This window comes from Actinosynnema sp. NPDC002837 (assembly GCF_040295345.1).
Lineage (GTDB): Bacteria > Actinomycetota > Actinomycetes > Mycobacteriales > Pseudonocardiaceae > Actinosynnema.
On the sequence record NZ_JBEOVG010000024.1, the window covers coordinates 56,725 to 99,223 of the forward strand.

Annotated in this window: 35 protein-coding genes and 1 tRNA gene (1 of these 36 cut by a window edge); 24 read left to right on the forward strand and 12 right to left on the reverse strand. The window is 71.6% G+C overall.

The features are described from left to right. Window positions 1-55: the start of a cytochrome P450 gene (locus tag ABTZ99_RS18970; RefSeq protein WP_499612617.1), read on the reverse strand. It extends 1,262 nt beyond the left edge of the window; the window shows 55 of its 1,317 coding nt (coding positions 1-55); the start codon lies at window positions 53-55; the stop codon falls past the left edge of the window. Between the two features lie 226 nt (window positions 56-281). Between ABTZ99_RS18970 and ABTZ99_RS18975 the strand changes: the two genes are divergently transcribed. The 3 genes from ABTZ99_RS18975 to ABTZ99_RS18985 all read left to right on the forward strand — a co-directional run bounded on the left by ABTZ99_RS18975 (window position 282) and on the right by ABTZ99_RS18985 (window position 3,987). Further along, window positions 282-1,097: an SAM-dependent methyltransferase gene (locus ABTZ99_RS18975; RefSeq protein ID WP_499612619.1), complete on the forward strand. Its 816-nt coding sequence runs from the start codon at window positions 282-284 to the stop codon at window positions 1,095-1,097. A gap of 228 nt (window positions 1,098-1,325) precedes the next feature. Beyond that, the gene (locus ABTZ99_RS18980; RefSeq protein WP_499612621.1) at window positions 1,326-3,356 is read left to right on the forward strand and encodes a putative bifunctional diguanylate cyclase/phosphodiesterase; all 2,031 of its coding nucleotides are present in this window, start codon (window positions 1,326-1,328) and stop codon (window positions 3,354-3,356) included. A 163-nt stretch (window positions 3,357-3,519) separates the two neighbouring features. Then, on the forward strand, window positions 3,520-3,987 hold the full coding sequence (locus ABTZ99_RS18985) for a DUF417 family protein (protein WP_498784708.1): 468 nt from the start codon (window positions 3,520-3,522) through the stop codon (window positions 3,985-3,987). Window positions 3,988-4,026: 39 nt separating this feature from the next. Here ABTZ99_RS18985 and ABTZ99_RS18990 read toward each other — a convergent pair whose 3' ends face one another. Next, window positions 4,027-4,773 (reverse strand): TetR/AcrR family transcriptional regulator, encoded by a 747-nt coding sequence (locus ABTZ99_RS18990; RefSeq protein ID WP_499612623.1) that lies wholly within the window; start codon window positions 4,771-4,773, stop codon window positions 4,027-4,029. A gap of 102 nt (window positions 4,774-4,875) precedes the next feature. Between ABTZ99_RS18990 and ABTZ99_RS18995 the strand changes: the two genes are divergently transcribed. The 3 genes from ABTZ99_RS18995 to fxsT all read left to right on the forward strand — a co-directional run bounded on the left by ABTZ99_RS18995 (window position 4,876) and on the right by fxsT (window position 9,077). Then, window positions 4,876-5,799 (forward strand): ATP-binding cassette domain-containing protein, encoded by a 924-nt coding sequence (locus ABTZ99_RS18995; RefSeq protein ID WP_498784712.1) that lies wholly within the window; start codon window positions 4,876-4,878, stop codon window positions 5,797-5,799. Beyond that, a complete protein-coding gene (locus ABTZ99_RS19000) occupies window positions 5,796-6,554 on the forward strand; it encodes an ABC transporter permease (protein WP_499612625.1) in 759 nt (252 codons plus the stop codon). Before ABTZ99_RS18995 ends, ABTZ99_RS19000 begins: the two co-directional genes overlap by 4 nt. A gap of 150 nt (window positions 6,555-6,704) precedes the next feature. Beyond that, window positions 6,705-9,077 carry an FxSxx-COOH system tetratricopeptide repeat protein gene (gene fxsT / locus ABTZ99_RS19005; RefSeq protein WP_499612627.1) on the forward strand — a complete coding sequence of 791 codons (2,373 nt, stop codon included), beginning with the start codon at window positions 6,705-6,707 and terminating at the stop codon, window positions 9,075-9,077. 4 nt (window positions 9,078-9,081) lie between these two features. Here fxsT and ABTZ99_RS19010 read toward each other — a convergent pair whose 3' ends face one another. Continuing rightward, on the reverse strand, window positions 9,082-9,597 hold the full coding sequence (locus ABTZ99_RS19010; protein ID WP_498784718.1) for an ArsR/SmtB family transcription factor: 516 nt from the start codon (window positions 9,595-9,597) through the stop codon (window positions 9,082-9,084). A 73-nt stretch (window positions 9,598-9,670) separates the two neighbouring features. Between ABTZ99_RS19010 and ABTZ99_RS19015 the strand changes: the two genes are divergently transcribed. Then, entirely contained in the window at window positions 9,671-10,897 is a 1,227-nt protein-coding gene (locus ABTZ99_RS19015) for an MFS transporter (RefSeq protein WP_499612629.1), read from the forward strand. A 15-nt stretch (window positions 10,898-10,912) separates the two neighbouring features. Here ABTZ99_RS19015 and ABTZ99_RS19020 read toward each other — a convergent pair whose 3' ends face one another. Both ABTZ99_RS19020 and ABTZ99_RS19025 read right to left on the reverse strand, forming a co-directional pair. Next, the gene (locus ABTZ99_RS19020; RefSeq protein ID WP_498784722.1) at window positions 10,913-11,275 is read right to left on the reverse strand and encodes a MerR family transcriptional regulator; all 363 of its coding nucleotides are present in this window, start codon (window positions 11,273-11,275) and stop codon (window positions 10,913-10,915) included. A gap of 101 nt (window positions 11,276-11,376) precedes the next feature. Continuing rightward, entirely contained in the window at window positions 11,377-12,282 is a 906-nt protein-coding gene (locus ABTZ99_RS19025; RefSeq protein ID WP_499612631.1) for a MerR family transcriptional regulator, read from the reverse strand. Between the two features lie 165 nt (window positions 12,283-12,447). On the opposite strand from ABTZ99_RS19025, the gene ABTZ99_RS19030 reads away from it, so the two are divergent. Beyond that, the gene (locus ABTZ99_RS19030; protein WP_498784726.1) at window positions 12,448-12,939 is read left to right on the forward strand and encodes a hypothetical protein; all 492 of its coding nucleotides are present in this window, start codon (window positions 12,448-12,450) and stop codon (window positions 12,937-12,939) included. A 6-nt stretch (window positions 12,940-12,945) separates the two neighbouring features. Here the strand turns inward: ABTZ99_RS19030 and ABTZ99_RS19035 are convergent, their stop codons facing one another. Continuing rightward, window positions 12,946-13,578: a TetR/AcrR family transcriptional regulator gene (locus tag ABTZ99_RS19035; protein WP_499612633.1), complete on the reverse strand. Its 633-nt coding sequence runs from the start codon at window positions 13,576-13,578 to the stop codon at window positions 12,946-12,948. Between the two features lie 26 nt (window positions 13,579-13,604). Here ABTZ99_RS19035 and ABTZ99_RS19040 point away from each other — a divergent pair, with 26 nt between their 5' ends. The 5 genes from ABTZ99_RS19040 to ABTZ99_RS19060 all read left to right on the forward strand — a co-directional run bounded on the left by ABTZ99_RS19040 (window position 13,605) and on the right by ABTZ99_RS19060 (window position 17,035). Further along, window positions 13,605-14,306 (forward strand): hypothetical protein, encoded by a 702-nt coding sequence (locus ABTZ99_RS19040; protein WP_499612635.1) that lies wholly within the window; start codon window positions 13,605-13,607, stop codon window positions 14,304-14,306. Between the two features lie 87 nt (window positions 14,307-14,393). Next, complete coding sequence (locus ABTZ99_RS19045; protein WP_499612637.1) at window positions 14,394-14,840, forward strand: SRPBCC domain-containing protein; 447 nt, start codon at window positions 14,394-14,396, stop codon at window positions 14,838-14,840. Continuing rightward, window positions 14,837-15,172 (forward strand): ArsR/SmtB family transcription factor, encoded by a 336-nt coding sequence (locus tag ABTZ99_RS19050; RefSeq protein ID WP_499612639.1) that lies wholly within the window; start codon window positions 14,837-14,839, stop codon window positions 15,170-15,172. Before ABTZ99_RS19045 ends, ABTZ99_RS19050 begins: the two co-directional genes overlap by 4 nt. 85 nt (window positions 15,173-15,257) lie before the next feature. Then, entirely contained in the window at window positions 15,258-16,652 is a 1,395-nt protein-coding gene (locus ABTZ99_RS19055) for an MFS transporter (RefSeq protein ID WP_499612640.1), read from the forward strand. A gap of 32 nt (window positions 16,653-16,684) precedes the next feature. Further along, complete coding sequence (locus tag ABTZ99_RS19060; protein WP_499612642.1) at window positions 16,685-17,035, forward strand: VOC family protein; 351 nt, start codon at window positions 16,685-16,687, stop codon at window positions 17,033-17,035. An 84-nt stretch (window positions 17,036-17,119) separates the two neighbouring features. Here ABTZ99_RS19060 and ABTZ99_RS19065 read toward each other — a convergent pair whose 3' ends face one another. Both ABTZ99_RS19065 and ABTZ99_RS19070 read right to left on the reverse strand, forming a co-directional pair. After that, window positions 17,120-18,295 carry a polysaccharide lyase family 7 protein gene (locus ABTZ99_RS19065; protein ID WP_498775205.1) on the reverse strand — a complete coding sequence of 392 codons (1,176 nt, stop codon included), beginning with the start codon at window positions 18,293-18,295 and terminating at the stop codon, window positions 17,120-17,122. Between the two features lie 71 nt (window positions 18,296-18,366). Next, window positions 18,367-19,137, reverse strand: a complete 771-nt coding sequence (locus tag ABTZ99_RS19070) for an NAD(P)H-dependent oxidoreductase (RefSeq protein WP_499612644.1) — start codon at window positions 19,135-19,137, stop codon at window positions 18,367-18,369. 99 nt (window positions 19,138-19,236) lie between these two features. On the opposite strand from ABTZ99_RS19070, the gene ABTZ99_RS19075 reads away from it, so the two are divergent. The 5 genes from ABTZ99_RS19075 to ABTZ99_RS19095 all read left to right on the forward strand — a co-directional run bounded on the left by ABTZ99_RS19075 (window position 19,237) and on the right by ABTZ99_RS19095 (window position 28,921). Then, on the forward strand, window positions 19,237-20,103 hold the full coding sequence (locus tag ABTZ99_RS19075) for a helix-turn-helix transcriptional regulator (RefSeq protein ID WP_498775201.1): 867 nt from the start codon (window positions 19,237-19,239) through the stop codon (window positions 20,101-20,103). Window positions 20,104-20,454: 351 nt separating this feature from the next. Then, window positions 20,455-24,801 (forward strand): alpha-L-arabinofuranosidase family protein, encoded by a 4,347-nt coding sequence (locus ABTZ99_RS19080; protein WP_499612647.1) that lies wholly within the window; start codon window positions 20,455-20,457, stop codon window positions 24,799-24,801. Between the two features lie 5 nt (window positions 24,802-24,806). Continuing rightward, window positions 24,807-27,224: an OmpL47-type beta-barrel domain-containing protein gene (locus tag ABTZ99_RS19085; RefSeq protein WP_499612649.1), complete on the forward strand. Its 2,418-nt coding sequence runs from the start codon at window positions 24,807-24,809 to the stop codon at window positions 27,222-27,224. Window positions 27,225-27,311: 87 nt separating this feature from the next. Further along, complete coding sequence (locus ABTZ99_RS19090; protein WP_498775195.1) at window positions 27,312-28,256, forward strand: acyltransferase domain-containing protein; 945 nt, start codon at window positions 27,312-27,314, stop codon at window positions 28,254-28,256. A 530-nt stretch (window positions 28,257-28,786) separates the two neighbouring features. Then, window positions 28,787-28,921: a hypothetical protein gene (locus ABTZ99_RS19095; protein ID WP_499612651.1), complete on the forward strand. Its 135-nt coding sequence runs from the start codon at window positions 28,787-28,789 to the stop codon at window positions 28,919-28,921. 61 nt (window positions 28,922-28,982) lie between these two features. On the opposite strand, the gene ABTZ99_RS19100 is transcribed toward ABTZ99_RS19095, so the two are convergent. Then, window positions 28,983-29,597, reverse strand: coding sequence for a hypothetical protein (locus tag ABTZ99_RS19100; protein WP_499612653.1), 615 nt, complete (start codon window positions 29,595-29,597; stop codon window positions 28,983-28,985). A gap of 124 nt (window positions 29,598-29,721) precedes the next feature. Between ABTZ99_RS19100 and ABTZ99_RS19105 the strand changes: the two genes are divergently transcribed. From ABTZ99_RS19105 to ABTZ99_RS19115, 3 genes are all read left to right on the forward strand, one after another. Then, window positions 29,722-31,083, forward strand: a complete 1,362-nt coding sequence (locus tag ABTZ99_RS19105) for an IS4 family transposase (protein WP_499612655.1) — start codon at window positions 29,722-29,724, stop codon at window positions 31,081-31,083. Between the two features lie 176 nt (window positions 31,084-31,259). Further along, window positions 31,260-31,592 carry a winged helix-turn-helix transcriptional regulator gene (locus ABTZ99_RS19110; RefSeq protein ID WP_499612657.1) on the forward strand — a complete coding sequence of 111 codons (333 nt, stop codon included), beginning with the start codon at window positions 31,260-31,262 and terminating at the stop codon, window positions 31,590-31,592. A gap of 110 nt (window positions 31,593-31,702) precedes the next feature. Then, window positions 31,703-31,834: a hypothetical protein gene (locus tag ABTZ99_RS19115; RefSeq protein ID WP_499612659.1), complete on the forward strand. Its 132-nt coding sequence runs from the start codon at window positions 31,703-31,705 to the stop codon at window positions 31,832-31,834. A 114-nt stretch (window positions 31,835-31,948) separates the two neighbouring features. Here ABTZ99_RS19115 and ABTZ99_RS19120 read toward each other — a convergent pair. After that, a tRNA-Arg gene (locus tag ABTZ99_RS19120) sits at window positions 31,949-32,023 on the reverse strand. Between the two features lie 65 nt (window positions 32,024-32,088). Here ABTZ99_RS19120 and ABTZ99_RS19125 point away from each other — a divergent pair. Continuing rightward, window positions 32,089-33,684, forward strand: a complete 1,596-nt coding sequence (locus ABTZ99_RS19125; protein ID WP_499612661.1) for an SDR family oxidoreductase — start codon at window positions 32,089-32,091, stop codon at window positions 33,682-33,684. Window positions 33,685-33,727: 43 nt separating this feature from the next. Further along, the gene (locus tag ABTZ99_RS19130) at window positions 33,728-34,636 is read left to right on the forward strand and encodes a cation diffusion facilitator family transporter (RefSeq protein WP_498775189.1); all 909 of its coding nucleotides are present in this window, start codon (window positions 33,728-33,730) and stop codon (window positions 34,634-34,636) included. 11 nt (window positions 34,637-34,647) lie between these two features. On the opposite strand, the gene ABTZ99_RS19135 is transcribed toward ABTZ99_RS19130, so the two are convergent. Next, window positions 34,648-38,913: a GH92 family glycosyl hydrolase gene (locus ABTZ99_RS19135; protein ID WP_499612663.1), complete on the reverse strand. Its 4,266-nt coding sequence runs from the start codon at window positions 38,911-38,913 to the stop codon at window positions 34,648-34,650. Between the two features lie 177 nt (window positions 38,914-39,090). Between ABTZ99_RS19135 and ABTZ99_RS19140 the strand changes: the two genes are divergently transcribed. Continuing rightward, window positions 39,091-40,236 (forward strand): ROK family transcriptional regulator, encoded by a 1,146-nt coding sequence (locus ABTZ99_RS19140; protein ID WP_498775221.1) that lies wholly within the window; start codon window positions 39,091-39,093, stop codon window positions 40,234-40,236. 215 nt (window positions 40,237-40,451) lie between these two features. Here ABTZ99_RS19140 and ABTZ99_RS19145 read toward each other — a convergent pair whose 3' ends face one another. Next, the gene (locus ABTZ99_RS19145) at window positions 40,452-42,338 is read right to left on the reverse strand and encodes an acyl-CoA dehydrogenase family protein (protein WP_499612665.1); all 1,887 of its coding nucleotides are present in this window, start codon (window positions 42,336-42,338) and stop codon (window positions 40,452-40,454) included. Window positions 42,339-42,499: the final 161 nt, after the last annotated feature.

Below are 42,499 nucleotides of genomic sequence, written 5' to 3' on the forward strand. Positions count from 1 at the left end.
TCGCCAGGGAGTGGCCGAGGAATGGCAGCCGACCGGGAGCCGTCGGGACACCCATGTCAGCTCCTCTCCGGCCGCCGAAAGCGACGGCCCACGATAGGACCCGTTCGGTGGAAGGTGATAGCGCCCGTTCGGGTGGGTTGGTGTCGCACCGACGGGGGGACGACTACTGGTTCCGCCCACCCAGTACTCTCGCCGATCCCGAACCATCCCGAACCGATCCCCGAACCCATCCCGCACCGATCCCCGAACCATCCCCGAGATGCGAAGAGGTGCCCGCAATCATGGCGCAGCGCGAATGGATTCCACCCGGCGTGGACATCTCCGTGCCCAGCGTGGCCCGGACCTACGACTACATGCTCGGCGGCGGGCACAACTTCGCCGTCGACCGGGCGCTCGGCGAGCGGATCGAGGCGACCATGCCCGGCCTGCGCAACGCCGCGCGCGTCAACCGGGCGTTCCTCGGCCGCGTCGTGCGGTTCATGGTGGAGCAGGGCGTGCGGCAGTTCCTCGACATCGGCTCCGGCATCCCGACCGTCGGCAACGTGCACGAGGTCGCCCAGGCGGCGGCGCCCGGCTGCCGCGTCGTCTACGTCGACCGGGACCCGGTCGCCGTCGCGCACAGCGACCTGATGCTGGTCGGCAACGACGACGCGGCCGTCGTGCAGGCCGACATGCGCGAGCCCGACGCGATCCTGGGCAGCGACGCGGCCGCCCGGCTGCTCGACTTCGACCAGCCGATCGGCGTGCTCATGCTGCTGATGCTGCACTGGGTGCCGGACTCCGCCGACCCCCGCGCGCTGGTCGCCCGCTACCGCGACGCGCTCGCGCCCGGCAGCTACCTCGCGGTCACCCACGCCACCGGCGACAACCAGGGCGAGAACCTGGCCGACGCGACCGATGCGATCAAGCGGAGCAACAGCCCCGATCAGGTGAACTTGCGTTCCCGCGCCGAGATCGAGGAGATGTTCGACGGATTCGAACTGGTCGAACCGGGTCTGGTCGGTTGCGGTGAATGGCGGCCCGGTGGGCCTGGTGACATCGCCACCGAGCCCGACATGAACATGCTGGTCTACGCGGGGGTCGGCCGAAAGGTATGAGCCAAAAGAGGTGAATTGCCCGGAGGAAGTCACCGTGGGTGTTCGCGGTTCACACTTCCGGTTGAGTGTTGGCCGGCGGGGGGTGGGTAAACTGCCGCGAATCCTCGATATCACAACAGGGCAACGGGAATGTCGATCCCCAGTCAGAGACAAGGAGCCACGTCACCACCCGAACGTGGCCGGGAACTCCTCGCGCGGAAGTGGTCGTACCTGCTCAGCGGAGCCGTGGTGGTCGCGCTGGACAGGAACGAACTCGACCGCGAAATGCGGGACCGCCTGGACGACCTGTGCGCGGCGGTGCACGCCGAGGCCACTCCCGGGTCGCCGGCGGCGCGGCCGGCCGAGCGGATCGGCGAACAGCTCGTCGCGCTCGGGTACGTCACCGAGGACGGCTTGCGCGTGACCCTCGACGTGCTCGGGAAAGGGCTGCTGGGGCTCTCGGAGTTCCAACCCGTGGAACGCTTCGCCCAGCCGATCGTGGCCGTGCTCGGCGCGTTGTCGGCCGGTTTCCTGGCGGCGAGCAGGCGCGCGGTGTTCGAGCAGCAGGAGTCCATGCAGCTGTCGCTGCTCAAGGCGGTCCGCGACGCCCAGTGGCACCTCAAGGAGAGCGAGGCGCGGTTCGAGGAGGTCGTCACGTCGTCGGCCAGCGGGATCCTGGTGGTCGACCCGGCCGGGCGGATCGTGCGGGCCAACGCGGCGATCGGCGACATCCTCGGCTACACGACCGAGGAGCTGACCGGCTTCGCCCTGTTCGACCTCGTGCACCCGGACTCGGTCCGGGTCCTCGGCGAGGCGATGCTGGCGCTGCTCGAGGACCGGCAGGAACGGGTCCGGCAGCCGCAGCGGTTGCTGCGCAAGGACGGCGACGTCGCGCGGATCTCGCTGACGGTGTCGCTGCTGCGCGGCGCGGACGACCAGCCCGTGCACTTCGTCGCCGTGATCGAGGACGGCACGGAGCTGATGCTGCTCCAGTCGGAGCTGAACCGGCAGGCGCTGCACGACGTGTCGACCGGGCTGCCGAACCGGCAGTACTTCACCACCCACCTGGAGAGCGCGCTGCGCCGGGCCGACCCGGTGCGCGGGATCAGCCTCTTCCACCTGGACGTCGACGCGTTCGGCATGGTGTGCAACAGCCTCGGCCGGCCCACCGGCGAACGGCTGCTCGTGCACGTGTCGCAGCGGCTGAAAGCCGTGCTGGCGCGCGAGAAGGCGATGATCGCCCGGCTCGCCGACGACGAGTTCGCCATCCTGGTCGAGAACGCCGCCACCACGCCGGACGTCTCCAGCACGGTGGCCGAGATCAACCGCGAGCTGGCCGAGCCGGTGTACTTCGACGACCGCGGGCTGGCCGTGTCGGTCAGCGTCGGCGTGGTGCGCAGACCGCCGCCGGACTGGGAGCCCGCCGACGTGATGCGGGCCGCCGAGCAGGCGCTGCGGCGGGCGAAGTCGGGTGGTCGCGGCCAGTGGGCGCTGTTCGACGACGGGCAGGACGCGGTCGAGCGGCGGGCCGACGCGCTCGCCGTCGCCATGCCCGGCGCCTGGGAGCACGGCGAGGTCGGCGTGCGGTACCGGCCGGTGGTGGAGCTGGCCGGTCGCGCGTTGGTCGGCGTGGCGGCGACGCTGCACTGGGACCGCGGCGACGACTCGCTCGACCACGCGGAGTGCGCCGCGCTGGCCGAGCGGACGGGTCTGGTCCTGCCGTTGGGCGAGTGGCAGCTGGCCACCGCGTGCGGGCAGGTGCGGTGGTGGGGCCAGAGCGGCGGGTTCACCGCGGCGCTGCACGTCGGCCTGACCAGGAACCAGTCGCGTGACGGCGACCTGGTCCGCCGGGTGCGCCGGGTGCTGGACGACACGGGGTTGCCCGGCTCGCGGCTGGTGATCGGGATGCCGGTCGCGGTGCTGGCGGAGACCGAGGCGGTGGACAACCTGACCGTGCTGGCCGAGCTGGGCGTCGGCACGTCGCTGGACGACTTCGGCCTCGGGCCGGACGACCTGGCGGTGGCCGCGGAGCTGCCGATCGGGTCGGTGCGGGTGGCGCGGCGGCTGGTCGAGCGGCAGTCCCGCGGCGAGGCGGACTACCTGGCCGAGCTGGTGTCGGTGGCCCGACGTGCGGGCATCCGGGTGCTGGTCGACGGGCTGGAGACGCGCGAGCAGGCCGACTGGTGGCGTGCGGCGGGCGTGGTCGCGGGCACGGGCCCGTTCTTCGGCGACCCGCTGCCCGCGGGCGCGTTCCCTGACCCGATCGAGTGGTACGACTAGCCGCCATCTGGGACGGCGTGGAATCAGGCCTTCACAGCGCGTTTCCTTACCGTTACAGTTCTGGGAGCGCTCCCAGAACTGTTCCGGTCAGTGTGGACCGCGGAACGGGCCTTCCTTCGCGGGCGGGTCGGACGTGGTCCCGCACGCGAAGGAAGTGATGTGGATGACGGAGTTCCCGTCCCGTCTGGATGCGCCCGCGCACGCCCTGCGGACGTTGAGCATCCCGTTGCTGCGGGGCTCGCTCGGAGTGGTGTTCGTGTGGTTCGGCGCCCTCAAGGTGACCGGCACGACCCCGGTGGCCGACCTGGTCGCGCGGACCGTTCCGTGGCTCGACCCGGGCGTCTTCGTGTTCGCGCTCGGAGTGGTGGAAGTGGTGCTCGGCATCGCCCTGGTGGTGGGCTTCCGGTTGCGCTGGGTGGCGCTGCTGGTCGTGCTCCACCTGGCGGGCACGTTCTCCACGCTCGTCCTGCAGCCGTCCGTCGCGTTCCAGACGGGCAACCCGCTGCTGTTGACCATGACCGGCGAGTTCGTGGTCAAGAACCTGGTCCTGATCACGGCGGGCCTTGCGGTCATGTCGGCGGACGCACCCGTGCGGCAGCGGGTGGCGCGCGCCGACGTCGCCCGGCGGTGATCGCGGCGCCGCGGGGTCCCGACCGACCCCGCGGCGCCATCACCCCCGGCGGGCCAGGTACGCGGCCACGCCGTCGAGGTAGAGGTCGAGGCCGAACCGGAAGTCGGCGTCCACGTCCTGCTCGTCGTAGAGGTTGGGGTGGTCGAACACGCCGGCGTCGACCACGCGGCCGAGGGCCGGCAGCCGCCGCGGGTCGACCACCTGGCGCAGCGCCCGCGCGTAGGACGGTCCGAACACCTCGGGGTTCTCCCGGAAGCTCTCCGCCAGTTCCGTGGTCAACCGCATCTCGCCGTGCACGAACGTCAGCAGGCCCATCACCACGGTGACCTTCTCGCCCTCGTCCAGCGGCGTGTCGGCGAGCGTGCCGAGCGCGCTGTCGAACCACGCCAGGTTCTTCGGCCCGAGCGGCGGTCCGGACAGCGGGATCCGGGCGTACCAGGGGTGCCGGCGGAACGTGGCCAGCACGGTGGTCGCCCACAGCGTCAGCCCGGCGCGCCAGTCGGTGGCCGGCGGCATCGGCGGCGGCTCCTCCAGCGCGGCGTCGGACATCAGCTTGAGCAGCTCGTCCTTGCTCTTCACGTGCCGGTAGAGCGCCATCGTGGCGTTGCCGAGCTGCTGCGCGACCCGGGCCATGGACACCGCGCCGAGCCCTTCGGCGTCGGCCACCTCGATGGCGGCCCGGGTGATCTCGGCGACCGACAACGACGGCTTGCGGCCACGTCTCGGCGTCTCGCGCAGACCCCACAGCAGGGCAACGTCCGCTGGTAGCTCGAACTCCTCGGCCATCCATCACCCTCTCGTCACGCTGCCCGCCAGTCTAGGGCTACCGGAATTAACTGCGTATGAGCTACGCTCTTTAGCGTATCTAGTACACAAAAGGGGGCAGTGATGATCGTCGAGGCGACGGGCCTGCGCAAGGCGTACGGGTCGACCGCGGTGCTGGACGGGATAGACCTGGAGGTCGCCGAGGGGTCGGTCTTCGCGTTGCTCGGTCCCAACGGCGCGGGCAAGACGACCACCATCCGGATCCTGTCCACGCTGTCGCGCCCGGACGGCGGCCGGTTGCGGGTGGCCGGGTTCGACGTCGTGCGCGAACCGGCCAAGGTGCGCGACGTGATCAGCCTGACGGGCCAGTACGCGGCCGTGGACGCCGAGCAGACCGGCCGGGAGAACCTGGTCCTGGTCGGCAGGCTCATGCACCTGGGCCGGGGGAGGGCGAAGGCGCGCGCGGCCGAGCTGCTGGAGCGGTTCGACCTCGTCGACGCGGGCGACCGCCGGGTCAAGACCTACTCCGGCGGCATGCGCCGACGCCTCGACCTGGCGATGAGCCTGGTCGCCCGGCCGAAGGTGATCTTCCTGGACGAGCCGACCACCGGCCTCGACCCGGCCAGTCGCACGGGGATGTGGGACGCCATCCGCGACCTGGTCCGCACCGGCACCACGATCTTCCTCACCACCCAGTACCTGGAGGAGGCCGACCGCCTCGCGGACCGGATCATGGTGCTGGACAAGGGGAAGGTCGCCGCGCACGGCACCGCGGACGACCTCAAGGCCAGGGTCGGCGGCCACCGGCTGGAGCTCCGCTTCACCTCGGGCGCGGCGCTCGACGTCGCGGCGGCGCGGCTCGGCGGCTTCGCCGACCGCGAGCGGCTCGTGCTCGGCGTCCCGTCCGACGGCACGGCCGCGCACCTGCACGCGGTGCTGGACGACCTGCGCGCCGCGGTCGCCGTCCCGGCGCAGGTCTCCTCGCACCGCCCGACCCTCGACGACGTCTTCCTCGCCCTGACCGCCCGTGAAGGAGTGCCCGCATGAGCCACGCGATCGCCGACTCGATGACGATGATCGGCCGCAGCATCCGGCTCGGCAGGCGCAACGTCGACACGCTGATCATGTCCGTCGTCCTGCCGCTGCTGATGATGGCGCTGTTCGTGTACGTCTTCGGCGGCGCGATCAACACCGGCACCGGGTACATCAACTACGTGGTGCCCGGCATCGTCCTGCTGTGCACGGGTTACGGCGCGGCGGCCACCGCGATGTCCGTGGCCCACGACATGAACAGCGGGATGATCGACCGCCTGCGCTCCATGCCGATCCGCGGCTTCGCCGTGCTGACCGGGCACGTCACGGCCAGCGTCGCCCGCAACGCCCTGTCCACCACGATCGTGGTCGGCGCGGCGGTCGCGATGGGCTTCCGCCCGTCCGCGTCACCGCTGGAGTGGGCGGCCGCGGTCGGATTGCTGCTGCTCTACGTGCTGGCGCTGTCGTGGCTGGCGGCGGGCCTGGGCGCGGTGGCGAAGTCGGTCGAGTCGGCCAGCGCGTTGAGCTTCTTCATGCTGTTCCTGCCGTACCTGAGCAGCGCGTTCGTGCCGACGCACACCATGCCGCCGTTCTTGAGGGGCATCAGCGAGCACCAGCCGATCACGCCGGTCATCGAGACCGTGCGCGGCCTGCTCACCGGCACCCCGATCGGCGACCAGGGTTGGCTGGCGACGGCGTGGTCGGCCGGCCTGCTGGTGGCGTCGTTCGTCCTGGCCAACGCCCTCTACCGGCGGCGCGTCAACGACTGAGCGAACGCCCGCGCGGGCGAGGTGACTGTCCACTTCGGACTCGACCGGTCGGGGCGCCGGCCCGCGGGAACGGTCGAGCGCGGCTCGTCCGCGACCGGGCCGGCAACCGCCACGCCGCCGGCGGTGCCGCCCGGCCGTTAGCATCGCCGCATGCCGGACGACGCCGGGGTGCCGCGCAGGGTGTTCATCAGCCACACCTCCGAGCTGCGCCGCTACCCGGCGGGCACGTCGTTCGTGGCCGCCGTCGAGTCCGCGATCACCCGTGCGGGCGACGTCGTGGCGGACATGCGGTACTTCGCCGCCCGGGACGAGCAGCCGGCGCAGGTGTGCCGGGACGCGGTGGCCGCCGCGGACGTCTACGTGCTGCTGGCGGGTTTCCGCTACGGCTCGCCGGTGCGCGGCCGGCCGGAGCTGTCGTACACCGAGCTGGAGTACGAGGCCGCGGGTGACGCGGGCCTGCCGCGCCTGGTCTTCCTGCTGGACGAGGACGCGGAAGGCCCGGCGGGCCTGTTCCGCGACCCGCGGCACGGCGCGCGCCAGGAGGACTTCCGCCGACGCCTGCGCGACAGCGGCGTCACCGCGGCCACCGTCTCGTCACCGGCCGAGGCGGAAACCGCCGTCTACCAGGCGTTGACCGAACTGGGCCGGCCACGGCGCCGATCCGCCCGCGTCTGGAGCATCCCCGCCCGCCTGGCCCGCTTCACCGGCCGTGAGCGACTGCTGGACGACCTCCGCGCCGCGTTGTCGTCGCAGACGCCCACCGTGGTGCAGGCGGTGCACGGCATGGGCGGGGTCGGGAAGACCACCACGGCCCTCGAGTACGCCCACCGGCACGCCGACGAGTACGACATCGCCTGGTGGGTGCCTGCCGAAGCGCCGGAGCTGGTCCCGGACCGATTAGCCGAGCTGGCCAGGGCCCTGCGCCTGGCCGACAACGCCGACACCGCGGCCGTCGCGGTGGCCCGACTGCTCGGCGAGCTCCGCACCCGCGACCGGTGGTTGATCGTCTTCGACAACGCCGAGGACCCGGCCGCGCTCACCGGGCACCTGCCCACCGGTCCCGGCCACGTCGTCATCACCTCCCGCAACCCCGACTGGGCCGACCTCGCGCACCCGCTCGGCGTGGCCGAGTTCACCAGGGCCGAGTCGGTCCGCCTGCTCCGCGACCGCGCGCCGCGGCTGACCGGGCCGGAGGCGGACCGGATCGCGGAGGCGTTGGGAGACCTGCCCCTGGCGGTCGACCAGGCCGCCGCGCTGCTGGCCGACACCACCCTCACCGCCGAGGTCTACCTCGACCTGCTCGCCGAGCGCGCCCACGACCTCCTGGCCCAAGGCCGCGCCTCGACGGCCGCCTCGTGGACGGTCGCGCTCGACCGCCTCGCCGACGACGACCCGGCCGCGCTCCAACTGCTCGCGCTGATCGCCTGGCTGGCGCCCGAACCGGTGCCGTCGACCCTGATCGCCGAGCACCACGAACTCCTGCCCGAGCCGCTGGCGTCCGTCGCCGCCGACCCCCTGGCGCTCGCCGCCACGCTGGCCACCATCCGCCGCCGGGCCATGGCCCGGGTGAGCCCGGACAGCGTGCACCTGCACCGGGTGCCGGCCGCGTTGTTGCGCACCGGCGCGGAGCTGGGCCTGGCCGCCGCCGCGTTCCGACTCGTGTACGAGGCCGCGCCGGAGAAGTCGACGGACGACCCGTCGGTGTGGCCCGCCTGGCGGCAACTCCTGTCGCACGTGCTGGTGGTCGTGGACCCCGCCCGGGACTTCGGCGTGGCGACCGGCCGGGTGCTGTGGCTGGTGCGGCAGGCGGCGGTGTACCTGCGCGGCCAGGGTGAGGCCCGCCAGGCGCTGCCCCTCTTCGAACGCGCCCACCGCATCGCGCGCGAGGCGTACGGCGACGACGACCTGGTGACCCTGGCGGCGGTCGGCAACCTCGCCGGCTGCACCCACGACCTGGGGGAGCACCGACGTGCCCACGAGCTCCAGGAGGCCGCGCTGGCGCGCAGCAGGGTCGTGCTCGGCGAGGACCACCCGCAGACCCTCGCGTTCCTGAACGACCTCGCTGTCACGTCGTGGTCGATGGGCGAGGTCGAGCGCGCGCGTGAGCTGGGGGAGGAGGTGCTGGGGCGGCGGAAGCGGGTGCAGGGCGAGGACGACTTGGGCACGCTGGCCGCGGCGGCCAACCTCGCGGGCTTCCTCACCGCCACGGGGGATGTGGAGGCAGGGCTGGCGCTGCACGAGGACACCCTTGCGCGCCTGCGCCGTCTTCTGGGCGACGACCACCCCAGCACTTTCGAATCCGCGGCCAACCTGGCGAGCGAGTTGTACACACTGCGCGAGTTCGAGCGCGCTCGCGAGTTGTACGAGGCCTCGGTCGCGCGCATGCGGCGAGTGCTGGGCGAGCGCCACCCGCGGACGACGGCCACGGTCGTGAACCTGGTCGGCGTCCTGATCGCCCTGGGTGAGGTCGAGCGGGCCCGAGCCTGGTGGGACGAGTTCGGCCTCTCGGAGCGCTACCCCTGAGCGGCTACTCCTTCAGCCGGTGCACGACGACGATCCCGCCGTGCAGCGGCAGGTGGCGGCGTTCGTCGTCGGTGGCCACGTACTCGTCCAGCACGGCGCCGATGCGGCGGTCCAGCTCCACCACGTCCTCCGGCGACAGGTGCAGCGCGAACCGCGCGTAGGTCCGCACCGACTCCGGCCCGGCCTCCCGCAGCTCCTCCTGGAACGCCTCCACCGGCGCCATGGTCGCGCCGCTGTCCACCAGCGGGCCGTCCAGCCACCACGACACCCCGGTCGAGCGGTAGGGCTTCTCCAGCGCGCCGCTCACGCCCGTGCGCACTTCGCCCGGCTCCAGGAACCCCGCCGCCGCGAGCTGCCGCACGTGGTACAGCACGGTTCCGGGGTCGCGCCCCAACCGCTCGGCCAGCTGCTTGTTGGTCAGCTCCTGTTGCGCGCACAGCCGCAGGATCCGCAGCCGCAACGGGTGGGCCAGCGCCTTCGTCTCCTCGACGGTCGCCGGACGCCGTCGCCGATCAGCCATGCCGCCCAACCTAACCGACCGGTGGGGAAACGAACCGATGGAGAAAACTCCATCGATGTGCGATCCTCCACCAATGGTCTCGCTCGGAAACGGCTTCTGGCGCCTCTGGACGTCCTCCGGCCTGTCGAACCTCGCCGACGGCACGTTCAAGGTCGTCCTGCCGCTGGTCGCCGTCCAGACCACCCGCGAGCCGACCCTCATCGCGGGCCTGGTGTTCGCGCTCACGCTGCCGTGGCTGGTCTTCGCGCTGCCGGCGGGCGCGCTGACCGACCGCCTCGACCGCCGCCGCACCATGATCAGGGCGAACCTCGCCAGGGCCGTGCTGCTGGCCGCGCTCGCCGCCGCGGTGGCGTCGGGCTGGGCGAACATCTGGCTGCTGTACGCCATCGCCTTCGCCGCCGGCACCGCCGAGACGCTCTACGACACCTCGGCGCAATCCCTGCTGCCCCAACTGGTCGACCGCGACCGGCTGCCCCGCGCCAACGCCCGCCTGTTCGCCGTCGAGCTCACCGCCAACGAGTTCGTCGGCCCGCCCGTCGCCGGGCTCCTGGTCGCCGCCGGCGCGGTGGCCGCCTTCGCCGCGCCCGCCGCGCTCTGGCTGGTGGCCCTGGCCGTCCTGTGGTCGGTCCGGGGCACGTTCAAGATCCACCGCGAGCACCGCACCACCCTGCGCGCCGACATCGCGGAAGGCCTGCGCTTCCTGCTGCGCCACCGCGTGCTGCGCGCCCTCGCCGTCATGGTCGGGCTCTTCAACGTCGCCGGCACCGCGTCGGGCGCAGTCTTCGTCCTCCACGCCGTCGGCCCGGGTTCGGCGATGGGCCTGACCGGGCAGCTGTTCGGCCTGCTCCTGGTCACCCCGGCGGTCGGCAGCCTGGTCGGCTCCCTGGCCGCCGAACGCGTGATCGCCAGGATGGGCCGCGCGCGTTCGCTGGCGTCCGGGTTCGTCGCCGGCTCCCTGCTGGTCGCGGCACCCGCCGTGACCACCGACCCGTACGTCGTCGCGGCGGCGTTCGCGGTGGCGGGCGGCGGGATCGCCGTGCTCAACGTGGTCGCGGTCTCGTTGCGGCAGCACGTGACGCCGGACCGCCTGCTCGGCCGGGTGAACAGCGCCTACCGCCTGGTCGCCTGGGGCACCATGCCGCTCGGCGCGGCGATCGGCGGCGTCCTGGCGGACGCGTTCGGCCTGCGCGCGGTCTTCGTGATCATGACGGCGGTGTCGCTCGTGACGCTCGTCGGCCTGTCCGCCACCAGCGAGCGGAAGATCGACGCGGCCCTGGCGGCGCGGTCGTCGGCGCCGTAGCGGGCAGCGCCGTCGTCAGCGCCGGCCCGACGCCGCGTCGATCACCTCGTCCAGCACGTCCCGCGACCGCACCAGCTCGCCGATCATCCGGTCGATGCGGTCGCGCTCGGCGGTGAGGTCGTCCACCAGCCGCGGCGTGGCGATCTCGGACGGCCCGCCGTCCGCGTCCCGCATGCACGGCAGCATCAGCGCGATCTTCTTGCTGGCCAGCCCGGCGGCGAACAGCTCCTGGATGCGGATGACCCGGTCGACCGCGCGTTCGGGGTACTCGCGGTGGCCGCCCGTGGTGCGGTCGCTCGTCAACAGCCCTTGCTGCTCGTAGTACCGCAACGAGCGCACGCTCACCCCGGTGCGCCGGGCCAGCTCGCCGATCCGCATGTCACACCCCAGGCGACTCGAAACTGACATTGATGTCAACTTCTACCGCAGTCGCACGACCGTGCACAACCGGCCTCTCCGACCCCGCGAGCAGGGCCGCACTACCCGACGCCGGCCACCTCGTGACCCAGGGCGCGGAGGAACCAGTCGAGCGCGGGCGCCGCGCTCTCCGGCGCCCGCCACCCGTTGATCACGGCCAGCAGTCGCACGTACCGCTCGCGGCGGGGGTCGTTCGCGGTCTCCAGCAACGCCGCCAACCGGTCGACCGGCACGTGCGGCACCCGGGCCAGGACCTCGGCGACGACCCGACCGGCCTCGGCCGACGTCGGCTCGACCCCGGCCGCCAACGCGCGCGCCACCGCGTCGCGGACCACCGCCGTCGGGTCGGGCCGCAGGCCCTCGCGCACCAGGACGAGGTGCTCGACCAGCCGCCGCAGGCACGCGCGGAAGTCCGGGTCCTGGGTGAGCCGCGCCAGCTCCAGCCACGCCTCGACCTGCGCGACCTCCGGCTGCTCGGGCAGCTCCGGCGTCATGGACCGCATGATCCCCACGAACGCCGGGTCGTCCGCCACGTCGCCGAACGCGTGGTCGAGGAACTCGCCGACGAGCTGCCGGCGTCCGTCTTCGGAAAGCTTGGCCAGTCTGTGCATGAGACCCATCTCCTCGGGGCCGGCACCGCGCTCCGCCACGATCGTCAGCACCGCCCGGCGCAGTCGCAGCACGTCGATCCGCACCGCCAGCGCCTGCGCGTGCGCCGCCGCCACCTGCGCCACGGTGAGCTCCCGGTCCAGGACCCGCCGGATCGTGGGCAGGTCGAGTCCCAGCTCGCGCAACGTGCGCAGGAGGTCGAGGCGGGCCACGGCGTCGTGGTCGTAGAGCCGGTAACCGGCCGGGCTGCGACCGGTCGGCGGCACGATCCCCCCGTCGGAGTAGAACCGGATCGCCTTGACCGTCAGCCCGGTCCGCCGAGCCAGCTCACCGATCGGGAAGACCGCGTCGCCGTCCATGCCCACCACCCTCGTGCCTCCCCCTACCGGAGGCTCAAGGCTTTCACCGCGCCGGTCACGACCGGGCGTCGACGGGTCCGAGGGCGTGGCCGCCCCGGGTCCGATCGCGGGCCGGATCCTCCGAACGGCCCCGCGAGCCGCACTCGCGTCGGCATACTGTCGGCCATGATCGACACCGCGGCCATGGCCGGTTTCTTCGCCGCCCACGGCGTCTGGAGCGTCTCGGAGGGCGAAACCCTGATCCCGCTCATCGGCTACGAGCGGCCCGACGGCGAGCGCGGCATGGACCGCTACATGGTGGCGGACGACGTGGGTCGGTCCGTGCAAGCCGCCCAGGAAGCGTTGGAGGCAAACGAACACGGCGCCACGCGTGCCGTCCTGGTCGCCGACGCCTACCTCAACATGGACTGGGGGCGCACGGACGCGCTGATCGTGCGCGCGGTGGAACACGGCCTGACCCCGGGCGCGATGGAGCTGGCCGTCCCGTACTCCCCGCCGACGGACACCACGCCGTTCACGGTGTACCGCTTGCAGATCATCGAGGTCACGGGCTTCGCGGACCAGGACTACGACACGCTCGCCGACGCGTTCTTCAGCGGCGTCGACTCGCACGAGCAGGCGGCCGAGGTCTGGAACGCCCACCTCGACCAGTCCTGACCGCCCTCACCCGGCGAGGAGCTCCCGCGCCAGGGCCTCGCCCCACCACCGCTCCACCCGGTCGGGGCGCCAGGCCCGCTCGACGGTGAGCGTCGTGTACACGTCGATGTTGCACAGCGCCGCGTAGACGTCGACGGCCGACCGCACGTCCAAACCGGACCGCAGGGTGCCGTCCGGCCAGGACGAGAACACCTGCGCGCGGGTCTCGTCGCCACCCCGGCGGCCCTCCTCGTACGCCGCCGCCAGCGCGGGCTCCGTCCGGCCCGCCTCGCGCACGAGCGCGATGACGTCACCCGAGCGCTCGAACAGCCGCCGGTCGTAGGCCGCCATCGCGGCGAGCTGCCGCGCCGGACCGGCCGACGCGTCCTCCAGCACGCCCAGCGCCGCCGCCGGGTCGGCGGAGATGTCCGCCGCGTCGGCGACGGCCCGCACGAGCCCCGCCTTGTCGCCGTACGCCGCGTACACCGTGGGAACCGACACCTCCGCCTCCTCGGCCACGGCCCGCACCGTCGTCGCCGCCCACCCCTGCGCGACGAAGAGCCTGCGCGCCGCACGCGCGATCTCGGCCCGCGTCTCGCGCGCCTGCGCGACCCGCCGCAACGAGTCGTACCGCCGCTTGCCCGTCTCGCCCACGCCCACCTCTTGATGCTAGCTATATTGATTATATGTCACGTAAAACCAAAGTGGTCGAACCGGCACCGACCAGCGCGTTCGGGCGCATCGCGGGCTTCTCCGGCCTCGGCTTCGCCGCCCTGATCGTCCTGGCCAACGCCATCATGGTGCCCACCGGCCTGCCGACGACCGGCGCGGACGCCGCCGACGTCATCGCCTACTTCCCGGCCAACCGGGGGGTGGTCGGCGTCGCGTCCGCCCTGACCCCGGCGGCCTGGGCGCTGTCCACCGTCTTCGCCGCGGGCGCGGTGGCGGCGCTGTGGCGGTCCGACCGCGGGCGCGGCGAGGCGTGGTCGCTGGTCGGGTTCGCCGGCGTGCTGCTGCAGAACGGCGCGTTCGCCGCCGTGACCGCACTCCGCCTGGCCGTGGCCGACGACCCCGGCGGCGCCCTGTGGTCTCTGCACGAAGCCCTGTTCACGCTCAACGGCGTGTTCCTGGCGCTGGCGCTGGTCGGCTTCTCCGTGGGCGGGCGGCACGCCGGCCTCATCCCGGCGTGGCACGCCCGGCTCGGCCTGCTGTCGGCCGCGTTGCTGTTCACCTCGGCCACCCTGACCCCGCTCGTCGTCGACGGCCCGGGACCGCTCGGGCTCCTGGGCCTCGCCGGCTGGCTGCTGTGGGTGGCGTGGGTGGTCGCCTACTCCGCCGCCCTCATCCGCCGACGCGTGCCCGACGTCCGGCCGTCGCCCGTGCCGTGACGTCGTGCAACTGATGGGTTGCACGATTGTGGGGGGACGTGCAACTATCGGGTTGCACATAATGGCGGCGGCTGAAGGAGCCCTTTCATGAGCGAGGACCGGATCGAGCGCGACACGCTGATCGACGCCTCCGTCGAGCGCGTCTGGTCGCTGGTGTCCGCACCGGGCTTCTGGGTGGCCGACCCGGAGCGCCTCGAAGCCACCACCGCCGTCGAAGGCGAGTCGGTGGTGGCCAAGAACTCCGAGCACGGCGACTTCCCGGTGCGCGTGGTGAAGGTGGAGCCGCACTCGTACATCGCGTACCGGTGGGCCCCGGCCTTCCCCGGTCAGGAGCTGACCGAGGGCAACAGCACCCTGGTGGAGTTCACGCTGTCCACCGAGGGCGACAAGACCCGCCTCACCGTGGTCGAGAGCGGGTTCGCCGCGCTGGCGGTCTCCGAGGACGTGCGCGCGCGGACGATCGACAACAACGCCGCCGGCTGGCCGCAGGTGCTCGACGCGTCGAGGAAGCGCGTCGAGGAGTCGGCTGTGTGACCGCGGAACCGGACGGCGAGGTGGAGGAGGTCGGCAACGTCCTCGTCGCGCTGGCCGACCCCACCCGCCGCCGCCTGCTCGACCTGCTCGTCGCGCACGACGCGGTCACCGCGACGACGCTCGCCGCGCGCCTGCCCGTCTCCCGGCAGGCGATCGTCAAGCACCTCGCCGTCCTGGACGCCGCCGGCCTCGTCGTCGGCCACCGGGTCGGACGCGAGGTGAGGTACTCGCTGCGCCCCGCCGGGCTGGACGCCACCACGCGGTGGATGTCCGCGCTGGCGACCGGCTGGGACCGCCGGTTGGCGGTCATCAAGCGGGCCGCCGAGGCGTGAGCACACCGGGCGCCGCGGTCCGGACCCGCCACGAACCCGGAACTCGTGGCCGCACCACGACAACCCTCAGGAAAGGGCACGCATCGTGACTGCCGAGACGTCCTCCCCGCCGCGGTTCAGCGGCAGGCAGCGGGTCGTCCTCCTCGTCCTGCTCGGCGCGGCCTTCGTCTTCGCCGCCGACTACTCGATCCTGAACGTCGCCCTGCCGCAGGTCGGCGCCGGCGTCGACATGGGCCTGACCCAGCTGCCGTGGATCGTGTCCGCGTACACGCTGCCCGCGGCCGGTTTCATGCTGCTGGCCGGTCGGTTGGCGGACCTGTTCGGCCGGCGCAGGCTGTTCCTCGCGGGCCAGGTCCTGCTGGCCGCGGCATCGCTGCTCGGCGGTCTCGCGACCAACCCGGAGGTGCTGCTGGCCGCCCGCGCGTTGCAGGGGCTCTCCACCGCCATGGCCATTCCGGCGGGACTGTCGCTCATCACGACGACGTTCCCCGAGGGCAAGGCGCGCGCCCGCGCCCTCGGCCTCAACGGCGCGATCCTCTCCGGCGGCTTCACCGCGGGCGCGCTGCTCGGCGGCGTCCTCGTCAGCCTGCTGAGCTGGCGGGCCGCGTTCTTCGTCAACATCCCGTTCGCCCTCGCCATCCTGATCGCCACGCCCCTGCTGATCGGCGAGAGCAGGACGCCGGACCGGCAGCGGCTCGACGTGCCGGGCGCGGTGACGGTCACCGGAGGTCTGCTGGCCGTGGTCTACGCGATCATCGAGAGCAGCCTCGTGGCCGCCGCCCTCGGCGTGGTGCTGCTGGGCGTCTTCTGGGTGGTCGAGTCGCGGTCGTCCGCGCCGCTGGCGCCGGTGCGCTTCCTCAGGAAGCACACGGTGCTGTGGGGCAACTACGCGGGTTTGGTGATCTTCTCCATGGAGACCGGCATGATCTTCCTGATGACGCTGCACCTCCAGGACGTGCTGGAGTTCAACCCGGTGATCACGGGTCTCGTCTTCGGCGTCCCGGGTCTCGCGGCCGTGTTCGCGGGTCCCGTCGCCGGTCGGCTCATCGGCAAGCACGGCGCCCGGAACGTCCTGACCACGGCGTTGGCCCTGCAGGCCCTGACGATCCTCCCGCTGGTGTTCCTCGGCGCGAGCCGGCTCGGGCCGGTGCTGCTGGTGCCGGCGCTGTTCCTCGGGTTCTTCGCGCACGTCGCGTGCATCGTGGCGTACACGGTGATCGGCACCTCGGGCCTGCCGGACGAGGAGCAGGGCCTGGCGACCGGCCTGACCTCGATGACGCAGCAGGTGGCCATCACCGTCGGCGCGCCGATCATGGTCGCGGTCGCCGCCACCCAGGCCGACCGGTTGGCGGGCACCCACCTCGCGCTCGGGGTGAACGTGGCGGTGACGCTCGTGAGCGTGGCCCTCATCCGGTTCGGGCTGCGCCCCCGTGCCGAGGAGAGCCGCACCCCGGCCCTGGCGACCGCGGCGGCGGCCTGACCACGACTTCCCGCGAACGAAGGAGATCCGACATGACGACGCTCAAGCCCGGCAGCGTGTTGCTCGGCACGACCCGGCCCGCCGAGCTGCGGGCGTGGTACACCAAGGCGTTGGCGCCGGGGTCCACCGGTGACGGCCCGATCGACCTGGGCGGCTTCCTGCTCGTCGTCGACGGTCGGGAGGACGTCGAGGCGAAGAACCACGAGCCGGGTCGCGTGATCATGAACTTCCACGTCGACGACTTCGACGCCGCGCAAGACCAGCTGGACGCGGCCGGCGTGGAGTGGATCTCGATCGCGGACCGGGAGGCGGGCAGGTTCGGCACGTTCGCCGACCCGGACGGCAACCACCTCCAGATCATCATGTGGAAGAAGGACGCCTGAGCGCGGACGTGCCCGGCCGGCGGTGGTCGCCGGCCGGGCACGTGGCCGTTCGCCCGGAGCTGTTCGCCGTTCGCCCGGAACGGGTCAGGCCGCCGGGTGGATCGAGGTCTCCGTGATGCTCGTCCAGTCGTTGCCGGTGTTGCCGTAGCCGACGACCCGCACGTAGCGGGCCGAGGTGTCGGGGAGGTCGTAGGTCTCGGGCCGGAGCGTCGTGCCCGAGCTGGAGCCGGCGAACCGGTCGGTCCACGCGGTCCCGTCGGCCGAGGTCTGGATCCGGAAGTCGTGCCGCCGGGTGTCACCCTTGTGCCAGGCCACCTCCACCGAGCCGACCGCGCGGGCCGAACCGAGGTCGTACCGGATCCACACGCCGTCGCCCTCGTCCGACCACCGGGTGGTCGGGTCGCCGTCGAGGGTGTTGCCCGGCACGTTCCCGTCGTGCCCGCTCGCGGTGACCGCCGAGACCGGCAGCGGCGTGCCGGTCGGTGGCTCGGGCTGCGGATCGGGCTGGGGCGTGCCGCTGTCGCCCAACGTCACCTTGTGGATGATCGTCTCGCCGTAGTTGCTCGCGCCGCACGGGCTGGAGTTGCCGCAGTTGGCCTGCGTGTAGGCGCCCGCCTTGAAGTAGCCCGTGCTGAAGGATGCGCTCAACGTCGCCGCCGGCGCGCCGTTGTAGAAGGCGTTGATCTTGCCGCCGGACACCACGAACTTGACCTGGAACCGCGTGTTCAGCCGGAAGTCGTCGGTCACCAGCTTGTAGTGCGCGTCGTCGCCGTTGGTGACGTAGAGCTTGCTGCCCTCGACCCGGAACACGGAGATGTCGTCGTCACCGCCGTGGATCTGGCCGACGACCAGGTGCGGCTTGTCGTTCGGCAACCGCGTGACGGTCTGGTCGACGGTCATCACGTGCGTCCCGGACGTGGACGACCAGGCCGCGTTCCGCGTCCCGTCCATCTCCCGCAACTCGGACCGGGGGTACTTCGACCCGCTGGTGGTGACCCCGTTCACCGCCGCCCGGAACCGCACCCCGGCGCACCCGGCGTCGGCCACGAACCAGGGGTCGACGCGGTAGTTCGCCAGCGCGGGCTGCTTGACCTCGTCCGGATCCTCCTCCCCGCCGATCGGCAGCTGGATCTTCCAGTCGCGCAGGTCCAACACCTGGGCCGGGAAGTCGCACGCCGCGGCCACCGACCCCGGCGCCACCCCGACCAACGCACCGGCCGCCACCGTGCCGGCGGCCAACAGTCCAAGAACTCGTCCCATGTGGCCATCGTGCTGACCGGGATCCCGACCGGACGGCCCTTGTCGCCTTCCTGCCACCGATCCCGGCGGTCTCACGGCCGGCGGTGGAGGTCGAGCCCGGTCGTCCCCGGCGCCTCCGCGCCCGGCAGCAGCCGCATGTCGCGGCCGTAGTCGCCGACGAGCGGCCGGAACGGGACCGGTTCGTCGGTGAAGAGCCCGTCCAGCCGACGCCCGTACTCCCGCCGCGCCGCCGCGTACGCCTCCGCCGGCAGGTCGACCGTGCCGTAGACCGCGAACGGTTCGAGCGGTGTCATGCCGGTGAACCACAGCATGCCGTGCTGGATCGGGAAGAGGACGTCCGCCAGCGCGCCGTGGACGCCCCGGTCGGTGAACGCCGACGCACGGGCGCCGATCGTCACCGACAGCAGCGCGCGCCGTCCGCCCAGCGCGGCGCCCTCGGTGTAGGGCGGTGGGACCGCCGGGCCGTGCGCGAAACCGTTGGTGAAGACCCGGTCGACCCAGCCCTTGAGGATCGCGGGCAGGGAGAACCACCACATGGGGAACTGCAGGACGACGGCGTCCGACCAGCGCAGCTTCTCCTGCTCGGCCGCGACGTCGGGCGTCAGCCGACCCGCCAGCGTGGCCCGCTCGTGCTCGGCCAGCACGTCCAGCGGCCCGTCGCCGGTGTGGTCCGGGACGTCGTCGGCGTCCACGGTCGACTTCCACTTCATCGCGTAGAGGTCGGACACCCGCACCTCGTGACCGGCCGCGAGCAGGTGCTCGACCGCGAAGGAGGTCAGCGCCCCGGTGAGCGACCGCGGTTCCGGGTGCGCGCTGACGACGAGGATCTTCTTCGTGCTCATGCCGCTACGGTCGCCGGTCCGCGGCGCGGCAGCCAGCACCCGGTCCATCCGGCGGTCCGGCGATCCTGGTACCGCCAGGGCCAGGGAATACTGGGAGGCATGGACGGCGTGGACGACCGCACCGGGGGCGTCGAGGGGATCGGTGACGCGCGGCGCGCGCTGGGCGCGTTCCTGCGCGCCCGTCGGGCACGTGTCGCCCCGGAGCACGTCGGCCTGGCCGGCGGCCGTCGGCGACGGGTCCGCGGCCTGCGCCGCGAGGAGCTGGCCCAGCTGGCGGGCATCAGCGTGGACTACTACGTGCGCCTGGAACAGGGCCGTGCCACCCAGCCGTCACCCGAGGTGCTGGACTCGCTGGCCCGGGCGCTCGGCCTCGACGCGGCCGAGCGCGCGCACCTGACCACCCTCGTCGAAGCCAGGCACGGCGCCGCGCCCAGCGCCCGCGTCAGCCCGTTGCTGGGGCGGATCGTGGCCGCGGTGGGCGACTTCCCGGCGTTCGTGACGAACCACCGCCTCGACGTGGTCGCGTGGAACGGCCTGGGCAGCGAGCTGTTCGGCGGCCTGGCCGACCCCGCCCGCCGCGACCGCAACAACGCGAGGTACCTGTTCCTGGACCCGGCCTCGCGTGCCCTCCACCCGGACTGGGACGCCCGGGCCGCGGAGGCCGTCGGCCAACTCCGGGTCGCCGCGGGCCGCTACCCGGACGACGGCGACCTGGCCGCGCTGATCACCGACCTGTCCGCCCGCAGCCCCGACTTCCGCCGGATCTGGGCCAGTGGCGAGGTGGTGGTCTGCGGCGCCGGACGCAAGCGCCTCCGTCACCCCGAGGCGGGAATCCTCACGCTGGACTACGAGACCCTCCACGTGCCCGCCACCTCCGGCGAGACCGGCCTCCTCGTGCACGTCTTCAGCGCCGAGGAGGGCACCGACGAATCCGCCGCGCTCGCCCACCTGGCCGCCGCGGTGTGACCCGACCTCGGGCCGCGTCCGGGGTGCGGCTCCGCCGGGTCGGCACGTCAGCCTGAACCCGGGTCCACGCCCGCCCGGACGGCCGGACCGTGGCGACCGACGACTTCCAGGTCACCTCGCCGCCCTGACCCCGGCCTCCGCGTCACCGAGCGTGGCCAGGACCGCGCAAGCCGCCACCGCCGGCACCTCCGGTCATGCTTGTGAACGCTCACTCATGCCACTCGCGCGGCACCTGGCCGTGTAGATCGCTGTGCGCGATCTCTTGACGGTCGTCTCTGTTAACGCTCACACTCCCCGGTGGCAACGCTGGCTTTTTCCTACGGCGGTGGAACTCAGAGTGGAGCACCCCTCATGACGACAGCGCAGCGGTCGGTCGCGAGACCCGGCCGACGGTGGATCAGCGCCCTGGTGGCCGCGGCTCTGCCGGTGTCCCTCGGGGTCGCGCTCTCCGCGGTGACCGCCCCCAGCGCGGGGGCGGTCGAAGGAGAGACGTGGACCGACGACTTCGCCTCGACGACGCTCCGCCCGGAGTGGGAGGTCGTCAACGAGGACCCGGCCGGCTGGTCCCTCCGCGACGGATCCCTGCGGGTCACCGGCCAGACCGGTGACACCTACCAGGCGGTCAACACGGCGCGGAACGTGTTCATGGTCGACATCCCGGCGGGCGACTTCACCGCCGAGGTGACCGTGCGCGCCCAGGTCGCCAAGACCTACCAGGGCGCCGGGCTGATCGCCTGGCGGGACATGGACAACTACGTCCGCTCGGGCCTGACCTTCGTGGGCGCCCTGGCCCCGTCCGGGATCGCGATCGAGAACGACGTCGAGACCGCCGCGGTCTTCCGCGCCGAGCGGTTCGTCGACCGGCCGGGCTCGACCGGCGAGACGTTGCAGCTGCAGCGGGTCGGCGACACCATCACCACCCGGTACAAGGACGCCTCCGGGACGTGGGTGGACGCCTCGGCGGTCACCGCCGGGTTCCAGACGACCCAGGTCGGCGTCTACGCCTTCGGCGCGCTGGACGGCACGACGCTCGCCGCCGCGTTCGACGACTTCCGGGTCACCGCGGCCGCGGGCCGCGACGTCCAGCCCGGCGGCACGTTCTCGATCAAGGACGCCGGCGGCGCCCACCTGGTCGAGACCGACGCCGGTCTGGCCCTCTCGCCCGAGCCGCCGCTGTCCGCCCTGGTCTTCACCGCGGCCGCCCAGGCCGACGGCACGGTCCACCTGCGCACCGCCGAGGGCGACCGCCCGGTCGTCGTCACCGACGGCCGCCTCGCGCTCGGCCAGACCGGCGGCGCGGCCACGCCCGTGCGGCTGACCGACGCCGCGGGCGGCGAGCTCTTCCTGCGCGACGCCGAGGGCACCGGCTACGCGGGCGGCACGGGCCCGCTGGTGTTCGGCGCCAAGGCCTCCGCCGTCCGCTTCAAGCTCGCCCAGGTCAGCACGTCCGACGCGGAGCTGGCGATCGACGGCGACGCGTCCGCCGCGCAGATCAGCGACACGATGTTCGGCATCTTCTACGAGGACATCAACTACGCCGCCGACGGCGGCCTGTACGCCGAGCTGGTGCGCAACCGGTCGTTCGAGTTCAACTCCTCGGACAACGGCAGCTTCACCGGCATGACCGGCTGGGAGGTGGTCAACGGCGGCGGCACGGCCCCGCAGGCGCTCGTCGTCGACGACGACACCCGGCTCAACGCGCTGAACCGCAACCACTTCCGGCTGGTCGCCGACGGTCCCGGCGACGGCCTGCGCAACCTCGGCTACAACCGCGGCTTCGCGGTCAAGGCGGGCGCGACGTACGACGCCTCGGTCTGGGCGCGGACCACGACCGCGCAGGACCTCGCGATCCGGCTCGTCAGCGCCGACGGAGCCGTCACCTACGCCGAGGGCTCCGTGGCCGTCGACGGTTCGGACACCTGGAAGCAGTACCCGGTGACGCTCACCGGCACCGCCACCACCGACGCGGCCAGGCTGGTCGTCACGGCGGGCGCGGCCTCGGTGGTCGGCCTCGACATGATCTCGCTGATGCCGCAGGACCGCTGGGTCGGCCCGGTGAACGGCAAGTCGGTCCTGCGCAAGGACCTGGCCGAGAAGGTCGCCGCGATGAAGCCGACGTTCCTGCGCTTCCCCGGCGGCTGCGTCACCAACGTCGGCACGTTCCGCACCTACGAGGAGAGCGGCTACACCGACCGGCGCCGCACCTACCAGTGGAAGGAGACCATCGGCGCGGTCGAGGAACGCCCGACCAACTGGAACTTCTGGGGCTACAACCAGTCCTACGGCATCGGCTACCTGGAGTACTTCAAGTTCGCCGAGGACCTCGGCGCCGAGCCGCTGCCCGTGGTGTCGGTGGGCGCCAACGGCTGCGGCAGCACCATCCCCGAGATGAAGGACCCGGCGATGATCGCCCGGTGGGTCGACGACACCCTCGACCTGATCGAGTTCGCCAACGGCGACGTCACCACCGAGTGGGGCGCCAAGCGGGCCGCGCTCGGCCACCCGGAGCCGTTCGGGCTGGAGATGATCGGCCTGGGCAACGAGGAGAACACCACCACGTTCGAGGCGAACTTCCCGGCCTTCCGGGACGCCATCGAGGCGCGGCACCCGGAGATCACCATCATCTCCAACTCCGGCCCGGACGACGCGGGCGCGCGGTTCGACACCCTGTGGGACTACAACCGCCGCCAGAACGTCGACATGGTCGACGAGCACTACTACAACGACCCGGACTGGTTCCTGCTCAACCACCACCGCTACGACAGCTACGACCGCAACGGCCCCAAGGTGTTCCTGGGCGAGTACGCCTCGCGCGGCAACACCTTCCGCAACGCCCTGGTCGAGGCGTCGTACATGACGGGCCTGCAGCGCAACGCCGACGTGGTCCGGCTGGCGTCCTACGCGCCGCTGCTGTCCAACGAGTCGTACGTGCAGTGGAACCCGGACGCGATCTGGTTCGACAACGACGAGTCCTGGAACACCCCCAACTGGGAGGTGCAGAAGATGTTCGGCAACAACGTCGGCGACGAGGTCGTGCCGAGCACCTTCACCGGCTCGGTGAACCAGTCGGTCGTCAAGGGCGGCATCTTCCTGTCCACCTGGAACACCGCGGCGGCCTACGACAACGTCAAGGTCACCTCGAACGCCAACGGCGAGACGCTGTTCTCCGACGACTTCGCCAACGGCGACCAGTGGAACCCGGTCGCGGGCAGCTGGGGCGTCACCAACGGCCAGTACGTGCAGTCGTCCACCACGACCACGGACGCGCGCAGCATCATCGACGACGCGTACGCGAAGGGCTGGACGAACTACACCCTGGAGCTCGACGCCAAGAAGACCGCCGGCGCCGAGGGCTTCCTCATCGGGTTCGGCGCCAAGGCCACCAACGACTTCTACTGGTGGAACCTCGGCGGCTGGAACAACACCCGCTCGGTGCTGCAGAAGGCGTCGGGCGGCAGCGCGGTCGAGGTCAAGTCGGTCGAGGGCCACAGCGTGGCCACCAACGCGACGTACCGCGTGAAGGTCGTCGTCGCGGGCAACACGATCTCGCTGTACCTCAACGGCGAGCTGCAGATGACCTACGAGTCCGGCGCCGACGAGAAGCTGTTCCAGGTCGTCACGCGGGACGAGGCGAGCGGCGACATCGTGGCCAAGGTGGTCAACACCTCCGACGAGACCGTCCGCACGCGGGTCAAGGTCTCGGACGCGGGCGTGCTGCCCGACGGCGAGGTCACCCAGATGACGGGCGCGCCGGGTGACACCAACACCAAGGCCGACCCGACCAACGTGGTGCCCACGACCCGGCAGATCGGCGGGCTGTCGAACGACTTCGGCTACGACTTCCCCGCTCAGTCGATCACGTTCCTGCGGATGCACACCACCGACGCCGTCGCCCCCGTCGTCGACGACGTGACGCTGCACGGCACGACCGCCAACGGCTGGTACGGCGACCCGGTCACCGTGTCGGCGACCGCCACCGACGACCGCCGGCTCGACCGGATCGAGTTCCGCGTCGACGGCGGCGCGTGGCTCACGCACGCCGACGCGAAGGTCCAGGTCAGCGGCGACGGCCGGCACACCGTGGAGGTGCGCGCCGTGGACGCGGCGGGCAACGTCGGCGCGGTCCGCCCGGTGACGTTCGGCATCGACGGCGTCGCTCCGGTCTCCAACGCCACCGTGGACGCCGCCGCGCGCACCGTGACGGTCCGCGCGGCGGACTCCGGGGTCGGTGTCGACCGGATCGAGACCCGGATCGGCACGGCCGACTGGCAGCCGTACACGGCTCCGGTCGTGGTCGGCGACGCCGAGACCGCGGTGCTGTTCCGCGCGGTCGACCGGCTGGGCAACGTCGAGGAGCCCGGCACCGTCGTGGTGCCCGCGAAGCAGGCGCAGCTGAAGTCGACCACGACCACCGTGACGCCGTCGAAGCCGAAGGCCGAGCGGGGCGCGGTCATCCCGCTGACCGTGAAGGTCGGCACCTCCGGCGGCACGACGCCGTCCGGCGAGATCCGAATCCTGGAGTCGTCCGTGCCCCTGGCATCAGCGACCTTGACCAACGGGACCGCCACGGTGTCGCTCGACACCAGCGGCCTGAGCGTCGGTGACCACACCCTCGTCGTGCGGTACGCCGGCGACGGCGGGCACAGCCCATCGCAGACCAGCGTGGTCGTGCGGATCACCAAGCCGCGGAGAGGGTGAACGGGATGAAGATCGCACTGCGGAAGCGGACCACCCTCGCGCTGCTGGGCGCCGCGCTCCTGGCGGGCGGGCTCACCGCCACGACCGCCCACGCGGCCGAACCGGGCCGGACGGCCTCGTACGCGGTGGAGGAGACGGCGCAGGCGGCGGTCGACGCCGTCGTGCTGACCGACGCCGACGGCGTCCGGGGGAACCTCACCCTGCCCCTGACCGGCGCCCATGGCGCGGCGCTGGCGTGGCGCTCGGGCAACGAGAGCGTCGTGACCGGCACGGGTGAGGTCACCCGGCCGGCGCGGGGCAGCGAGCCGGTGACGGTGGACCTGACCGTCACCGCCACGCTCAACGGCGGCACGGCGACCCGCACGATCCCGGTCACCGTGCTCCCGCTGCCCGCCCCGGCGGCCCACGAGGCGTACTTCTTCCCGTACTTCGTCGGCGAGAGCACCGACGACGGCGAGAAGATCTACTTCGCCGCGTCGAAGGGCAACGACCCGTTGTCGTGGGACGAGCTGAACAACGGCCGTCCCGTGCTCACCTCGACCATGGGTGAGAAGGGCCTGCGCGACCCGTTCCTCATCCGGTCGCACGAGGGCGACAAGTTCTTCCTGCTGGCGACCGACCTGAAGATCTACGGCGGCAACAACTTCAGCGAGGCGCAGGAGTCCGGCAGCAAGCACCTGGTGGTGTGGGAGTCCACCGACCTGGTGCACTGGTCGGAGCAGCGGATGATCAAGGTGTCGTCGGACTTCGCGGGCAACACCTGGGCGCCCGAGGCGTTCTACGACGAGGCGTCGGGCGACTACGTCGTCTACTGGGCGTCGAACCTGTACCCGACGACCGACGTCACCTCCCGCGACTTCCGGACCTCCTACAACCGGATGATGTACGCGACCACGCGCGACTTCCGCACGTTCAGCGAGGCGAAGCCGTGGGTGGACGTCAAGCGGGGCACCGGTCTGGGCATGATCGACGCGACCGTGGTGCGCGACGGCGACACGTTCTACCGGTTCATCAAGGACGAGGCGTCCATGACGGTCCGGCAGGAGAAGTCGACCGACCTGCTGGCCACGGTCACCGGGGCGCTGCCGACCACGACGTCCTCGCCGTGGTCCCTGGTCCGCGAGCGCATCGGCGTCGGCCAGCCCAACCCGTGGGGCGGGACGTTCACCGGCGGCGAGGGCCCGACGGTGTTCCGCGACAACGTGGTGCCGGGGCGCTGGCACATGCTGATCGACCAGCCGAGCTACCACGGCGGTCAGGGGTACTTGGCGTTCCGGACCGACGACATCGCCTCCGGTGTCTGGACGTCGGTCCCGGGCTCGGCGCTGCCGCGCAGCCCGCGGCACGGCACGGTCATCCCGATCAGCCAGGCCGAGCTGGACGTGCTGCGCGCGGCGATGCAGCCGAACCTGCTGGCCGAGTCGGTCGCGTCGGTGTCGGTGCGCACCCGTGAGGGCGTCGCCCCCGTGCTGCCGTCCACTGTGGACGTGACCTACGCGGACGGCTCGACCCGGGCGACCGCGGTCGACTGGGCCGACGTGGACCCGGCGCGGTACGCGTCGTGGGGTTCGTTCCAGGTCGAGGGCGCGTTGGTGGGCCAGGCGCTCCGCCCGGTGGTGACGGTGATCGTGACCGACCGCCTGGACCCGACGGTGTCGTTGAGCACGACGCCCGCCTCGCCGACCGGCGACTGGTTCACCATCCCGGTCGAGGTGAAGGCCACGGCCGCCGACGAGACCGGCGTGCAGTCGGTCGAGCTCGCGGTGGACGGCGGCTGGCGGACCACCGACGTGGTGACGCTGACCGACGGCAGGCACACCGTGCAGGCGAGGGCGACCGACGTGACCGGGAACGTGTCCAGCCCGGTGACCCGGGAGGTCCACGTCGACACGCAGGCGCCGGTCAGCCGTGCTTCGTGGAACGGCACGGCCCGTTCCGTGATCATCGTGGCCGCGGACGACACCTCCGGCGTCGCACGGGTCGAGTACCAGGTCGGCGACTCGGCGTGGACGACGTACACCTCGCCGCTGCCGTTCGGCGACGTCGCCGCGACGGTGCGGTACCGGGCCGTCGACCAGGCCGGCCACGTCGAGCAGGTCAACACGATCTCCGTGCCGCGGGAGACCCTCGACGCGAGCACCACGACCGCCACCCTCAACCGGGACGCGGTCAAGCCGGGCGGCGACGCCTCCGCCCGGGTCGAGGTCGAGGGCGGCCCGCACACCCCGACGGGGGTCGTCCGCATCATCTCGGGCGGTGACCTGGAAGTCGGCCGTGCCACCCTGGTGAACGGCCGCGCCACCGTCGCCATCGACACGGCCGCCCTCGGCACGGGTCGCTGGCAGCTGACCGTCGTCTACGACGGCGACGCCAACCACACCACGTCCACCACGACCGTCGTCCTGAAGGTCAACAAGCGCTAGGTGCTCGTCGAAGCGGTCGTCCCGGAATCCACCGGGACGACCGCTTCTCCATGTCCGCGGACCCGACCGGTCGCTAGGATCTGCCACGTGGACCTGGACGACACCGCCGCCCGACTCGGGGTCGCCGTCGAGGACGTCGATCGCGTGCACCGGCTCGCCGGCGACCTGCCGTCGGCTCCGCTGCCCGCCAAGGCCGACGCGCCCGCCATCCTCGACCGCCTCGCGGTGCGGCCGGACGACGCCGCCGAGATCATGGCCGGCTGGCCCGACCCCGGCTCTCCACTGTGGACCCCGGAGCTGCGCTGGCTCCTCGACCGCTCGATCGCCCTGGTCCGCGCCGACCTCGGCGGCCACGGCTGGCTCCCGCCCGGCCCGGAGCTGCCGCGCGACCGCGGCCCCGCCTGGCGGCACCTCTACGCGTACGCGTACCTGGCCCTGACCGGCGTCGTCCGGGGGTACCACCGCGACCACGGCATCGCCGACGCCGTCTCGTGGGCAACCCTCGCCGACCTGGGCCGGAACCTCGCGATCGACCGGCGGATGCGCGGCGAGGGCTGGCCGGTCATGCAGAGCTGGCTGACGCTGCACGCGCGCGGCAGCGTCTACGAGCTGGGCCGGCTGCAGCACCAGCGCGGCGACGGCGCCGTCGACCTGCACGTCCCCGAGTCGGGGCCGCTGACCCCGGAGGCGGTCGACGAGTCGCTCGACGAGGCCCGCGCCTTCTTCCCGCGCCACTTCCCCGACGAGCACTTCACCGCCTTCGCCTGCGGCTCGTGGCTGCTCGACCCGCAGCTGCGCGAGTACCTGCCGGAGGACTCCAACATCGTCCGGTTCCAGCGGAGGTTCGACCTGGAGCCCTACGAGGAGCCGGAAGGCCTCGACGCCGACGTCGAAGTGCTGCGCTTCGCATTCCGAACCCTGACCACCCCACTGGACCAACTACCCCGCCGCACCGCCCTGCAACGCGCCATCGTCGACCACCTGAAGGCCGGCCATCACTGGCAATGGCGCCGCGGCCGCTTCCCGCTCTAGCCCGTCCGGACAGACGACTAAGGCCCTTGACCGGCTTCGCGCTGGTCAAGGGCCTTTCGTGGTGGAGCCCCCGACAGGATTCGAACCTGCGCACTCGGCGATCATGCGTCTAACGTGCGGATTTGGGTGTACAGGTCGTGTGCCGGTTCGTGTCTACAGGGTCGAACCGGCACCTCCGCAGTGCCACGTTTTCGTCGGGCCGCTCAGGCTCCGAGTGCGTTCTACGTCAGGTTTGGATCGGAGCCTCAACGTCCGAAGTTATCGGTCGAGTGTGGTGTTGAAGTGGGCGGTCTGGATCAGCACCGGTTTGCGGCCTTTGCGGACCAAGGTGCCGCGACCCGGTGGTTGCGGGGCCAGGTATGTGCCGGGCCAGGACGAGGTGGAAGCCGAGGTCGCGGGACTGGGGGAGGAATTCGATCAGTGGGGCGGGGGGCCTGGGCCTCCGGTGGTGGAAGGCCGGGTCGTAGTCGTCGCAGAGCACCACGATCTCCGGTCCCTTCCACCACGACCGGTCGCGGAGTTCGGCCGGGGTGATGCTGGAAGCCACTGAAGCACAACTCCAAGCCAAGATCACAACGCTCTGCGCCGTCATCACCGAACTCACCCACGAAACCGCGACCAACAACGTCCTCACGATGCCGAGCCGGAGACACCGCGATGCCTGAACCGATCACACCGTCAACAGGGACGCTGCGGTTCGGTCCTTCGTCGAACCCGGTATCGCAGTCACAGGTAGTCGCGCCAGAACGACACAGTGGCCTGCGGCGACCAGCCGTCCGGGTGCTCGGGCCGGGGTTCCTCGAACTCTTGGTTGACGTAGTCGACCAGGTCAGCGCCGTAGTAGATGATGTCCGTTCCCCACATGGACAGAACCGGGTGTCCGAACGTGCCGCGTCCTGCCGGCAGAAACCGATGCGCATAGATCGGGACCATCCTGGGCGCATCCGCCAACAACCGTCGAGCCACCGCCACCGCTGCCTCAGGGGTGTCCGGCCGCGCGCCCCAGGCGGGATTCCAGTGCCCGCTGCTCTCAACCGCCCGCAATACGCCCTCGACCGGAAAGTCGAGCTGCTCATGGAGCTCGTCGGGGTCGCCGTCACGCCACTCGGGCCACGGCTTCTCCCAGGCATAGCTGACCCCCGGTTCCGGCTCGCGAGGGCTGTTCAGTGGCAACCCCGCCGCGAGGAACGCTCGATGGTCGTCAGCGAACTCGAAACCGTATGCGCCCTCGATGTCGGCGAACTCCGCATCGGTCAACCCAGGCGCGATCTCGCAGCAACCCAGCTCAGCCAGACGACGCGCGGCCATCATCCCCAGACTGACGTCCTCACCCCTCGTCACAGAGGAACCCTAACGCCAATGCCGCTTAGTTAAGGGCGGGGTGTGCCTGTCAAGGCTGGTGAGATGGCAACGGAGTTCCTGCTAGAACAGTGTCGACCAAGATCACTGAAGTGCAGGAACTCCGTTGGATCTCCAGTCTGTCATCGCCCCTGTCCGCAACGTGGCGGGGGGCCGGTTCGCGCCGGGTCATCTGGGTGAGCTGACCCGGGTGGTCCCGTTCGAGATGGTCGACGACGTCCTGGCCACGACCGGCAGAACGCAGGCCAGGGTCCGTGATCTGCCCTCCCGGGTGGTGGTCTATCTGCTGTTGGCGGCCGGGTTGTTCGGCGAGGTGGGCTACCGGCAGGTGTGGGCCAGGCTGGTCGCGGGTCTGGACGGGGTGCCGGTGGCGATGCCGACGTCCTCGGCGTTGGCCCAGGCCCGCCGCCGGGTCGGGGCGGCCCCGTTACGGGCGTTGTTCGCCCTGGTGGCCGGTCCGGCGGCCGGGATCGCCCGCTGGCGGGGGCTACTGGTCTGCGCGATCGACGGCACCACCATGTCGATACCGGACAGTCGGGCGAACCTGGCCGTCTACGGTCGGCAGACCGGCTCGCACGGCGGGTCGGGCTATCCGCTGCTGCGGCTGGTCGCGGTGGTCGCCTGCGGCACCCGCACCGTGATCGACGCGGTGTTCGGACCGATCTCGGTCGGGGAGACCACGCAGGTGCCACGCCTGCTGCGGTGCCTGCGGCCGGGGATGCTGCTGTTGGCCGACCGCAACTTCGCCGTCGCCGACCTGGTCACCGGGATCGCCGTCACCGGGGCGGACCTGCTGATCCGCTGCAAGAACGGCCGCCCACTGCCCGACCTCGACGTGCTGTCCGACGGCTCCCGGCTCTCCAGGCTGGGCGGCATCGCGGTCCGGGTGGTCGATGCCGACGTCACCGTCACCCTGACCGGTGGAACACGGCACACCGGCCACTACCGGCTGGTCACCACCCTGCTCGACCACCACCGCCACCCCGCCCGCGACCTCGTCGCCCTCTACCACCGGCGCTGGGAGATCGAGACCGCCTACCTGGAACTGAAATCGACCATCCTGGGCGGACGGGTCCTGCGCGCCCGCACCCCCGAAGGCGTCGACCAGGAGGTCCACGCCCTACTGGTCACCTACCAGGCTCTGCGGATCGCCATGGCCGACGCCACCGCCCACCATCCCGCGATCCCACCGGACCGGGCCGGGTTCACCGTCGCCCTGCACACCGCCCGAGACCAGGTCGTCCACGCCGCCGGAATCATCACCGACACCACGGTCGACCTGGCCGGACGCATCGGTCGGGCCGTGCTCGACAACCTGCTGCCGCCACGCCGGAGCCGGTCCTGCCCCCGCGTGGTCAAACGCGCCATCTCCAAACACCGCGCCAAAGGCCGCATCGACCGCACCAACCACCGCACGACCACCCACATCACGATCACAACCGGGTTGACAACCGATCCACCACCTTAACTACGCGGCATTGACCCTAACGCGTCAGGACGCCACCACGACCGACATGAGCTCTGGTCAGTCACCACGCCCGACACCACTGTCGGGCAGTGAATGGATGTGCGAGCCAATTGTCATCTCCGGGCGCTGACTATCTCGCCGTCGGCCGCGCCAAGCGCATCGCAGACCACTTCGGCGTGGCGATCGTGCTCGAACGCGGGCGGAACAACGCCGATGGTGTCCTGCACATCACCGGCCGCGACGTGGAAGAGGCCGGCCACGCACTGAGCTTCAACCCCGACAACGGCTCGTGGACCATGCTCGACGGCCTCGCGATCGATCACACCGCCGGTGACACCCGCGTCACGATCCTGCGCTATCTCCGCGAACACAGCGGCAGCACGCCCGCCCAGATCGCCACCGGTACGGGGCTGGACGCCGGGAACATCCGCCGCACGTGCGCCCGCATGCACGACGCCGGCCAGCTCACCAAGGACGCCACTAGTCGCTACTTCGCACCCCTGCTCTGACGAGGTGGGACAGCCAACCGGCCAGGAGCTGTCCGCCTGTCCCACCCTGCCTCATCTACGACCTGCGGCACGCGGCGGTGTCGACGTGGCTCAACGGGGGAGTGCCCGCGGTGACGGTCGCAGAGTGGGCCGGGCATTCGGCGGAGGTGCTGTTGAAGATCTACGCCAAGTGCCTGGACGGGGAGGCGGCAGCGGTCCGGCAGCGGGTTGAGGCTGCTCTGGGGTACCGGCCGAAGGGCTAGAACTTTGGGACGTATTGGGCACAGACATCGTAGGCGGCCGGATGTCACCGGACACGGCCGGACAGACGAGTAAGGCCCTTGACCGGCTTCGCGCTGGTCAAGGGCCTTACGTGGTGGTGCCCCCGGCAGGATTCGAACCTGCGCACCCGCCTCCGGAGGGCGGTGCTCTATCCCCTGAGCTACGGGGGCCGCAGCTACGGGTGGAAGCTTAGCGCACGTCCGCCGGCGGGTTTCACCCCCTACCCTCTTGGGTTGTGCAGACGTGGGGTGAGCGGGTGGTGCAGGGGGATGACCTGGCGATTCGGGTGGTCGAAGGTGGGGTGGGTGGGGCGGTTCCCGTGGTGTTGGTGCACGGGTTCCCGGACACGTCAGAGGTCTGGGAGGGGGTGGCGGAGAGGCTGGGGGAGCGGTTCCGGGTGGTTCGGTACGACGTGAGGGGGACCGGTGGGTCGGGGGCGCCGGTCGGGGGTGGGAGTCAGGGGTACCGGCTGGAGCGGTTGGTCGCGGACCTCGTGGCGGTGGTGGGGGCGGTAGGTGGGCCGGTTCACCTGGTCGGGCACGACTGGGGGTCGTTGCAGGGGTGGGCGGCGGTGGCGGCTCGGCCCGACTTGTTCCTCTCGTTCACCAGCATTTCCGGGCCGGACCTGGGGCACCTCGGCGACTGGGTCAGGCGCAATCGCTTGCGGCCGGTCACGGTGGCGAAGGTGTTGGGAAAGTCCTGGTACATCGCGGGGTTCAAGGTGCCCGGTGCGGCGGAGCTGGTGTGGCGGGTGCCGGCGGTCCGGAAGTGGTTGCGGGCGGGGCGGCGGGAGCTGGTCAACGGGCTGGGGATGTACCGGGCCAACGTGGGGCGGGGGCGGAAGCCGGCGAAGGTCACCGTGCGGGTTCACCAGATCGAGTTGACCGAGGACCCGTACGTGAGGCGGGAGCACCTGGAGGCGGCGGAGCCCTGGGTCGAGGAGCTCACCCGGAGCCGGATCCGCGCCGGGCACTGGGCGCCGCGGACGCACCCGGAGCTGGTCGCACGGCACATCGAGGACGCCATCGACGGCAAGCGGCGGAAGCGGCTGGCGGTCATCACGGGTGCCGGTAGCGGGATCGGCAGGGCCACGGCGGTGGCCTTCGCCCACCAGGGCGCCGAGGTGGTCGTGCTCGACGTCGACGACGAGAAGGCGCGGGATACGGCCGAGCTGGTCGGTGGGCACGCGTACCGGGTCGACGTGGCGGACTCGGCCGCGATGACGGCGGTGGCGGCGGAAATCGAGGCACGGCACGGCGTGCCCGACGTGGTGATGGCGAACGCCGGCATCGGGCTGGCCGGGTCGTTCCTCCGCACGTCGGAGGAGGACTGGCGGCGGGTCGTGGACGTCAACCTCTGGGGCGTCGTGCACACGCTGCGGGCCTTCGCGCCGCGCATGGTCGACCGGGGCGAAGGCGGCAACCTCGTCGTCACGGCGTCCGCGGCGGGCTACTTCCCGACCGCCGCCCTGTCGGCCTACTCGACCACGAAGGCCGCCGTCCTGATGCTCGCCCAGTGCCTGGACGCCGAGCTGCGCGAGCACGGCGTCACCGTCACCGCGATCTGCCCCGGCGTCATCGACACCGACATCACCCGGACGTTCACGTTCGCCGGCGCGACCCCGGCCGAGCAGGACGAACAGCGCCGGAAAGCGACGAAGGCCTACCGGCGGCGCGGCTTCGGGCCGGAGAAGGTGGCGGCCGAAGTCCTCAAGGTGGTGGACCACCACAAAGCGGTGGTACCCGTCACCATGGAGGCGAAGGCGGCGCACCTGGGCAACCGCATCGCACCCGACCTGGTCCGCGCCCTGGGCCGGTTGTGGCGCCCCTGACAGTCGAGTTGCACTCATGCGCATGTGACTATATGTTCCGCTCATGGGTCACGGACACGGCCACGGTGTGTCGTCGGGGAGCGCCAAGCACCTCGGCCGGCTGTGGATCGCCTTCGGCATCGGCGCGGCGTTCATGGTGCTGGAGTTCGTCGTCGGCATCGCCACCGGCTCGCTGGCCCTGATCTCCGACGCGGCCCACATGCTCACCGACGTCCTGGGCGTCGGCATGGCGCTGGCCGCCATCATGCTGGCCCGCCGCGCGCGAACGGGCGGCAGCCGCACGTTCGGCCTCTACCGGGCCGAGGTGCTGGCCGCGCTGGCCAACGCCGTGCTGCTGTTCGGCGTGGCCGGTTACGTGGTGTACGAAGCCGTGGGGCGGTTCGGCAACCCGCCCGAGGTGCCCGGCCTGCCCGTCGTGCTGGCCGCCACCGCGGGCCTCGCGGCCAACGTCGTCTCGTTCTTCCTGCTCCGCCAGGGCGCGAAGGACAGCATCAACGTGCGCGGCGCGTACCTGGAAGTCCTGGCCGACCTCATCGGGTCGGTCGGCGTGCTCGTCAGCGGCGTCGTCACCCTGGTCTTCGGCTGGCGCTACGCCGACCCGATCATGGGTGTCGCGATCGGCCTCTTCGTCCTCCCGCGCACGTACAAGCTGGCCGCGAGCGCGCTGCGGATCCTCTTCCAGCACGCGCCCGAACGCCTGGACGTCGCCGAGATGCAGGCCGACCTGAGCCGCCTGCCCGGCGTGGCCGAGGCGCACGACCTGCACGTCTGGACGCTCACGTCGGGCATGGAGGTCGCCTCCGCGCACCTCACCACCCGCGACCACGTGGACCCGGCCGACGTGCTGCGCGCCGCGCAGGCGCTGCTGGCCGAGCGGTACCACATCGAGCACGCCACGCTCCAGGTCGAACCAGGAGATTCCGCGCGCAGGTGCCGCGAAATCTCCTGGTGACCCTGAAGGACCTACAACTCGGCGCACTGACCCGTCTTGGGCCCGCTCGCCGAGTTCACCCATCCGTTGTTCACCGGTTCGGGGGTGCTCCCGGTGCACGACAGCGGCCCGCCGACGGTGTTGCCGGCGACGACCGTGCCGCCCTTGTTGTCCACCAGCCGCACGGGCCCGCCGACGGACACCCGTTCCAGTGACACCGGGCCGGTCGCGCCGGTCACGTTCACCGGTCCGCCGACCGAGGTCTCCACCAGCACGACCGCCGCCGCGCCGGTGGCGTTCACCGGACCCTCGACCTTCCCGCCGAACACGTACAGCGACGCGCCCGCCGCCACCGTCACCGGACCGGTCACGGTGGCGCCGTCCACGCACGTCACGCCCGACTCCACGCGCAACGCCCCGACGTGCTCACCGGTCACCGACTTCGAGCACGTCACGAACGGCTTGGCCAGCAGCTCGAACTCCGCCACCGTCACCGAGCCCGGGAACTCCAGCCGGTAGTGCTGGTAGTGACCCGGTCGGGCGATCTTGAACGCCCGCGTCTGCTGCCGCCACGCGAACGCCTCACCGGACCGCTCGTCCACGGTGGTCCAGTTCGTCCCGTCGTACGAGCCCTTCAGCACCCACGAGGTCGGGTCGCCGGCGGCCTTGCCCGACGTCAACGTGTAGAACGTCGCGTCTTCCTTCTTCGACGGCAGGTCCACCTGCAACCACGACAGCGCGCCGGAGGTCTGCGAGGTGTTGTCCACCAACGACGCGGGCGCCCCGGTCACCGTCCCCGACAGCGTCACGTCCCGCAGCGGAGCAGGCGGCGCGGAACCCGTGGTCAACGACGGCGGCGCGGCGTCCGGACCCGTGGCCCACCGCGACGGCGACGAGCCCATGTCGAAGTCCAGCACGCCACCGTTCGCGATCTCCGCGTGCGGCAGGTACGCCTTGTCCCACGTCTTCCCGTTGACCTTCAACGACTGCACGTAGATGTTCTTCGCGGAGTTGGCCGGCGCGTTGATCACGAGCGAGCGGCCGTTGTCCAGGTGCACGGTCATCTTCTTGAACAGCGGCGACCCGATCGCGTACGTCGCGTTGCCCATCTGCAGCGGGTAGAAGCCCATCGCGCTGAACAGCCACCACGCCGACTGCTCGCCGTTGTCCTCGTCGCCGGGGTAGCCCTGGCCGATCTCGCTGCCCAGGTAGAGCCGGGACAGGATCTCGCGCACCTTCTCCTGCGTCTTCCACGGCTGACCGGCGTAGTCGTACATGTACGTGATGTGGTGCGAGACCTGGTTGGAGTGGCCCAGCTGCCCCATCCGCACGTCGCGCGCCTCGGTCATCTCGTGGATCACGCCGCCGTACGAGCCGGGGAACTTCGCCGTCTCCGGCGTGGCGAAGAACTCGTCGAGCTTCTTCGCCAACCCGTCGCGGCCGCCGTACAGGTTGGCCAGGCCCTGCCCGTCGTGCGGCACCGAGAACGCCATGTTCCAGCCGTCGGTCTCGGTGTAGTCGTGGCCCCACTCGCGCGGGTCGTACTCGTCGGTGGGCACACGCCACGTGCCGTCGGGGTTGCGGCCCTGGAAGAAGCCCGTCGACGGGTCGAACATGTGGATGTAGTTCTGCGCCCGGTTCGAGAAGTACTCGTAGGACGCCAGGTACTGCGCCTCGCCGGTCTTCTCGTGCAGCGCCTTCGCCATGTTCGCGATGCCGTAGTCGTTGACGTAGCCCTCGATCGCCCACGACATGCCCTCGCCGGTGGCGGTGGACGTGTAGCCAGTGAAGATCGAGGTGTCCAGGCCCTTGCGGCCGACGCCAGCGTTCGGCGGCGCGACCGTCGCGTTCTTCACCGCCGCCTCGTAGGCCGCCTTGGCGTCGGGCAGGTCGACGCCCTTCACGAACGCGTCCGCGAACGCCACGTCGGAGCTCGTGCCGGTCATCAGGTTCGCGTAGCCGGGCGAGGACCAGCGCGAGATCCAGCCGCCGTCGCGGTACTGCTGCACGAACCCGTCGGCCAGCTCGGCCGCCTTGCCGGGCGTCAGCAGGCTGTACGCGGGCCACGTGGTCCGGTAGGTGTCCCAGAACCCGTTGTTGACGTAGACCTTGCCGTCCACGACCTTCGCGCCGGTCTTGGTGGGCGTGGACGGCCCGGCGGGCTGCACGGGCGACGCGTACTGGTACTCGGGCGCGTCGGCGGTGCCGGTGTTCTCGAAGCCCGAGTTCGGGTAGAGGTAGAGCCGGTAGAGGTTGGAGTACAGCGTGGTCAGCTGGTCCTCCGAGGCGCCTTCCACCTCGACCATGCCCAGCACCCGGTCCCAGGCCTGCTGAGCCCGGTCGCGCACCGAGTCGAACGTGTCCGAGGCGGACACCTCCAGCTCCAGGTTGCGCTTCGCCTGGTCGACGCCCAGCAACGACGTGGCGATCTTCATCGTCACGGTCTTGTCGCCGGAGGTGTCGAACTGGAAGAAGCCCGCCACGTCGTCGCGGCCCGCGCCGGTCAGCCGACCGCTCGACTTCACCGGCTTGTCCACCACGCCGTACACGAACAGCCGCGTCGCGCCGGTCGACAGGCCGCTCTTGACGTCGGAGAAGCCGGTCACCACGCCGGACGCCGGGTCGAGGGTGAGCCCGCCGCTGTTGTTGACGTTGTCGAACACCAGGTTCGAGGTGTCGTCCACGAACGTGAAGCGGAACAGCGCGGCGTGGTCGGTCGGCGCGATCTCGGTGCGCATCCCGTTCTCGAACCGCACGCCGTAGTAGTGCGCCTTGGCGACCTCGTTCTCGTGCTTGAACGGCAGCGCGCGCACCGCCCGGTCGGCGGTCGGCGTGCCTGCGGTCGGCATCACCTGGAACGTCTGCCGGTCACCCATCCACGGGCTGGGCTCGTGGCTCGCGGTGAACGCCTGCAACGTCGGCAGGTTGTCCCGGTTGTTGTTCTTCGCGTACTCGTACAGCCAGCTGATCGAGCCCGCGTTGGTCATGGGCGACCAGAAGTTGAAGCCGTGCGGCACCGCGGTGGCCGGGAAGTTGTTGCCCCGCGAGAACGAGCCGCTGGAGTTCGTGCCGCGGTTGGTCAGCACCCAGTCCGACGGGCGCGGCCGTTCGACCACGACCGGCGCGGACTTCACCTGGACGTCGTCGACCCAGCCGTTGAAACCGGCAGGTCCCTTCGGGTTGTCGTACGCCACCAGGATCCGCTTGATCGTCTTGCCCGCGGCCACCGCGCCGATGACCGAGGCGATCCGGTTCCACTGGTTGGTGTACAGCGACTTCGCCGCGCCCTGGCCGCGCGGTGACAGCTCGAAGCCGTGCTGGTCGCGCGCACCGAGGTCGCTGAGGTAGGTGCCGTCGGCGAACGCGAGGTCGATCGACACGAACGTGGCCGGGTAGTTCAGGTCGTCCGTGGTGAACGACGGGAAGATCAGGTACGACAGCTCGGTGGTCGACGTGACCGGGATGTCGACGTCGAAGACCTTGTTGTAGGAGTAGCCGCGGCCCTCGGCGACGTGCGTGCCCTGGTAGCGCAACGCCTTCACGCCGGTGAACCCGGCGCCCGCCTTGGCGTTGTACCCGCCGTTGGCCCCCTTGCCCACGGTGGTGCGCATGTTCTTCGCCGGCGGGGTGGTGGAGCCGTCGGAGAACTGCACCTCGGCCAGCTGGATGAGGTTCACGCCGCCCGCGGTCGCGGAGATGTCGAGCTGGTAGTGCTTGAACGCCTCGGTGTTGGCGAGGTCGTAGACCTTGGTCTGGAACCGCTCGGCGAACGCCTCGCCGGTGCGCGCGTCGACCGGCGTCCACGTCGTGCCGTCGTGGGAGCCGCGCAGCGTCCAGTCCTTCGGGTCGCGCTCGGGCGCGTCGTTGGCCGAGGACATCGCGTAGCGCTTGACCGCGACGGGCTCGTTGAAGGTGAACCGCGCCCAGCCGGTCGGCGTGAAGGTGAGCCACTTCGACGCCACGTTGGCGTCGACCAGGTTGGCCGCCACCTCGCCGGCGCCGGAGTTCTCGGAGTTGGCCACGACGTCGACCACGCGGTCGGTGACGTTGCCGGGGATGCCGGTGGAGTCCGAGCCGTCGACGCCCGACGTCTTCGGCGTGCCGTCCGGGCCGGTCTCCACGGTGCTCGTCCAGGTCGGCTGCGGCTGCCCGTCCTCGAACGACGTGGCGAAGAGCGTCTCGCTCACGGTTGGCTCCCCCGGTGCGGCGGTCGCGGAGCTCCAGCCTCCCACGCTCCCCAGCGCCAGTGCGATGGTCGAGACGACCACCAGCGATCTCCTGCCCCGCATGTGCCCCATTGCGCACGCCCTTCGCCGTACCGACCCGATCTTTAGCGAAGCAAAGGGCCAGCTGACATCGTTGTCAAGAGTGGCCGCGCAACTTGTCCGCAAGCCTGTCCGGGTGCTGCTCCACCCGATCTACACTCACTCACCGTGACGGCCCCGAACTCGCCCCAGGTGGGCACCCCCGCGGGGATGCGCGTGCTCAACCAGCGCGCGGTGCTCGACCGCCTGCGGGAGGGCGGTCCGGCGACGAGGCCGCAGCTCGCCAAGGACACCGGCCTGTCGAAGCCGACCATCGGCCAGGCGCTGCTCGACCTGGAGCAGCACGGCCTGGTGCGCCCCATCGGCCGCACGTCGGCGGGACCGGGCCGGTCGGCCGTGGTCTACGAGCCGAACCCCGCGGCGGGCCACGTGCTCGGCGTCGACATCGGCAGGCAGCGGATCCGGGTGGCGGTGGCGGACCTGGCCGGTTCGGTGATCGCGCGGTCCGACGAGCGCAACCGGTGCCGCTCGGCGACGGCCCTGGTCCGCACGGTGCGGGAGTTGGCCGAGCGCACGGTGTCCGACGCCGGGCTGACGCCGGCCGACCTGGTGGTGAAGGTCGTCGGCACGCCCGGCGTGCCCGACCCGCGCGACCGGACCCTGCACCACGCGCCGAACCTGCCCGGCTGGGAACGACCGGGCCTGCTGGACGACCTGGAGGCCGCGCTCGGCGCGGGCCTGGTCGTGGAGAACGACGCGAACCTCGCCGCCGTCGGCGAGCAGGCCTACGGGGTGGCGCGCGACGTCGACGTGTTCGTGTGCGTCACCGTGGGCACCGGGATAGGGATGGGGATCGTGGTGGACGGCCGGTTGTTCCGCGGCGCGCACGGCGCGGCGGGCGAGGTCGGCTACCTGCCCTACACCGGTCAGTCCGAAGAGGACGGACGGCAGCGCGGCCAGGTCGAGGCCGCCGCGGCGGCGGAATCCGTGGTGGCGCTGGCGAAGCAGCGCGGTCTGGCGGCGCGGTCGGCGCGGGAGGTGTTCGCGGCGGCGAAGGCCGGTGACGAACGGGCGCTGCTCGCGGTGCGCGACGAGGCGGAGCGGCTGGCGTTCGTGGTGGCCTCGGTGGTGGCGGTGGTCGACCCCGAGCTGGTGGTCCTCGGCGGCGGCATCGGCAGCAACACCGACCTGCTGCAGGAGCCGATGGAGGCCGCGCTGCGGCGGATGACGCCGCTCGCGCCGCGGATCGTGGCGGGCGAGCTGGGTGACGGCGCGGTGCTCAGCGGCGCCATCGCGATCGGGTTGCGGTCGGCGCGCGAGCTCGTGTTCGACCGGCGAGGCAGCGTGACTCTCTGAGAGTAGTCGAGTGACTCTCACCTGCTGATTCACTCGAAAGTTGTAGGTCTCAACTCGCCAGTAACGACGTAGCGTGACAGGAACCTCCTCCTGGAGGGTGTTGTTCCTTCCGCTGTAGTTAGGGGAGTCGAAAGGGGAGTACGGGGGACGTGGTCCCCTTTCGACCGTGCCACGGGGCAGGTGCCGCGCCCGCAAACACCTGCCCCGTGTACTAACTACGTCGTGCGGTGGACGTTCTCCGCGGTGGACGCCCGGTGCGTCGAGTCCGCGATCCACGGCCCCGGGCCGGACGGGTCCAGCACCCCTTCCTCGAGCCACGTGAACCGGCCGTCCAGCACGTGCCGGGCCAGCCTCGCGTCCGAGTCGTCGGAGTTGCGCCACAACCGGTCGAACAGCTCGTCCACCCGCACCCGCGCCTGCGCGGCGAACGCGTCCGCCAGCCGGACCGCCCGGTCGCCGTCCGCCGCCGCCTTCACGCACGCCGCGCTGATGGCGAACAGCTCCGCGCCGATGTCCACGATCCGCGCCAGGAACCGCTGCTTGCGCTCCAGCCGGCCCTGCCAGCGCGACATCGCGTAGAACGTCTGCCTGGCCAGCTTGCGGCTGGACCGCTCGACGAACCGCAGGTGCCCGGCCAGCGGCCCGAACTCGGCGTAGGCGCGCGGCACCTGGCCCTTGCCGACCACCAGCGTCGGCAGCCACTTCGCGTAGAAGCCGCCCGCCTTGGCCAGCGCCTGCGCCTTGCGCTTGGCGTCGGCCTCGGGGTCGATGAAGTCACCGGCGACGGCGAGGTGCGCGTCCACCGCCTCCCGGGCGATGAGCAGGTGCATGATCTCGGTCGAGCCCTCGAAGATCCGGTTGATCCGCAGGTCCCGCAGCATCTGCTCGGCGGGCACGCCGCGTTCGCCGCGGGCGGCCAGGGACGCCGCGGTCTCGTAGCCGCGCCCGCCGCGCAGCTGCACCAGCTCGTCCGCGACCAGCCAGGCCATCTCCGAGCCGTAGAGCTTCGCCAGCGCCGCCTCGATGCGGATGTCGTGCCCGCCCGCGTCGGCCAGCTCGCTGGACAGGTCGAGCACGGCCTCCAGCGCGTAGGCGGTGGCCGCGATGTAGGCGATCTTGCCCGCGATGGCCTCGTGCTCGCCGATCGGCCGGCCCCACTGCACGCGGTGCGCCGACCACTCGCGGGCGATCTTCAGGCTCCACTTCGCCGCGCCCGCGCACAGGGCGGGCAACGACAGCCGCCCGGTGTTGAGCGTGGTGAGCGCGATCTTCAGGCCCGCGCCCTCCTTGCCGATCAGGTTGGCCCTGGGCACGTGGACCCGGTGGAACCGGGTGACGCCGTTCTCCAGGCCGCGCAGGCCCATGAACCGGTTGCGGTTCTCCACCGTGATGCCGGGCGAGTCGCCCTCGACCACGAACGCGCTGATGCCCTTGTCCGGCACGTGCGCCATCACCACCAGCAGGTCGGCCACCACGCCGTTGGTCGTCCACAGCTTCACGCCGTCGAGCACGTAGCCGTCGTCGGTGGGCGTGGCCGTGGTGCCCAGGCGGGCCGGGTCGCTGCCCACGTCCGGCTCGGTGAGCAGGAACGCGCTGATCTCACCGGTCGCGCAGCGGGGCAGGTACTCCCGCTTCTGCTCGTCCGTGCCGAACATCGCCAGCGGCTGCGGCACGCCGATGGACTGGTGCGCGGACAGCATCGCGCCCAGCGCCGGGCTGACCGAGCCGACCATCATCAACGCCCGGTTGTAGTAGACCTGGGACAGGCCGAGGCCGCCGTACTCGCGCTTGATCTTCATGCCGAACGCGCCGAGCTGCTTGAGGCCGGTCAGCACGTGGTCGGGGATGAGCGCGTCGCGCTCGATCTCCGCGCCGTCCACGGAGTGCTCGCAGAACTCGCGCAGGGCGGTGAGGAACGTCTCGCCGCGCTCGCGGTCCTCGGCCGAGCCGCTGGGGTGGGGGTGGATCAGGTCGAGGCGGAAGTGGCCGAGGAAGAGCTCGCGGCCGAAGCTGGGGTGCCGCCACCGGGTCTCGCGGGCCTGTTCGGCCACCTTGCGGGCGGTGCTCTCGTCGACGTGCCGATCGGGATCCACTGCGGTCATCGCTGACCTCCGTGTCGGATTGCCGCTGCTCCGCAGACGGCGGCTCGGTCGCCTGGAACGGTCGACGCGACCTCGCGGACTGGGCCTACCACGCTACTACCGGCGGGTAGCCCCAGTCGGGTGACGCGAAACGGCGGGTGGGTCGCCCGGCGCCGGGCGAC

What these genes read in the sequence shown, in the direction of transcription:
- ABTZ99_RS19000 (WP_499612625.1), top strand. Translation starts at nt 5,796, where the DNA reads ATGAGCCACGCGATCGCCGACTCGATGACGATGATCGGCCGCAGCATC.
- ABTZ99_RS19085 (WP_499612649.1), top strand. Translation starts at nt 24,807, where the DNA reads ATGAAGATCGCACTGCGGAAGCGGACCACCCTCGCGCTGCTGGGCGCC.
- ABTZ99_RS19135 (WP_499612663.1), bottom strand. Translation starts at nt 38,913, where the DNA reads ATGGGGCACATGCGGGGCAGGAGATCGCTGGTGGTCGTCTCGACCATC.
- fxsT (WP_499612627.1), top strand. Translation starts at nt 6,705, where the DNA reads ATGCCGGACGACGCCGGGGTGCCGCGCAGGGTGTTCATCAGCCACACC.
- ABTZ99_RS19015 (WP_499612629.1), top strand. Translation starts at nt 9,671, where the DNA reads ATGGTCTCGCTCGGAAACGGCTTCTGGCGCCTCTGGACGTCCTCCGGC.
- ABTZ99_RS18985 (WP_498784708.1), top strand. Translation starts at nt 3,520, where the DNA reads ATGACGGAGTTCCCGTCCCGTCTGGATGCGCCCGCGCACGCCCTGCGG.
- ABTZ99_RS19130 (WP_498775189.1), top strand. Translation starts at nt 33,728, where the DNA reads ATGGGTCACGGACACGGCCACGGTGTGTCGTCGGGGAGCGCCAAGCAC.
- ABTZ99_RS19020 (WP_498784722.1), bottom strand. Translation starts at nt 11,275, where the DNA reads ATGCGGATCGGCGAGCTGGCCCGGCGCACCGGGGTGAGCGTGCGCTCG.
- ABTZ99_RS19075 (WP_498775201.1), top strand. Translation starts at nt 19,237, where the DNA reads ATGGACGGCGTGGACGACCGCACCGGGGGCGTCGAGGGGATCGGTGAC.
- ABTZ99_RS19070 (WP_499612644.1), bottom strand. Translation starts at nt 19,137, where the DNA reads ATGAGCACGAAGAAGATCCTCGTCGTCAGCGCGCACCCGGAACCGCGG.
- ABTZ99_RS19040 (WP_499612635.1), top strand. Translation starts at nt 13,605, where the DNA reads ATGTCACGTAAAACCAAAGTGGTCGAACCGGCACCGACCAGCGCGTTC.
- ABTZ99_RS19140 (WP_498775221.1), top strand. Translation starts at nt 39,091, where the DNA reads ATGCGCGTGCTCAACCAGCGCGCGGTGCTCGACCGCCTGCGGGAGGGC.
- ABTZ99_RS19030 (WP_498784726.1), top strand. Translation starts at nt 12,448, where the DNA reads ATGATCGACACCGCGGCCATGGCCGGTTTCTTCGCCGCCCACGGCGTC.
- ABTZ99_RS18995 (WP_498784712.1), top strand. Translation starts at nt 4,876, where the DNA reads ATGATCGTCGAGGCGACGGGCCTGCGCAAGGCGTACGGGTCGACCGCG.
- ABTZ99_RS19025 (WP_499612631.1), bottom strand. Translation starts at nt 12,282, where the DNA reads ATGGACGGCGACGCGGTCTTCCCGATCGGTGAGCTGGCTCGGCGGACC.
- ABTZ99_RS19145 (WP_499612665.1), bottom strand. Translation starts at nt 42,338, where the DNA reads ATGACCGCAGTGGATCCCGATCGGCACGTCGACGAGAGCACCGCCCGC.
- ABTZ99_RS18990 (WP_499612623.1), bottom strand. Translation starts at nt 4,773, where the DNA reads ATGGCCGAGGAGTTCGAGCTACCAGCGGACGTTGCCCTGCTGTGGGGT.
- ABTZ99_RS19080 (WP_499612647.1), top strand. Translation starts at nt 20,455, where the DNA reads ATGACGACAGCGCAGCGGTCGGTCGCGAGACCCGGCCGACGGTGGATC.
- ABTZ99_RS19065 (WP_498775205.1), bottom strand. Translation starts at nt 18,295, where the DNA reads ATGGGACGAGTTCTTGGACTGTTGGCCGCCGGCACGGTGGCGGCCGGT.
- ABTZ99_RS19060 (WP_499612642.1), top strand. Translation starts at nt 16,685, where the DNA reads ATGACGACGCTCAAGCCCGGCAGCGTGTTGCTCGGCACGACCCGGCCC.
- ABTZ99_RS18975 (WP_499612619.1), top strand. Translation starts at nt 282, where the DNA reads ATGGCGCAGCGCGAATGGATTCCACCCGGCGTGGACATCTCCGTGCCC.
- ABTZ99_RS19010 (WP_498784718.1), bottom strand. Translation starts at nt 9,597, where the DNA reads ATGGCTGATCGGCGACGGCGTCCGGCGACCGTCGAGGAGACGAAGGCG.
- ABTZ99_RS19045 (WP_499612637.1), top strand. Translation starts at nt 14,394, where the DNA reads ATGAGCGAGGACCGGATCGAGCGCGACACGCTGATCGACGCCTCCGTC.